Source organism: Streptomyces sp. NPDC056835, assembly GCF_042789485.1.
In the GTDB taxonomy this organism is placed as follows: domain Bacteria; phylum Actinomycetota; class Actinomycetes; order Streptomycetales; family Streptomycetaceae; genus Streptomyces.
In genome coordinates, this window is the sequence record NZ_JBHUBB010000013.1 from 1 (window position 1) to 57,671 (window position 57,671).

Annotated in this window: 47 protein-coding genes and 1 pseudogene (1 of these 48 running past the window's edge); 13 read left to right on the forward strand and 35 right to left on the reverse strand. The window is 70.4% G+C overall.

What is annotated here, in order from left to right; all coding sequences use genetic code 11:
* Positions 1-85: 85 nt before the first annotated feature.
* The 17 genes from ACFRMN_RS16755 to uvrA all read right to left on the reverse strand — a co-directional run bounded on the left by ACFRMN_RS16755 (position 86) and on the right by uvrA (position 21,364).
* Complete coding sequence (locus ACFRMN_RS16755; protein WP_383019683.1) at positions 86-1,645, reverse strand: PH domain-containing protein; 1,560 nt, start codon at positions 1,643-1,645, stop codon at positions 86-88.
* The gene (locus tag ACFRMN_RS16760) at positions 1,642-2,142 is read right to left on the reverse strand and encodes a PH domain-containing protein (protein ID WP_383019686.1); all 501 of its coding nucleotides are present in this window, start codon (positions 2,140-2,142) and stop codon (positions 1,642-1,644) included. Before ACFRMN_RS16760 ends, ACFRMN_RS16755 begins: the two co-directional genes overlap by 4 nt.
* 4 nt (positions 2,143-2,146) lie before the next feature.
* On the reverse strand, positions 2,147-3,799 hold the full coding sequence (pgi, locus tag ACFRMN_RS16765; protein ID WP_383020110.1) for a glucose-6-phosphate isomerase: 1,653 nt from the start codon (positions 3,797-3,799) through the stop codon (positions 2,147-2,149).
* A gap of 57 nt (positions 3,800-3,856) precedes the next feature.
* Entirely contained in the window at positions 3,857-4,201 is a 345-nt protein-coding gene (locus ACFRMN_RS16770) for a hypothetical protein (protein WP_383019689.1), read from the reverse strand.
* A gap of 236 nt (positions 4,202-4,437) precedes the next feature.
* Positions 4,438-4,773, reverse strand: coding sequence for an RNA polymerase-binding protein RbpA (locus tag ACFRMN_RS16775; RefSeq protein ID WP_078615979.1), 336 nt, complete (start codon positions 4,771-4,773; stop codon positions 4,438-4,440).
* Between the two features lie 170 nt (positions 4,774-4,943).
* Complete coding sequence (secG, locus tag ACFRMN_RS16780; RefSeq protein ID WP_030353663.1) at positions 4,944-5,174, reverse strand: preprotein translocase subunit SecG; 231 nt, start codon at positions 5,172-5,174, stop codon at positions 4,944-4,946.
* Positions 5,175-5,389: 215 nt separating this feature from the next.
* Complete coding sequence (gene tpiA / locus ACFRMN_RS16785; RefSeq protein ID WP_383019691.1) at positions 5,390-6,184, reverse strand: triose-phosphate isomerase; 795 nt, start codon at positions 6,182-6,184, stop codon at positions 5,390-5,392.
* 7 nt (positions 6,185-6,191) lie between these two features.
* A complete protein-coding gene (locus ACFRMN_RS16790) occupies positions 6,192-7,403 on the reverse strand; it encodes a phosphoglycerate kinase (RefSeq protein ID WP_383019694.1) in 1,212 nt (403 codons plus the stop codon).
* Between the two features lie 125 nt (positions 7,404-7,528).
* Complete coding sequence (gene gap / locus ACFRMN_RS16795) at positions 7,529-8,533, reverse strand: type I glyceraldehyde-3-phosphate dehydrogenase (protein ID WP_383019696.1); 1,005 nt, start codon at positions 8,531-8,533, stop codon at positions 7,529-7,531.
* Positions 8,534-8,719: 186 nt separating this feature from the next.
* On the reverse strand, positions 8,720-11,683 hold the full coding sequence (locus ACFRMN_RS16800; protein WP_383019698.1) for a M14 family zinc carboxypeptidase: 2,964 nt from the start codon (positions 11,681-11,683) through the stop codon (positions 8,720-8,722).
* Between the two features lie 154 nt (positions 11,684-11,837).
* Positions 11,838-12,827 carry a DNA-binding protein WhiA gene (gene whiA, locus ACFRMN_RS16805; RefSeq protein WP_383019700.1) on the reverse strand — a complete coding sequence of 330 codons (990 nt, stop codon included), beginning with the start codon at positions 12,825-12,827 and terminating at the stop codon, positions 11,838-11,840.
* On the reverse strand, positions 12,818-13,852 hold the full coding sequence (yvcK, locus tag ACFRMN_RS16810) for a uridine diphosphate-N-acetylglucosamine-binding protein YvcK (protein WP_383019703.1): 1,035 nt from the start codon (positions 13,850-13,852) through the stop codon (positions 12,818-12,820). Before yvcK ends, whiA begins: the two co-directional genes overlap by 10 nt.
* Positions 13,849-14,787 (reverse strand): RNase adapter RapZ, encoded by a 939-nt coding sequence (gene rapZ, locus ACFRMN_RS16815; protein ID WP_383019705.1) that lies wholly within the window; start codon positions 14,785-14,787, stop codon positions 13,849-13,851. Before rapZ ends, yvcK begins: the two co-directional genes overlap by 4 nt.
* Positions 14,780-16,843, reverse strand: a complete 2,064-nt coding sequence (uvrC, locus tag ACFRMN_RS16820) for an excinuclease ABC subunit UvrC (protein ID WP_383019707.1) — start codon at positions 16,841-16,843, stop codon at positions 14,780-14,782. The genes rapZ and uvrC overlap by 8 nt, the downstream gene beginning before the upstream one ends.
* A 61-nt stretch (positions 16,844-16,904) precedes the next feature.
* Positions 16,905-17,333, reverse strand: coding sequence for a Rieske (2Fe-2S) protein (locus ACFRMN_RS16825; RefSeq protein WP_383019710.1), 429 nt, complete (start codon positions 17,331-17,333; stop codon positions 16,905-16,907).
* A gap of 65 nt (positions 17,334-17,398) precedes the next feature.
* Positions 17,399-18,307, reverse strand: coding sequence for an alpha/beta fold hydrolase (locus tag ACFRMN_RS16830; RefSeq protein WP_383019712.1), 909 nt, complete (start codon positions 18,305-18,307; stop codon positions 17,399-17,401).
* Positions 18,308-18,388: 81 nt separating this feature from the next.
* Entirely contained in the window at positions 18,389-21,364 is a 2,976-nt protein-coding gene (gene uvrA, locus ACFRMN_RS16835) for an excinuclease ABC subunit UvrA (protein ID WP_383019714.1), read from the reverse strand.
* Between the two features lie 230 nt (positions 21,365-21,594).
* On the opposite strand from uvrA, the gene ACFRMN_RS16840 reads away from it, so the two are divergent.
* The 3 genes from ACFRMN_RS16840 to ACFRMN_RS16850 all read left to right on the forward strand — a co-directional run bounded on the left by ACFRMN_RS16840 (position 21,595) and on the right by ACFRMN_RS16850 (position 24,087).
* Positions 21,595-22,281 carry a maleylpyruvate isomerase family mycothiol-dependent enzyme gene (locus ACFRMN_RS16840; RefSeq protein ID WP_383019717.1) on the forward strand — a complete coding sequence of 229 codons (687 nt, stop codon included), beginning with the start codon at positions 21,595-21,597 and terminating at the stop codon, positions 22,279-22,281.
* Positions 22,282-22,291: 10 nt separating this feature from the next.
* Positions 22,292-22,945, forward strand: a complete 654-nt coding sequence (locus ACFRMN_RS16845) for an MBL fold metallo-hydrolase (RefSeq protein ID WP_383019720.1) — start codon at positions 22,292-22,294, stop codon at positions 22,943-22,945.
* 95 nt (positions 22,946-23,040) lie between these two features.
* On the forward strand, positions 23,041-24,087 hold the full coding sequence (locus ACFRMN_RS16850) for a S66 peptidase family protein (RefSeq protein ID WP_383019722.1): 1,047 nt from the start codon (positions 23,041-23,043) through the stop codon (positions 24,085-24,087).
* A 113-nt stretch (positions 24,088-24,200) separates the two neighbouring features.
* Here ACFRMN_RS16850 and ACFRMN_RS16855 read toward each other — a convergent pair whose 3' ends face one another.
* The 5 genes from ACFRMN_RS16855 to ACFRMN_RS16875 form a co-directional block, all read right to left on the reverse strand.
* On the reverse strand, positions 24,201-25,226 hold the full coding sequence (locus ACFRMN_RS16855) for a TerC/Alx family metal homeostasis membrane protein (RefSeq protein ID WP_383019724.1): 1,026 nt from the start codon (positions 25,224-25,226) through the stop codon (positions 24,201-24,203).
* A 235-nt stretch (positions 25,227-25,461) separates the two neighbouring features.
* A complete protein-coding gene (locus tag ACFRMN_RS16860; RefSeq protein WP_383019727.1) occupies positions 25,462-27,423 on the reverse strand; it encodes a TerD family protein in 1,962 nt (653 codons plus the stop codon).
* Positions 27,424-27,648: 225 nt separating this feature from the next.
* Positions 27,649-28,215, reverse strand: coding sequence for a TerD family protein (locus tag ACFRMN_RS16865; RefSeq protein ID WP_383020112.1), 567 nt, complete (start codon positions 28,213-28,215; stop codon positions 27,649-27,651).
* 185 nt (positions 28,216-28,400) lie between these two features.
* The gene (gene uvrB, locus ACFRMN_RS16870; protein WP_383019729.1) at positions 28,401-30,530 is read right to left on the reverse strand and encodes an excinuclease ABC subunit UvrB; all 2,130 of its coding nucleotides are present in this window, start codon (positions 30,528-30,530) and stop codon (positions 28,401-28,403) included.
* 81 nt (positions 30,531-30,611) lie between these two features.
* A complete protein-coding gene (locus tag ACFRMN_RS16875) occupies positions 30,612-31,502 on the reverse strand; it encodes an MHYT domain-containing protein (RefSeq protein ID WP_383019732.1) in 891 nt (296 codons plus the stop codon).
* Positions 31,503-31,786: 284 nt separating this feature from the next.
* Here ACFRMN_RS16875 and ACFRMN_RS16880 point away from each other — a divergent pair, with 284 nt between their 5' ends.
* From ACFRMN_RS16880 to ACFRMN_RS16900, 5 genes are all read left to right on the forward strand, one after another.
* A complete protein-coding gene (locus ACFRMN_RS16880; RefSeq protein WP_383019734.1) occupies positions 31,787-32,671 on the forward strand; it encodes a glycerophosphodiester phosphodiesterase in 885 nt (294 codons plus the stop codon).
* A gap of 54 nt (positions 32,672-32,725) precedes the next feature.
* Entirely contained in the window at positions 32,726-33,271 is a 546-nt protein-coding gene (locus tag ACFRMN_RS16885; protein WP_383019737.1) for a methylated-DNA--[protein]-cysteine S-methyltransferase, read from the forward strand.
* A 353-nt stretch (positions 33,272-33,624) separates the two neighbouring features.
* On the forward strand, positions 33,625-34,854 hold the full coding sequence (fdhA, locus tag ACFRMN_RS16890) for a formaldehyde dehydrogenase, glutathione-independent (protein ID WP_383019740.1): 1,230 nt from the start codon (positions 33,625-33,627) through the stop codon (positions 34,852-34,854).
* Between the two features lie 195 nt (positions 34,855-35,049).
* Positions 35,050-36,036, forward strand: coding sequence for a pseudouridine-5'-phosphate glycosidase (locus ACFRMN_RS16895; protein ID WP_383019742.1), 987 nt, complete (start codon positions 35,050-35,052; stop codon positions 36,034-36,036).
* Positions 36,033-36,932, forward strand: a complete 900-nt coding sequence (locus tag ACFRMN_RS16900; RefSeq protein ID WP_383019745.1) for a carbohydrate kinase family protein — start codon at positions 36,033-36,035, stop codon at positions 36,930-36,932. Before ACFRMN_RS16895 ends, ACFRMN_RS16900 begins: the two co-directional genes overlap by 4 nt.
* Before the next feature lie 62 nt (positions 36,933-36,994).
* On the opposite strand, the gene ACFRMN_RS16905 is transcribed toward ACFRMN_RS16900, so the two are convergent.
* From ACFRMN_RS16905 to ACFRMN_RS16915, 3 genes are all read right to left on the reverse strand, one after another.
* On the reverse strand, positions 36,995-37,633 hold the full coding sequence (locus ACFRMN_RS16905) for a uridine kinase (RefSeq protein ID WP_383019747.1): 639 nt from the start codon (positions 37,631-37,633) through the stop codon (positions 36,995-36,997).
* 66 nt (positions 37,634-37,699) lie between these two features.
* Complete coding sequence (locus tag ACFRMN_RS16910; protein ID WP_383019750.1) at positions 37,700-40,252, reverse strand: SpoIIE family protein phosphatase; 2,553 nt, start codon at positions 40,250-40,252, stop codon at positions 37,700-37,702.
* 156 nt (positions 40,253-40,408) lie between these two features.
* The gene (locus ACFRMN_RS16915; protein WP_383019752.1) at positions 40,409-41,107 is read right to left on the reverse strand and encodes a winged helix-turn-helix transcriptional regulator; all 699 of its coding nucleotides are present in this window, start codon (positions 41,105-41,107) and stop codon (positions 40,409-40,411) included.
* A 68-nt stretch (positions 41,108-41,175) separates the two neighbouring features.
* Between ACFRMN_RS16915 and ACFRMN_RS16920 the strand changes: the two genes are divergently transcribed.
* On the forward strand, positions 41,176-42,387 hold the full coding sequence (locus ACFRMN_RS16920; protein WP_383019755.1) for a pyridoxal phosphate-dependent aminotransferase: 1,212 nt from the start codon (positions 41,176-41,178) through the stop codon (positions 42,385-42,387).
* A gap of 117 nt (positions 42,388-42,504) precedes the next feature.
* On the opposite strand, the gene ACFRMN_RS16925 is transcribed toward ACFRMN_RS16920, so the two are convergent.
* From ACFRMN_RS16925 to ACFRMN_RS16940, 4 genes and pseudogenes are all read right to left on the reverse strand, one after another.
* Positions 42,505-43,707, reverse strand: a complete 1,203-nt coding sequence (locus tag ACFRMN_RS16925; protein ID WP_383019757.1) for a cytochrome P450 — start codon at positions 43,705-43,707, stop codon at positions 42,505-42,507.
* A 137-nt stretch (positions 43,708-43,844) separates the two neighbouring features.
* Complete coding sequence (locus ACFRMN_RS16930; protein WP_383019760.1) at positions 43,845-45,215, reverse strand: NAD(P)/FAD-dependent oxidoreductase; 1,371 nt, start codon at positions 45,213-45,215, stop codon at positions 43,845-43,847.
* Complete coding sequence (locus ACFRMN_RS16935) at positions 45,208-45,414, reverse strand: ferredoxin (protein WP_383019762.1); 207 nt, start codon at positions 45,412-45,414, stop codon at positions 45,208-45,210. The genes ACFRMN_RS16930 and ACFRMN_RS16935 overlap by 8 nt, the downstream gene beginning before the upstream one ends.
* A 250-nt stretch (positions 45,415-45,664) precedes the next feature.
* Positions 45,665-46,194: pseudogene (locus ACFRMN_RS16940) on the reverse strand (cytochrome P450); the annotation flags it as partial.
* Between the two features lie 390 nt (positions 46,195-46,584).
* Here ACFRMN_RS16940 and ACFRMN_RS16945 point away from each other — a divergent pair.
* Complete coding sequence (locus tag ACFRMN_RS16945; RefSeq protein WP_383020114.1) at positions 46,585-47,715, forward strand: S1 family peptidase; 1,131 nt, start codon at positions 46,585-46,587, stop codon at positions 47,713-47,715.
* Between the two features lie 237 nt (positions 47,716-47,952).
* Here ACFRMN_RS16945 and ACFRMN_RS16950 read toward each other — a convergent pair whose 3' ends face one another.
* The 3 genes from ACFRMN_RS16950 to ACFRMN_RS16960 all read right to left on the reverse strand — a co-directional run bounded on the left by ACFRMN_RS16950 (position 47,953) and on the right by ACFRMN_RS16960 (position 53,596).
* Entirely contained in the window at positions 47,953-49,206 is a 1,254-nt protein-coding gene (locus tag ACFRMN_RS16950) for an SWIM zinc finger family protein (RefSeq protein WP_383019765.1), read from the reverse strand.
* Positions 49,203-52,385, reverse strand: a complete 3,183-nt coding sequence (locus ACFRMN_RS16955) for an SNF2-related protein (protein ID WP_383019768.1) — start codon at positions 52,383-52,385, stop codon at positions 49,203-49,205. The genes ACFRMN_RS16950 and ACFRMN_RS16955 overlap by 4 nt, the downstream gene beginning before the upstream one ends.
* A gap of 212 nt (positions 52,386-52,597) precedes the next feature.
* The gene (locus ACFRMN_RS16960; RefSeq protein WP_383019770.1) at positions 52,598-53,596 is read right to left on the reverse strand and encodes a slipin family protein; all 999 of its coding nucleotides are present in this window, start codon (positions 53,594-53,596) and stop codon (positions 52,598-52,600) included.
* Between the two features lie 280 nt (positions 53,597-53,876).
* Here ACFRMN_RS16960 and ACFRMN_RS16965 point away from each other — a divergent pair, with 280 nt between their 5' ends.
* Together ACFRMN_RS16965 and ACFRMN_RS16970 are read left to right on the forward strand one after the other, a co-directional pair.
* Positions 53,877-54,218, forward strand: a complete 342-nt coding sequence (locus tag ACFRMN_RS16965) for a hypothetical protein (RefSeq protein ID WP_383019772.1) — start codon at positions 53,877-53,879, stop codon at positions 54,216-54,218.
* Positions 54,219-54,365: 147 nt separating this feature from the next.
* Positions 54,366-54,755 (forward strand): DUF6343 family protein, encoded by a 390-nt coding sequence (locus ACFRMN_RS16970; protein WP_383019774.1) that lies wholly within the window; start codon positions 54,366-54,368, stop codon positions 54,753-54,755.
* Between the two features lie 58 nt (positions 54,756-54,813).
* Here ACFRMN_RS16970 and ACFRMN_RS16975 read toward each other — a convergent pair whose 3' ends face one another.
* From ACFRMN_RS16975 to ACFRMN_RS16985, 3 genes are all read right to left on the reverse strand, one after another.
* Positions 54,814-55,191 (reverse strand): tetratricopeptide repeat protein, encoded by a 378-nt coding sequence (locus ACFRMN_RS16975; protein ID WP_365742160.1) that lies wholly within the window; start codon positions 55,189-55,191, stop codon positions 54,814-54,816.
* A gap of 78 nt (positions 55,192-55,269) precedes the next feature.
* Positions 55,270-55,875 (reverse strand): dephospho-CoA kinase, encoded by a 606-nt coding sequence (gene coaE / locus ACFRMN_RS16980; protein ID WP_383019777.1) that lies wholly within the window; start codon positions 55,873-55,875, stop codon positions 55,270-55,272.
* Positions 55,876-55,972: 97 nt separating this feature from the next.
* Positions 55,973-56,917, reverse strand: a complete 945-nt coding sequence (locus ACFRMN_RS16985) for a PAC2 family protein (protein WP_383019780.1) — start codon at positions 56,915-56,917, stop codon at positions 55,973-55,975.
* Positions 56,918-57,401: 484 nt separating this feature from the next.
* Between ACFRMN_RS16985 and ACFRMN_RS16990 the strand changes: the two genes are divergently transcribed.
* Positions 57,402-57,671: the start of a sheath polysaccharide-degrading enzyme gene (locus ACFRMN_RS16990; protein WP_383019783.1), read on the forward strand. 687 nt of this gene lie beyond the right edge of the window; the window shows 270 of its 957 coding nt (coding positions 1-270); it begins with the start codon at positions 57,402-57,404; its stop codon lies beyond the right edge, outside the window.

Here is a 57,671-nt window from a genome sequence, read left to right on the forward strand (position 1 = left end):
GGCCCGGACCGCTTTCCGGCGGTCCGGGCCGCGACGCGTATGCGCGCCGTGTCTTATGTCTGCCGTGTCTTGTGTCTGTCCTGTCTTATGTCTGCCGAGGCGTCTCGTCCGGGTCCGGCTCCAGGAAGGGTGCCAGCAGGCCCGGGACCGCCTCGTCCGCGAAGGACAGGCCCTCGCCGCGCGCGGCGTCGTACACGTGGTAAGCGCCCTCGCCCGCGGCCGTGGTCGCCGTCAGCGTCAGCAGGCCCGCGCGGCGCTGGAAGTACGACTGCTTGATCGTCCAGCCGATCACACCGTCGCGCTGGAGGGCGACCGTCGCGCGGCGCACCGTGCCGGAGCGGGCCACGAGATAACCGCCGCTGAGGCCATGGCCCAGGTTGCGGTAGGCGTCCAGGGCCAACAGGACGGCCACCGGCAGCAGGATCACCGCGCAGAGCGCCGCGATGAAGAGCAGGACATCGGTCAGCAGCAGGCCGAGGACGGTGAGGATCGCGACCGGCACCAGCGCGTACGCCACGGACCAGCGCAGCCGGCGCCCCCGCGCGGCACGCGGGTGCGGGATCAGGGTCACGCTGCTCGTCGGGGACACGGGCTCGCGCAGGACCTGCGCCGCCACCTCATCGGCCAGCGCCCGGGGCGCGGCCGGCAGCAGCGTCTTGTTGTCGCTGCTCACGTCCTCTTCCTCCTGGGCGAGACCGGTGGCGACCGCGTCCACCCTGGCCGCGCCCGCCATCCGGACCCCGAACGGCTCGACCAGCTCCACACCGCGCAGCCGGCGCTCCTCGATGGAGATGGAGCGGGAGGTGAACAGTCCGCGGCGGACCCGGAGCGTACGGCCGGGCTCCCGCTCAAGACGGTAGTTCCACCACATCTCGATCCACAGGCCCAGCGACCCCATGACGCCCACGAGGGCCAGCACGGCAAGCAGGATCAGGCTCCCCCAGAGGATCGAGATGGTCCGGAAGTAGTCACCCAGCCATTCGAACAGCCGCAGCTGCATGCCGACCCAGTCGCTGAGCTGCACCAGCCCCCCGGCCGCCGAGGCACCGAGCAGCGGAGCGACGAAGGAGAGCGGCGCGTACCGGATCCACCGCCGGTCGAAAGAGGCCAGTGTGCTGTCGCTGTACGCCCCGGACGTCCCGGAGACCCGGTCAAGCAGCTCTCGTCTGAGCCACTCGCCCTCGGTGCGGGTGACGGGGTCGAGTTCCAGCGTGGATTCCCCGGCGCCTGTCTGCTCGCCGGTGCCGATCCGGACCTTCACCAGCCCGAGGACCCGGAGCAGGGGATGGGCCGTCAGGTCGACGCTTCGTATCCGCTCACGTGCCAGCGACCGGCGTTTCAGCAGGAACAGTCCGGTATGGAATTCGGCGCGCTCGGGTCCTATCCGGTAGCGGGTGCGGCGCCACCGTATGTAGTCCGCGCCCGTGACGCAGACGATCAGCAGCACGGCACCGGCCGACACCCAGCCGATCGCCGTCAGCGGCCCCAGGCCGCCGGCCATGCCGACGAAGGACGGCACACCGGCGACTATGGCGACGCCGATCATGATCACTACGGTGACCAGGAGCGTACGGCGGTCCAGCCGCCGCCACTCCCCCTCCGTCTCCGCCTCCGCGGGCCCCCCGAACCCCGCGGGCTCGCTCATGTCGCGTCCCCCGGAGTGGCCTGGGTGATGTGCGTCAGCTGCTCGGCCAGCCCCGCGGCCAGCTCGTGGTCGAGCCCCGCGATCCGCACGGCGCCCTTGGAGGACGCGGTCGTGACAGTCACCGTGGAGAGCTTGAACAGCTGCTCCAGCGGACCACGCACGGTGTCCACGGTCTGGATCCGGGACATCGGCGCGATCCGCCACTTCTGCCAGAAGAAGCCGGTGCGGACATAGACGGCCTCGTCCGTCACCTCCCAGCGGTGCACCCTGAACGACCACATGGGTATCAGTGCCGTACAGGCCAGCCCGAGCACCGCCAGCACGACGGCGGGGACCAGCAGCCAAGTCCGTGCCGGGGTGATGAGCGCCCCGAGCAGGACCAGTACCCCCACCGGCGCCACGGTCAGCAGTAGCCACCGCAGGCGCCACCAGCCGATGGCACGCCTGTCCAGCGTGTTGTTCGGCGGCCGCAGCCGCCGGCCCCCCTCCCCCGTCATCGGCTCAGCGCCCCCGCAACGAGCGGTACGCCTCGACCAGCGTGGAGGTCGAGGAGTCCAGCCCCTCGCCCGGCTCGTCGCCGGTGAGGACGGGCTCGATCTTCTTGGCGAGGACCTTGCCCAGCTCGACGCCCCACTGGTCGAAGGAGTCGATGTTCCAGATGGCGCCCTGGACGAACACCTTGTGCTCGTACAGCGCGATCAGCTGGCCCAGGACGGACGGGGTGAGCGTCTTGGCGAGGATGGTGGTCGTCGGGTGGTTGCCGCGGAAGGTCTTGTGCGGCACCAGCTGCTCGGCCACCCCCTCGGCCCGTACCTCCTCGGGTGTCTTGCCGAAGGCGAGCGCCTGGGTCTGGGCGAAGAAGTTGGCCATGAGCAGATCGTGCTGGGCTACCAGCCCGGGCGCCAGTTCCGCGACCGGCCGGGCGAAGCCGATGAAGTCGGCCGGGATGATCTTCGTGCCCTGGTGGATCAACTGGTAGTAGGCGTGCTGCCCGTTGGTGCCCGGCGTGCCCCAGACCACGGGTCCGGTCTGCCAGTCGACCGGATTGCCGTCGCGGTCCACCGACTTGCCGTTGGACTCCATGTCCAGCTGCTGGAGGTAGGCGGTGAACTTCGACAGATAGTGGCTGTACGGGAGGACCGCGTGCGACTGGGCGTCGAAGAACGCCCCGTACCAGACGCCCAGCAGCCCGAGCAGCAGCGGCGCGTTGGCCTCCGGGGGGGCGGTACGGAAGTGCTCGTCGACGAGGTGGAAGCCGTCGAGCATCTCGCGGAACCGGTCGGGGCCGATCGCGATCATCAGCGAGAGCCCGATGGCCGAGTCGTACGAGTAGCGCCCGCCGACCCAGTCCCAGAACTCGAACATATTGGCAGTGTCGATACCGAACTCGGAGACCTTCGCGCTGTTCGTGGAGAGTGCGACGAAGTGCTTGGCGACGGCTTCCTGTCCGGCCCCGAGCCCACTGAGCAGCCAGTCACGCGCGGAGGTGGCGTTGGTGATGGTCTCGATGGTGGTGAAGGTCTTGGACGCGATGATGAACAGCGTCTCGGCCGGGTCCAGGTCCCGTACGGCCTCGTGCAGATCGGCTCCGTCGACATTGGAGACGAACCGCACCGTCAGCGCGCGGTCGGTGAAGGACCGAAGCACCTCGTACGCCATGGCGGGCCCGAGGTCGGAGCCGCCGATGCCGACGTTGATCACGTTCTTGATGGGCCGGCCGGTGTGGCCGGTCCACTCGCCCGACCTGACCCTGTCGGCGAAGGCGCTCATCTTGTCGAGCACGGCGTGCACCGCCGGTACGACATTCTCGCCGTCGACCTCGATGACGGCGTCACGCGGGGCGCGCAGTGCCGTGTGCAGCACGGCGCGGTCCTCGGTGGTGTTGATCTTCTCGCCGCGGAACATCGCGTCCCGCAGCTCGGCGACCCCGGTGGCGGCGGCCAGCTCGCGCAGCAGCGCCAGTGTCTCGTCGGTCACCAGATGCTTGGAGTAGTCCAGGTGGAGGTCGCCCACCTGGAGGGTGTAGCCGGCGCCGCGCGCCGGGTCGGCGGCGAACAGCTCCCGCAGATGCGTCTGCCCCAGCTGTTCCCGGTGCTTGCCCAGTGCGTCCCACTCGGGCGTCCGGGTCAGCCTCGTACGGCTTTCCGCGTTCATCTCGGACATCAGCCCACTTCTTCTCGTGCCTGCGTGCATGCCCTGTGCCAGTCCAACCTAATTGATCAGGGGGCCCAGAGACGCGGCGCCGAGCACGAACAGCCCGGCGGCCAGCAGTGCGGGGGTGTTGAGCCCCCAGCCGGCCGCCGCCGCACCACCCAGCAGCGCCCCGAGCGGCGTCCCCGCGAGAGCGAGCGTACGGAACGCCGCGCTGATCCGGCCCAGCATCTCGGTGGGGGCGCGCTGCTGCGTCAGCGTCGCCTGGTTCACATTCCACACCATGCCCATGACGCCGAAGACGCCGAGGCAGACGATCGGCGCCCAGGTCTCGCGCACCGTTCCCAGCGCGACCAGACAGCCGGTCTGCGAGCAGCGGCAGCGCCGCCGTCCGCAGCGCGTCACCGAACCGCGAGACGACCGCGGCCGACCACAGCAGGCCGAACCCGCCGCGCCACGCGGGCGTCCGTACGTCCACAGCTTCGAGCGCCGTCACAACTCCCCCTTCGGTCAACTGATTCAGACCGTAGGCGGTGCCACTGACAACGCGGACGGGTCGCTCAGCACGCCGGATTGGGGACAAAGCGGGGCAAAAACACTTCGGCCGGACACCTATGGGGTGTCCGGCCGGAAAAGCGTGTCTAGATCTCGCCGCGCAGTTTGGCGAGCGCTTCGGCGAGGATCGCTTCGCCGTCCGCGTCGCTGCGCCGTTCCCGTACATAGGCGAGGTGCGTCTTGTACGGCTCGGTGCGCGGCGGGTCCGGCGGATTGTCCCGGTCCTGACCGGCCGGGAATCCGCAGCGCGGGCAGTCCCACGTCTCCGGAACCTGTGCGTCACTGGCGAAGCTCGGCACCGTCTCGTGCCCGTTCGAGCACCAGAAGGAGATGCGCAGGCGGGGCGCGGACTCGCCACGCTCGGCCTCACCCATCGGCCCCGCTCCGACCCGGCTTCCCCGGATCGCGTTGCCACTTGCCACGGTCGTAACTCCCTGCGTGATGGTGCCGCAAAGCATCGAGAGGCAGCTCCGCTGCCGGGCGCCCCAGTCTACGTAAGGCCCAACGCGCGTCCAGTGAAGGGAGTTACCCCCTGCCGCCGGGCGCGGAACCCATGATAGGCCGCGCCCGCGCCGCCGTACCGTGCGTACGGTCAGCTGTCCAGCTTGAGCACCAGACCGAGAACGACAATGCACGCGAACCACAGCAGACCGACAACCACGGTGATGCGGTCGAGGTTACGCTCCGCGACGGAGGAACCACCGACGGACGACTGCATTCCGCCACCGAACATGTCGGAGAGGCCGCCGCCCTTCCCCTTGTGCATCAGCACCAGCAGCATCAGCAGCAGGCTGAAGACGATGAGGGCGATCGAGAACCCCATAACCACGGCTGGACCAACTTCCTCGGACTGACAGGACCGACAGGACTGAAAACGAACCACTGAGAACGAACGACACAGGACGAACGGAACGAACTGCGTGAAACGAACGACGGGGACCGACCGGCCGCCTCCGATACGCGTGGTCGCGCCACACGTACACGGACGGCGTCCTCTCGGCCCCCGCCAGGGTACGACGGATCCGTGCTACCGCATACTTACTGGTCGCGGAAGCGTACGATCTTGACGAACTCGTCGGCGTCCAGCGCCGCGCCGCCCACCAGGGCGCCGTCGACATCGGGCTGCGCCATGATCGCGGCCACATTCCCGGACTTCACCGAGCCGCCGTACTGGATCCGGACCGCATCGGCCAGCTCCCGCGAGTACAGCTCGGCAAGCCGGCCGCGGATCGCCCCGCAGACCTCCTGGGCGTCCTCCGGGGTGGCGACCTCGCCGGTGCCGATGGCCCACACCGGCTCGTACGCGATCACGATGGACTCGGCCTGGTCGGCCGGTACGTCCTTGAGACCGCCGTCGAGCTGGTTCAGGGTGTGCTCGACCTGCTGGCCCGCCTTGCGGACGTCCAGGCCCTCGCCGACACAGAGGATCGGGGTCAGACCGTGCTTGAACGCGGCCTTCACCTTGGCGTTGCAGAGCTCGTCCGTCTCGGCGTGGTACTGCCGCCGCTCGGAGTGGCCCACGGCGACGTAGGTGCACTTGAGCTTCGACAGCATCGGGCCCGAGATCTCACCGGTGTACGCACCGGAGTCGTGCGCCGAGATGTCCTGGGCGCCGTACTTGATCTTGAGCTTGTCGCCGTCGACCAGGGTCTGTACGGACCTCAGGTCGGTGAAGGGCGCCAGAACGGCGACCTCGACGGCGTCGTAGTCCTTGTCGGCCAGCGCGAAGGCGAGCTTCTGGACGTGCGCGATGGCCTCAAGGTGATTGAGGTTCATCTTCCAGTTGCCCGCCATCAGCGGGGTACGGCCGGCCTTTTCGGATGAAGCAGTCATACGGGGGTCAGTCCTCCAGTGCCGCGAGGCCGGGGAGCGTCTTGCCCTCAAGATATTCGAGGCTCGCGCCGCCACCGGTCGAGATATGGCCGAATGCCTTCTCGTCGAAGCCCAGGATCCGGACGGCGGCGGCGGAGTCGCCACCGCCGACGACGGAGAAGCCCGGGGAGTCGACGAGCGCCTGGGCGACGGCCTTGGTGCCCTCGGCGTAGTCGGGGTGCTCGAAGACGCCCATGGGACCGTTCCAGAACACGGTCTCCGCGTCGGCGAGCTTCGAGGCGTACAGACGGCCGGTCTCGGGGCCGATGTCCAGGCCCATCTGTCCGGCCGGAATGGCGTCCGCGGCCACCGTCGTGGGGTGCGCCGGAGCCTTGGACTTGAGGTCCGGGAACGCCGGCGCGACCAGGACGTCCACGGGGAGCACGAACTCCACCCCGCGCTCGTCGGCCCGCCGCAGATAGTCCTGGACCGCCGGGATCTGGTCTTCCTGGAGCAGCGAGGAGCCGGTCTCGTGACCCTGCGCCTTCAGGAAGGTGAAGACCATGCCGCCGCCGATCAGGATGCGGTCGGCCTTCTCCAGAAGATGATCGATGACCCCGAGCTTGTCGGAGACCTTGGCGCCGCCGAGGACCACGGCGTAGGGCCGCTTGACGTCGTCGGTGAGCTTCTTGAGGACACCGACCTCGGTGGCGATCAGATAGCCCGCGGCGTGCGGCAGGCGGGCCGGCAGGTCGTAGACGGAGGCGTGTTTGCGGTGCACGGCCCCGAAGCCGTCGCCCACGTAGAGATCGGCCAGCTCGGCGAGTTGGTCGGCGAAGGCGCCGCGCTCGGCGTCGTCCTTCGAGGTCTCACCCGGGTTGAACCGAAGGTTCTCCAGGACGGCGACCTGGCCGTCGGCGAGGGCCGCGACCACGGCCTTGGCGGACTCACCGACCGTGTCGGTCGCGAACGCCACGTCGGCGCCCAGGAGTTCACCGAGGCGCGCGGCGGCGGGGGCGAGCGAGAAGGCGGGGTCCGGGGCGCCCTTGGGGCGGCCCAGATGGGAGGCGACGATCACCCGGGCGCCGGCTTCGGCGAGCCTGGCGACCGTCGGCTGTACGGCCCGGATACGGCCGTCGTCGGTAATGGTGGTGCCGGCGAGCGGCACATTGAGGTCGGCGCGGACGAATACGCGCTTTCCGGCGACCCCTTCGGCGAGAAGTTCGTCGATCGTCTTCATCTGCTGCGGGACTCCTTGGGATGTCTGGACAGGCCAACAGGGCTCGAACAGCGCCGCTTGTGCGCCGACCGAGCCCTGTCGCTCATACCGAGATGCCTACCGGCCCTGAACTCAGCGGCTCCGGCTCAGAGCTGGTCGCCGACGAAGACGGTCAGGTCCACCAGACGGTTGGAGTAGCCCCACTCGTTGTCGTACCAGCCGATGACCTTGACGTTCTTGCCCTGGACCATGGTCAGGGAGGAGTCGAACGTGCAGGAGGCGGGCCAGTTGACGATGTCCGAGGAGACGATCGCGTCCTCGGTGTAGTCCAGGATGCCCTTGAGCTGGCCTTCGGCGGCCTTCTGGAACGCGGTGTTGACCTCGTCCTTGGTCACCTCGCGCTCCAGCTCGATGACCAGGTCGGTGACGGAGCCCGTCGGGACCGGGACGCGCATCGCGATGCCGTCGAGCTTGCCCGCCAGCTCCGGGATCACCAGCGCGGTGGCCTTGGCGGCACCGGTGGTGGTCGGGATGATGTTCTCGGCGGCGGCCCGCGCACGGCGCAGGTCGCTGTGCGGGAAGTCCAGGATGCGCTGGTCGTTGGTGTACGCGTGGACCGTCGTCATCATGCCCTTGACGATGCCGAAGTTCTCCAGGAGAACCTTGGCCATCGGCGCCACACAGTTGGTGGTACAGGAGGCGTTCGAGATGACGTGGTGGTTGGCCGCGTCGTACTTGTCCTGGTTGACGCCCATCACGATGGTGATGTCCTCGTCCTTGGCCGGAGCCGAGATGAGGACCTTCTTGGCGCCACCCGCGATGTGCTTCGAGGCGTCGGCCTTCTTGGTGAAGATGCCGGTCGACTCGATGACGATGTCGACACCCAGCTCACCCCAGGGGATGTCCGCCGGGTTGCGCTCCGAGAGCACCTTGATGGTGTGGCCGTCGACCGTGATCGTGTCGGCGGTGTGGGTCACCTCGGCCTTGAGGCGGCCCAGGATGGTGTCGTACTTCAGCAGATGCGCCGTGGTCGCAGTGTCACCCAGGTCGTTGACAGCCACGATCTCGATGTCTGCACCCTGCTCCAGCAGCGCGCGGAAGTAGTTACGACCGATGCGGCCAAAGCCGTTGATGCCTACGCGGATCGTCACGAACCGATCTCCTCGTTGGTACGCCGGGTTTCGACGCCGGCGAGTTGTATGGGATGTCCCCGACCGCTTATGACCCTACCCCTCCACGGGCCGCGCGGTGACATCGAGTGGCCCCGGCGGGCCCGCGGCTGCCCGAACCCGTTGATACGGGTTGACGAGCCGCCGCGGACCCGGTGTTCCAAGGGCTCAGCGCCGCAGGGCGCGCAGCGCCTTGCCGAGCAGCGCCGCGCGCTCCCCGGCGTCCGGCACATGCTCCAGGCCGAAACCGAACAGCACGGTGTTACGCGTAGTGACCGAGGCGTACGAGGTGAACAGCTCCTGGGAGCGCGCCCAGTCCCCCTCCACGACGGGACTCCCGGCCGGCGCCCCGGGCACGGTCCAGTCGCCGAGGGAGGTCTCGAAGCCCTCGGACTCGCGGTCGGCGCCGCCCACCACGAGCCTCGCGTCGTCCGCGAAGAGCCCGAGTCCGCCGCTGCCGGGGTCGGTGATGTAGCTGAGCGAGATCTCGGCCTTCTTGCCCGCGTAGGCGCTCAGATCGAAGGAGACCTGACGCCAGCCGTTCGAACTGCCGGTGAAGCTGTTCCAGGAACCGGTGGTTCCGGTCGCGGCGCAGCCGTCCGCGCCGAGGGTCAGATAGTGACCGAGGAACGGATGGCCTTCGAGATAGAACCCGGCCTCGCACTCGGCGGGGACGGCCGAGCGGGTCGCCCCGCCGGCCTCGGGAAGGGTGGTCCAGTCCTCGGCCCCGGCGGTGCGGGACTCCAGGACGGCGTGGTCGTAGCCCTGCTCCGTGTTCCAGTTGAGCGCGAAGCGGAGCGCGGGCTTGTCGGCGGCGCTGACACCGGTGAGATCGACGGTGCGGGTGAGCCGGCTCCAGTCGTTGTCCTGGTGGAGGGCCGCCGCCATCCACTGCCCCGCGTACGGGGCGTACGGGTTCGTGACGCCCGTGTACGAGCCCGACCGGGCGCTCTTGAACCGCGGGAACTTCTTCGGGTCGAGGACGTCGGAGGTGACGGTGTAGGAGCCCGCCGGGTCCAGCGGGTTGCCGGGCAGCCCGGCCAGCGATCCGGCCGCCCCCGCGAGTGCTCCCGTACCGCTGAAGCCGGTGGCGCCCGGCGTGGACGTCCGTCCGTAGGCGCCCAGGTAGTACTGGCTGAAGTCGTCGGTCAGGCTCCGTCCGACCTGGGCGTTGCCGCCCGCGCGCCGGCCGGCCTCGATCAGCTCGCCGCCCTCGTTGAGGAAGGCGCGCAGGGCCAGCTGTGTGGGGCCGCCCGGGGCCGCCGCGCCGGTGTAGTGGACCGCGGTGGAGAAGTGGCTGAGGACGCCCAGCGGGTGGGGTGCGCCCTGGGTGGCGACATCCCAGACGGCCGCGGTACGGCCGTTGGCGCGCAGGGCGTCGGTGTAGGCGCGGAGCTGCCGCGCGGGCGCGCCCTCCTCGGCGATCACGAGGGTGTCGGCGCGGGGGCGTTCGGCCACGGTGTAGCGGAAGTGCTCGCTGGAGGTGGGCTTTCCGCTCTTCGTCCGTCCGGTGAACCAGACCTCGACGGTGTCACCCGGACGAGCGTCCTCGATCTCGGCGCGGTACTCGTCGAAGTGGAGGTTGTCCTCGCCTCCGTACGTCTCGCCGCCCTTCCAGGCCTTCAGGCCCTCGTCGTGCGTACGGCCGCCGTTGACGCGGTAGTTGAGCTCCTTGTCCCTGAGCGACTTGCGGGCGGTGACCGAGACCTCCTGGTCGGCGCCGCGCGCGTACGAGGTGGTGAACGGGTCGGGGGTGAAGTCGGGGGCGGTCAGGCCGACCGGGGAGGAAGGCTGGTCGGGGTGGGCGGCGGTCTCGGCGACGGAGAGCGCGAAGGGGACGTTCTTGGCGAACTCGTCCTGGATCAGCTTCTCGTCGTCGGGGAAGTTGAAGCCGGACCGGCAGTCCCTGGCCTCCCAGGCGTCGTCCGGGTCGAGGGCGGACGCGGTCTGGCAGGTCGTCATCTCCGGGGTGAACATCATCGTTCCGTTGACGTTCGCCGCGTGCCCGTCGGCCTCACCGTTGGTGGTGTACAGCTCGGAGGAGACCTGCGGGTAGTAGCCGGGGACCGCGGGGTTCTCGGGGGTGCCGGCGAGCGCCTTGTAGAGCACGTCGTCGGGTGTCGGGGTGGCGACCTGCCAGCCCACGCCGTAGAGCAGCAGTTCGGCGGCGGAATGGTAGTTGATGCCGTAGTCGAAGCCGATGCGCTTCTGGAAGCGGTCGATCGCCTGGGTCTCGGGCTCGGAGCCGGGTCCGGCGCCGCGGTAGGTCTCGCCGGCGGGCCGGGGCGAGGAGCCCTCGTCGTCGTAGCCCCACTTGTAGGGGAAGTTCCGGTTGAGGTCGACGCCGTCGCCGGAGGCGATCTTTCCGTCGCCGTCCACGTCGCGGAGGTTCTTGCGCCACAGCCGGGCGCTGTCCGAGCTGTGCGTGTAGTCGTAGCCGTCGGGGTTGGCGGAGAGGACGAACCACAGTTCGGTGGAGTCGACGATCTTGGTGATCCGCGAATCCTTGCCGTAGTTGTCGATGTAATGGTGCATCAGCCGCCGTGTCATCTCGGGAGTGATCCACTCCCTGGCGTGCTGGTTGGACATGTACAGCACGGACGGCTTGGCCCCGTCCTTGGTCGTCCGCGCCCCCTTACTGAGCTTGAGCGCCAGGATGTCCTGGCCGTTGAGGGTCTTGCCGATGGAGACGACCTTGGCGATCCGGGGGTTGGCCTGCCCGGTCTCGACGATCTCCTCCTGGAGGTTGCCCGCGCCGCTGTACGGGCGGAACACCCCGTCCCCCGCCGCCCGCAGCCGGGCGTCCGCCTTCGCGGACACCTTCCGTTCTGTGGCCTCGACACCCTGTTTCGCGAGGGCGCGCGCCTGCGCGTCGGTGAGGAACAGCTCGACGTTCGCCGTCCCCTTCTCGGGAGCACGCTCCGTCAGTTCATGGGCGTCCTGGCCGGCCGCGAGAAGCAGCGGTATCTGCTCCTTGGTGACCTCGGCGTCGAAGACCTTCACGGCGTCCGCGCCCGGTGCCGCCTCGGCTCCCGGCGCGGCTCCGGGCCGTGCCTGGGCGACCGGCGCCGCCGTGATACCCGCCAGCAGCAGCGCGCCCGCCGCGAGGATCGATCCCGCTCTTCGTCTCATGTGCCCCCCTTGCTGTTGTCTGCCACATCCGTGGACAGACGCCAGGCTCACCACCCTCCATGATCATGTCAAGAGCGTGCCGATGAGCCGCAAAATGCCTGCTGCCGACACCTATTCGGCGCCGGCAGCGGGCAGTTGGGGACGGCCGATGGACTCAGCCGACGAGACCGTCGGCCAGGTCCTCGCTCAGATTGGACTCCGTACCCGGAATCCCGAGGTCCTGTGCCCGCTTGTCGGCCATGGCCAGCAGCCGCCGGATCCGGCCCGCGACCGCGTCCTTGGTGAGCGGCGGGTCCGCGAGCGCGCCCAGCTCCTCCAGGGAGGCCTGCTTGTGCTCCATCCGCAGCCGGCCCGCGGCGGCGAGATGCTCGGGCACCTCCTCGCCAAGGATCTCCAGCGCGCGCTGCACCCGGGCGCCCGCCGCGACCGCGGCCCGCGCGGACCGGCGCAGATTCGCGTCGTCGAAGTTGGCGAGGCGGTTGGCCGTGGCACGGACCTCACGGCGCATCCGCCGCTCCTCCCAGGCCAGCACCGCCTCATGGGCGCCGAGCCGGGTCAGCAGCGCGCCGATCGCGTCGCCGTCCCGTACGACCACCCGGTCCACCCCGCGCACCTCACGGGCCTTGGCGGCGATCTGGAGCCTGCGGGCGGCACCGACCAGCGCGAGGGCCGCCTCGGGGCCCGGGCACGTCACCTCCAGCGAGGAGGAGCGGCCCGGCTCGGTGAGCGAGCCGTGCGCCAGGAACGCGCCGCGCCAGGCCGCCTCCGCGTCACAGGTGGCACCGGAGACAACCTGCGGGGGCAGTCCGCGGATCGGGCGGCCCCGGCCGTCGACCAGTCCGGTCTGCCGGGCCAGCTGATCACCGCCCGTAATCACCCGTACGACGTAACGGCTGCCGCGGCGCAGACCGCCCGGGGCCATCACGACGAGCTCGGAGTTGTGCCCGAAGATCTCCAGGATGTCCTTGCGGAGCCGGCGTGCGGCGATGCTGGTGTCCAGCTCCGCCTCGATCACAATGCGGCCGCTCACCAGGTGCAGCCCGCCCGCGAACCGGAGGATCGCCGAGACCTCAGCCTTCCTGCAGCACGTCCGGGTGACGGGGAGGCGGGCGATCTCGTCCTTCACCACTGGCGTCATCGCCATGGGCCGATCCTTCCATGCATCCGAAAAATACGGTCGTACGCGGCTGCCAACAGCTCCGGATCATGGACCGGGGAACTGTCGGGCGCTGCCACCGGCGCCAGCTCGACCGCGGCACCGAACCGCTTGGCGGCATCGGAGAGTGATTCGCGGTCGGGCACGGCGGCCTGGTCGGCCAGCACCACGTCCAGGGCGAGTTTAGGGGCGTGTCGCCCCAAAACCTCCAAATGACGCTGCGGTGAGAAGCCATCGGTTTCACCGGGTTGCGGTGCGAGGTTCAGCGAGAGGACCCGGCGCGCCTTCGTCTCGACGAGCGCGTCGAGCAGTTCCGGCACCAGAAGATGCGGGATCACCGAGGAGAACCAGGAGCCCGGTCCGAGCACCACCCAGTCGGCGTCCAGCACGGCGGCGACCGCCTCGGGGACGGCCGGCGGGTCGTGCGGCACCAGATGGACGGACTGCACCTCACCGCGGGTGAGCGCGACGGTGGCCTGGCCACGGACCGTGTCGACCTGGTCAGGACGCGCCGGGTCATGGCCCCGTACGAGCGCCTGGAGCTCCAGCGGTACGGCGGACATGGGCAGCACCCGGCCGTGCGCCCCGAGGAGCTTGCCGACCAGATCGAGGGCCTGCACATGGTCGCCCAGCTGCTCCCAGAGGGCGACGATCAGCAGATTGCCCACCGCGTGCTCGTGGAGGTCGCCCTGCGACTGGAAGCGGTGCTGGATCACCCGCGCCCAGGTCTGGCCCCAGTCGTCGTCGCCGCAGAGCGCCGCCAGGGCCTTGCGCAGATCACCGGGCGGCAGGACACCCAGCTCCTCCCGGAGCCGGCCGCTGGAGCCGCCGTCGTCGGCGACGGTGACGACGGCGGTGAGATCGCCGGTGATCCGGCGGAGCGCCGCGAGGGAGGCGGACAGGCCCATTCCGCCGCCGAGCGCGACGACCTTGGGCTGGGCACCGCGCCCCCGCGCCGACAGCGCGGGGACACCCCTGCGCAGCCGGCGCATGCGGAAGGTGCGTCCGGTCACTCGCGCCCCATGTCCCGGTGGACGACGACGGTCTCGATGCCTTCGGAGACGAGGCGCGCGCCAAGCTTCTCGGACATGGCGACGGAACGGTGTTTGCCGCCGGTACAGCCGACGGCGACGGTCACATAGCGCTTGCCCTCGCGGCGGTAGCCCGCGGCGATCAGCTGGAGCAGTTCGGTGTAGCGGTCAAGGAACTCCTTGGCGCCCGGCTGGTTGAAGACATACGCGGACACCTCCTCGTTGAGCCCGGTGAAGGGCCGCAGCTCGGGGACCCAGTGCGGGTTGGGCAGGAAGCGGCAGTCCACCACCAGGTCGGCGTCGACCGGCAGACCGTACTTGTAGCCGAACGACATGACGGTGGCCCGCAGCTCCGGCTTCTCGTCCCCGGCGAACTGGGCGTCCATCTTGGCGCGCAGTTCGTGGACGTTGAGGCTGGAGGTGTCGATCACCAGATCCGCGTCGCCGCGCAGCTCGCGCAGCAGCTCCCGCTCCGCCTCGATGCCGTCGACGATCCGGCCGTCGCCCTGGAGCGGGTGCGGGCGGCGTACGGATTCGAAGCGGCGCACCAGCGCCTCGTCGGAGGACTCCAGGAAGACGACCCGCCGGGTCACCTCCTTGGCGTCGAGGTCGGCAAGGGACTCACGGAGGTTGTCGAAGAACCGCCGCCCCCGTACGTCGACCACGACCGCGATCCGCGCCACATTGCCCTGGGAGCGGGCGCCGAGCTCCACCATGGTGGGGATCAGCGCGGGCGGCAGGTTGTCCACGACGAACCAGCCGAGGTCTTCCAGACACTTGGCCGCGGTGCTGCGCCCGGCGCCCGACATACCGGAGATGATCACCAGTTCGGGGATGGCCGCCTCGACGGCCTCACCCGTCTCGTTTGTGATGCCCGTACTCACGTGCCCTGCTCCGTCCCGGTCGTGCTCAGTCATGCGTGCTGCCCCCGTTGTCTTCCATGATCTCTCCTGTTGCCGTGTTCACGGCGGGTGCCGCCGGGGCCGCCTTGGCGAAGGCCACGACGACGGACTCGGCCGTTTTGCGACCCACGCCCGGAACCTCACAGATCTGGTCGATTGTCGCCTGCCGCAGCTTCTTCACCGAGCCGAAATGCTTGATCAGCGACTGCTTCCGGGACTCGCCCAGGCCGGGCACATCGTCCAGCGGGCTGGACCTGACGCGTTTGGCCCGCTTGGCCCGCTGGTACGTGATGGCGAAGCGGTGTGCCTCGTCCCGTACGCGCTGGAGCAGATAAAGCCCCTCGCTGGAGCGGGGCAGGACCACCGGGTCGCTCTCGCCGGGCACCCAGACCTCTTCGAGGCGCTTGGCGAGACCGCAGACGGCGACATCGTCGATGCCCAGCTCGTCCAGGGCCCGCTGGGCCGCCGCGACCTGCGGCTGTCCGCCGTCGACGACCACCAGCTGGGGCGGGTAGGCGAAGCGCTTGGGGCGGCCGTCGTCCTCACGTACGGGCGGTTCCAGCCGCTCCAGCTGCTCCAGCGGGCTTGCCCCCTCCGAGGGCTCCGCGGACCCCTCGGACTCCTCGGACCGATCCTGCTGCTCCGGTTGCTCCGGCCACTCCCCCGTCCGCTCCTTCTCCTGGAGGTAGCGCCGGAAGCGCCGGCCGATGACCTCGTGCATCGACCGGACGTCGTCCTGGCCCTCGAAGCCCTTGATCTGGAACCGGCGGTATTCACCCTTACGGGCGAGGCCGTCCTCGAAGACCACCATCGACGCCACGACATCGTCGCCCTGGAGATGCGAGATGTCGAAGCACTCGATACGCAGCGGCGCGCTGTCCAGGCCGAGGGCTTCCGCGATCTCCTCCAGGGCGCGGGAGCGGGTGGTGAGATCGCTCGCGCGCTTGGTCTTGTGCAGGACCAGCGACTGCTGGGCATTGCGCCCGACCGTCGCCATCAGGTCCTTCTTGTCGCCGCGCTGCGGAATCCGCAGCGAGACCTGGGACCCGCGGCGCTCGCTGAGCCACTGGGTGACGGCCTCCGCGTCCTCCGGCAGGGCGGGGACAAGCACCTCCTTGGGGACGGCGTCGCCGCTCTCCTCCCCGTACAGCTGCTGGAGCGCGTGCTCGACGAGTCCGGCCGTTTCCACGGCCTCGACCTTGTCGGTGACCCAGCCGCGCTGACCTCGGACCCGGCCGCCTCGGACATGGAAGATCTGTACGGCGGCTTCCAGCTCGTCCTCGGCCACCGCGATGAGGTCGGCGTCCGTGGCGTCGGCGAGCACGACGGCGTTCTTCTCCATCGCGCGGCGCAGCGCGCCTATGTCGTCCCGCAGCCGCGCCGCCCTCTCGTACTCCATCTCCTCGGCCGCGTCCGTCATCCGCTGCTCAAGACGGCGGATGTAGGTGCCGGTGCGGCCGGCCATGAAGTCGCAGAACTCCTCGGCCAGTTCGCGGTGCTCCTCGGGGGTGACCCGGCCGACACAGGGCGCCGAGCACTTGCCGATGTAGCCGAGGAGACAGGGGCGGCCGGTGCGCGCGGCGTTCCTGAACACCCCGGCGGAGCACGTCCGTACGGGAAAGACACGGAGCATCAGATCGACGGTCTCGCGGATGGCCCAGGCGTGTCCGTAGGGGCCGAAGTAGCGCACGCCCTTCTTCTTGGCGCCGCGCATCACCTGGACCCGGGGGAACTCCTCGTTCAGCGTGACGGCGAGGAACGGATAGCTCTTGTCGTCGCGGTACTTGACGTTGAAGCGGGGGTCGTACTCCTTGATCCAGGAGTACTCCAGCTGGAGCGCCTCGACCTCGGTGGAGACGACGGTCCACTCGACGGACGCGGCGGTGGTGACCATGGAGCGGGTACGCGGGTGCAGACCCGCGAGGTCCTGGAAGTAGTTGGCGAGCCGCTGACGCAGGCTCTTCGCCTTCCCGACATAGATCACCCGCCGGTGGTCGTCACGGAACCTGTAGACCCCCGGCGAGTCGGGGATCTGTCCCGGCTTGGGGCGGTAGCTGGAGGGGTCGGCCATGCCGTCCACCCTACTGTCGGGGACCGACAGCAGGGCCCCGCCGGGGTACCGCCCGGGGCTCTCAGGCCCGGGGGCCCGCGATGAGCTTGCCGCCCTCCGCCGTGACCGGGACCTCGGGCAGCGACGCGGTCGCCGGACCTTGTATGGCCCGGCCGGTGGTGACATCGAACTTGCTGCCGTGGCACGGGCAGTCACCCACCGTGCCCTCCAGCTTCTCCAGGAGGCAGCCCGCGTGGGTGCACTGTGCGCTGAACGCCTTGTACTCCCCCTTCGCGGGGCAGCTCACCACCAGTCGCTGGTCCCGGTAGAGCTTCGCGCCGCCGACCGGTACGTCCGCCGCCGCGCCGAGGTCGACCGGTGCGGTGGGGGTGGGGTTCTCGGCGTGGCCCAGCTTCGACTCGGTGGAGCAGGCCGCCACCCCCAGCCCGGCCGCACCCGCGAGCGCGGCGCCCTTCAGCACGGTGCGGCGAGCGGCGGACGGGCCGGCCATGGTGTCTCCACTGGGTCAGGGGTCGGTGACATACGCGACGATACCGGGGCCGTTCCGGCGGTCCTTCAGCGGCTGTCCCGTCGGCCGCGCACGCCCCTGAGGAACGCCCCGACCGCCGTACGGAAACCCTCCGGGTCCTCGGTCCAGGGCAGGTGTCCTGCGCCCGTCAGCGTCGTCCTGGTCACGTCGGGGAGCGCGCTCTCCAGCGAGTCCACGGACCACCGGGGCCGGATGTCGTCCTCCCCGTCCACGATCAGTACGGGGACACGCAGCCCCGCGCACCGCTCCCGCAGCCCGTGCGTGGCCTCGGACCGTCGCAGCTCCGCGCCGATGGTGGCGTTGCACGTGTAGTTGACGCCGAACCACGGGGTCGCCATGGCCTCGGCGTGCGCCCGCGCGCGGTCGCGGTCGGTGAAGTCCACCGACCACTGGAGGATCGCGTACTCCCGGCCCTCCGCGTCCGTACGGCCGTCGCCGCGCTCGCGCAGTTCCTCCCAGCGCTCCCGGTGGCCGGGCCACCGGCCGAGCCGGCGGTGGAACGCCTCCTTGTACGCCGTATGCCAGGTGGAGTCGGCGTCGATGCCGGTGCCCGAGACATAGATCAGCCCGCTGACCCGGTCGGAATGGGCCAGCGCGTATTCGAGGGCAAGCCGCGCGCCCCAGGAGTGGCCGAGCAGCGTGACCCGGTCCAGCCCGAAGTGACGCCGTACGGCATCGAGATCGGCCACCGAGCGGTCGGTGCTGTACGGCCCCGAGCGCTGGGAGCGGCCACTGCCGCGCTGGTCCCAGCGGTACGCCGGGGTGTCGGGGAGCAGTGCGGCCGGCTCCTCCAGGGTGTCCCAGAGGCCCGGCCCGCCATGGCAGAGGATCACCGGCTCTCCCCCGCCGCCGCCCGTGCGGGTGGCCCAGAGCCGTACCCCGTCGTCCGTCAGAACCGTCTCGTCCCTGTCACCTGTCACGGCCGTCTCGTCCATCCCGGGATTGTGCCGAGTCCGGGAGGGACGGGACAGCCGATTCACGACGGAGCCGGTCCGGGCAGCGGGCCGGGGCGGGGGTCAGGCGCGGCGCGAGCGCGCGGCGGTCTTCTTCGCCGCCACCGCCTTCGCCGCCACCGCCTTGGCCGGCGCCTTCTTGGCCGCCGTCTTGCGGGTCGTGGCCTTCTTCATCGGCGCCGCGTCACTGATGCTCTCGGCGTCCAGGATGTCCCGCAGGAACTTTCCGGTGTGGCTGGCCGGGACTCCGGCCACCTGCTCCGGGGTGCCCTCCGCGATCACCAGACCGCCGCCGTTGCCGCCCTCGGGTCCCATGTCGATCACCCAGTCCGCCGTTTTGATGACGTCCAGGTTGTGCTCGATCACGATCACCGTGTTGCCCTTCTCGACCAGTCCGGAGAGCACCGTGATCAGCTTGCTGATGTCCTCGAAGTGCAGACCGGTCGTCGGCTCGTCCAGGACGTAGACCGTACGGCCGGTGGAGCGCTTCTGCAGCTCGCTCGACAGCTTCACCCGCTGCGCCTCGCCGCCCGAGAGGGTCGGCGCGGACTGCCCCAGCCGGACATACCCGAGGCCGACCTCGTTGAGCGTCCTGAGGTGCCGCGAGATCGTCGGGACGGCCTCGAAGAAGTCCAGGGCCTCCTCGATCGGCATGTCCAGCACCTCGGCGATGGACTTGCCCTTGTAGTGGACCTCCAGGGTCTCCCGGTTGTAGCGGGCTCCGTGGCAGACCTCGCACGGGACGTAGACGTCCGGCAGGAAGTTCATCTCGATCTTGATCGTGCCGTCACCCGAGCAGTTCTCGCAGCGGCCGCCCTTGACGTTGAAGGAGAAGCGCCCGGGGAGGTAGCCGCGGACCTTGGCCTCCATCGTCTCGGCGAAGAGCTTGCGGACATGGTCGAAGACACCGGTGTACGTGGCCGGGTTGGACCGGGGCGTACGGCCGATGGGCGACTGGTCGACATGGACGACCTTGTCGACCAGATCGTCGCCGTCGACCCGGGTGTGCCGGCCGGGCACCGACTTCGCGCCGTTCAGCTCGCGCGCCAGATGCGTATAGAGGATGTCGTTGACCAGCGTCGACTTGCCGGAGCCCGAGACTCCGGTGATGGCCGTGAACACCCCGAGCGGGAACGACACATCGATGTCCCGCAGATTGTTCTCCCGGGCGCCGTGCACGGTGAGCTGTCGGCCCGGGTCGATCGGCCTGCGGATGTCCGGGGTCGGGATGACCTTCTTCCCGGAGAGGTACTGGCCGGTCATCGACTCCTTGTTGGCCAGCAGCCCCTTCAACGGTCCTGAGTGCACGACCTTGCCGCCGTGCTCACCGGCGCCGGGGCCGATGTCGACCACCCAGTCGGCCACCTTGATGGTGTCCTCGTCGTGCTCCACGACGATCAGGGTGTTGCCCATGTCACGCAGCCGCACCAGGGTCTCGATCAGCCGGTGGTTGTCCCGCTGGTGCAGACCGATGGACGGCTCGTCCAGCACGTACAACACCCCGACCAGCCCCGAGCCGATCTGCGTCGCGAGCCGGATCCGCTGGGCCTCGCCGCCGGAGAGGGTCCCGGCCGCGCGGTTCAGCGAGAGATAGTCCAGACCCACGTCGACCAGGAACTTCAGCCGTTCGTTGACCTCCTTGAGCACCCGCTCGGCGATCTTCTTGTCCCGGTCGTTCAGCTTGAGCTCGCCCAGGAAGTCGGCGCAGTCGCTGATCGACATAGCGGCGACCTCGGCGATGGACTTCTCCATGACCGTGACCGCGAGGACGATCGGCTTGAGGCGCGTGCCCTCACAGGTCGGGCAGGGCACCTCGCGCATATAGCCCTCGAAGCGCTCCCTGCTGGTGTCGCTCTCCGCCTCCGTGTGCCGCCGCTTGACGAAGGAGACGGCTCCCTCGAAGGCGGGGCTGGTGTAGGCGCGCTCGCGGCCGTACCTGTTCCGGTAGCGGACCTCGACCTGGGTCTTGTGGCCGTACAGCAGGGCCTTCCTGGCGCGCTGCGGCAGGCCGGCCCATGGGATGTCCGTACGGAACCCGAGGGCCTTGGCGAGCCCGCCGATCTGCCGTCCGAAGTACTCCTTCGTATGGCCGTGGGACCAGGGGTGGATGGCGCCCTCGTCGAGGGACTTCTCCTCGTCGGGAACGATCAGCTCCGGGTCTACCTCCATGCGCGTACCGATACCGGTGCAGTCGGGGCAGGCGCCGAAGGGCGAGTTGAAGGAGAAGGAGCGGGGCTCCAGCTCCTCGAAGGAGAGATCGTCGTACGGGCAGTACAGATGCTCGGAGTACATCCGCTCGCGCTCGGGGTCGTCCTCGGGGAGGTCGACGAAGTCGAGCACGACCATGCCGCCGGAGAGACCGAGCGCGGTCTCGACCGAGTCGGTCAGCCGGCGCTTGGCGCTGTCCTTCACCGTGAGGCGGTCGACCACCACCTCGATCGTGTGCTTCTCCTGCTTCTTGAGCTTGGGCGGCTCGCTGAGCTGGATCGTCTGCCCGTCGACCCTGGCCCGGCTGTAGCCCTTGGTCTGCAGATCGGAGAAGAGGTCGACGAACTCGCCCTTGCGCTCACGGATGAGCGGAGAGAGGACCTGGAACCGGCTGCCCTCGGGCAGTTCGAGCACCCGGTCCACGATGGCCTGCGGCGACTGCCGGGAGATCGGCCGGCCGCACTCGGGACAGTGCGGCTTGCCGATCCTGGCGAAGAGCAGCCGGAGGTAGTCGTAGACCTCGGTGATCGTGCCGACCGTCGAGCGCGGGTTGCGCGAGGTCGACTTCTGGTCGATGGAGACTGCCGGGGAGAGCCCCTCGATGAAGTCGACGTCCGGCTTGTCCATCTGGCCGAGGAACTGCCGGGCGTACGAGGAAAGGGACTCCACGTACCGGCGCTGTCCCTCGGCGAAGATCGTGTCGAACGCGAGGGAGGACTTGCCCGACCCGGAAAGCCCGGTGAAGACGATGAGGGAGTCACGGGGGAGGTCGAGCGACACGTTCTTGAGATTGTGCTCGCGCGCGCCACGGACGATGAGACGGTCGGCCACGCCGGTCCGCACCTTTCTGAAGAGAACCAAGGGGCGGAGCCCCCGTCCCACACTAATGGGGGTCGCCAGAACGATGGATTGCCAAGTGGTCGATTGCCGGGCTTCGGAGCGCCGGGCGGGGATTGCCTACATGCCAGGATGCCTCTTCCGAGCTTATAGCACGTGCATTCGATTTACGGCGGTCCTTCACCGTCTTCACCCGATCGAGTGGCGGCGCTATGGTCGGCGCCATGATCGACCACGAGCGTGACCTGGCAGCTGTACGTGAAGCGACGGACCGGCTCCTCAGCGCGGCCGCCGGACTGGACAACGCGGCCCTCGCCGCACCGTCACGGCTCCCGGGCTGGAGTCGGGGGCATGTGCTGGCACATCTCGCCAGGAACGCGGACGCACTGGTCAATGTGCTCGAAGGCCGGCCCATGTACCGCGACGCCGAAACGCGTGACGCCGACATCGAGCGGGACGCGCTCCGGCCGCTGGATGTCCAGCTCACCGATGTACGTAACACCGCCGACCGCTTCCAGCATTCCGCGGCCGCCCCCGCGGACTGGACGCGCGTCATCACGATGCGCAACGGCGTCACGGATGTGGCGGCCCGCGTTCCGTTCCGCCGCCTGATCGAGATCGAGCTGCACCACGTCGATCTCGGCATCGGCCGCGAGCTCGAAGACCTGTCCGAGGAGTTCACCGAGCGCGAGACCGGCTTCCTCGTGGAGCGCTTCTCCGGGAACGCCTCGGTCCCGCCGCTGACCCTGACCGCGTCCGACGGACCGACCCGGCGCACGGGCCGTACGGACGGCACCCCGCTCGCGGTGAGCGGACCGGCCCCGGACCTGATGGGCTGGCTCGCGGGCCGTAGGGACGGGGCCGCACTGAAGTCTCCGGACGGCCCCCTCCCCGTGCTGCCTCCGCTATAGGCTGATCCGTATGACGTACAGCGGAGCGGTGAAGGTCGGCGGACCGGCGGACGTGCATGAACTGCCCGCCCTGATGATCTCCAAGGTCGCCGTCGGACCGATGGACAACAACGCCTATCTGCTGCGCTGCCGGGCCACCGGTGAGCAGCTGCTGATCGACGCGGCCAATGACGCCGGCACGCTGCTCACACTGATCGGTGACGACGGCATCGCGTCCGTCGTCACCACGCACCGCCATGGCGACCACTGGCAGGCCCTGGCCGAGGTCGTGGCGGCCACGGGCGCGCGGACGTACGCGGGGCGGTACGACGCCGAGGGCATCCCCGTCCCCACTGATGTCCCCGTCGAGGACGGGGACACGATCCGTGTCGGTGAGATCGAACTCACGGCCCTTCATCTGGTGGGTCACACCCCGGGCTCGATCGTGCTGGTCTACGAGGACCCGCACGACCACGCGCATCTGTTCACCGGCGACTGCCTGTTCCCCGGCGGCCCCGGGAGGACCGGGACCCCCGCGGACTTCACGAGCCTGATGGACGGGATCGAGACCAAGATCTTCGCGACCCTGCCGGACGAGGCGTGGATCTACCCCGGCCATGGCAACGACTCCACCCTCGGCGCCGAGCGTCCGCAGCTCGCGGCCTGGCGGGCGCGCGGCTGGTGACCCGCCGCTGACGTGTGGCCGCCCGCCGCTGACGCGTGGGGCGGCCCGCCGATAATCACTCGATCACGGCAGGGCCCCGTCCCTACGATCGCCGCATGCCGACTCCCGCGTATCCGCCCAAGCCTCGTCCCGGCGACCGGATCGGGGTGATCTCGCCGGCCTCCGGTCTGCCGGGACAGTTCCCGCTGCCGTACGAACTGGGTCTCGACCGGCTGGCGAAGGACTTCGGGCTGGTGCCCGTCGAGTATCCGGCGACCCGGAAGATGGGGTCGACGCCACAGGAACGGGCCGACGACCTGCACGCCGCCTTCGCGGACCCGACGGTGAAAGCGGTGATGGCGAGCATCGGCGGGGACGATCAGATCACCGTGCTGCCGCTGCTGGACCGGGAACTGATCCGAGCTCATCCCAAGCCCTTCCTCGGCTTCAGCGACAACACCAATCTGCTGGCCTATCTGTGGAACACCGGGATCGTCGGCTATCACGGCGCGAGCGTGATGTGTGAGCTGGGCCGGCCGGGCGCGATGGATCCGCTCACCGCGGAGTCCCTGCGGGCCGCGCTGTTCACCTCCGGCACGTACGAGCTGCGCCCCGCCGAACGGTTCCGCGATGTGGACGTCGACTGGGCGGACCCGGCGGCGCTCGCGGTGGAGCCGGAGACCCGGGCGGGCGGCGGCTGGAGCCTGCACGGGCCGGAACGGGTGGTGGAGGGCCGCAGCTGGGGCGGCAATCTGGAGATCCTTTCCTGGCTGCTGATGGCGGACCGGGAGATCCAGCCCGATCTCTCCGCCTACGACGGCTGTGTGCTGCTGCTGGAGACCTCGGAGGAGATGCCGGCCGCCGAGGAGGTGTTCCGGATCCTGCGCAGCATGGGCGAGCGCGATCTGCTGCGGCGCTTCCCCGCGCTGCTGATGGCGCGCCCCAAGACATGGTGGTTCGCGCGGCCTCATGGGCCGGAGGAGGCGGCCCGGTACGCGCGTGAGCAGCGGGAGGCGGTACTGCGCGCGCTGGCCGCGTACGCCCCGGAGACCATGGCCGTCTTCGACGTGGACTTCGGCCACACGGACCCTCAGCTGGTCATCCCGTACGGCGGCACGGTGCGGGTGGACGGGCCCGCACGGCGTATCAGCGTCACGTACTGAGCGCGGTCACGTACTGAGCACGCGAAAGGGGGCGAGCGGCAGTGCTGCCGCTCGCCCCCTCCTCTTTCGCGAGGATCAGGCCGTCCCGCGAGGCTCAGGCCATCGCGGGAGAATCAGGCCTCGATGCTGTCCTTGCTGTCCTTGTCCTTGCTGAGCTTGCCGCTGTCCGTCTCGGCCGCGGCGGCCGCCTCGCGCTCCGCCTGCTTCTTCGAGGCGATCAGGCTGGTGATCGTGGTGACGATCAGGACACCGCAGATGACCGCCAGCGAGACCGGAATGGAGATCACGGGGACATTCACCCCGGTCTCATGCAGCGCGTGGAGGACCAGCTTCACACCGATGAAGCCCAGGATGACCGACAGGCCGTAGCTGAGGTGCACCAGCTTCCTCAGCAGCCCCCCGAGGAGGAAGTACAGCTGCCGCAGACCCATCAGCGCGAAGGCGTTGGCGGTGAAGACGATGTACGGGTCCTGGGTCAGACCGAAGATCGCGGGGATGGAGTCCAGCGCGAACAGCACGTCGGTGGTGCCGATGGCCAGCATGACCACCATCAGCGGGGTCAGGATCCGCTTGCCGTTGCTCCGGATGAAGAGCTTGGTGCCGTGGTACTTGTCGGCGACCCCGAAGCGCTTCTCGATGGACTTCAGGAGACGGTTCTCCTCGAACTCCTCTTCCTCGTCGTCCGAGCGCGCCTCCTGGATGAGCTTCCAGGCGGTGTAGATCAGGAACGCGCCGAAGATGAAGAAGACCCAGGAGAAGCTGGCGATGATCGCGGCGCCGGCCGCGATGAATATGGCGCGCAGCACCAGGGCGACCAGCACACCGACGAGCAGCACACGCTGCTGCAGATGCGAGGGAACCGCGAACTTCGCCATGATCAGGATGAAGACGAAGAGATTGTCGACACTGAGCGACTTCTCGGTGATGAATCCGGCGAAGAACTCACCGGACGCCTGGCCCGTCCCGAACACCATCAGACCGATGCCGAACAGCACGGCGAGGGCGATCCAGACGGCTGTCCAGATACCGGCTTCCTTCATCGACACGTCATGGGGCTTGCGCCCGATGAAGAAGTCGACAGCGATCAGGGCGGACAGACCAAGAATGGTCAGCGCCCACAGGGTCAGGGAAACGTCCACTGTGCCTCCGGCTTCGTACGGCTACTGATCAGCGTCGTCGCTGCCGGAGGTCTCTTCCACCCGGGCGGCTTCCGCCGCTCCCCGGGCCGACGCCCCGGGATCGATGGCGATCCGTATTGACGGGCACGTCGCGATGTGGGAGTACTCCCCTCCGCTGCAAAGAAGAGTACAGGAAAGACCAAGGAAAGGTAAAGAAATAGGTAAACGATCGCCAAGTGTGCAGGTCAGGCCCGGGTCAGCGGCGCCAGGAGCGGCGAGCGGACGCCATCTGTTCCAGGACCTGGAGGAGCACCCCGCTGCCCGGCGGCACCGCCGGCGGCTCATAGGTCCAGGCATGGCCCACCCAGGGGTCGGCGAGGTGATCGTCCGGGACGGGGGTGACCCGCAGCAGCGTCCGCCAGAGCGGATCCAGCACCGGTCCGTACCCGCTCGCGTCCTCGCGGTCCCCGACCATCAGCAGATGCACGCCGACCGCCGGCCCCTCGTCGGCGAGATAGCGCAGCTGAGTGACCGCGCGGTCGTCGAAGCCGTGCGGGAAGTCATTGACGATCAGCAACTGCTCGGCGGTGTCCAGACCGGGCGGCAGGGACTCGGCCGCCCCGCCGCGGACCGCCATCTGCACCAGGTCCACGCGCTGGGTGAGCGAGGCGAGGACGGTCGCCACTCCCCCGGCGCCCGTCGCGGGCGGCCGGTCGAGCACCCCGGACGCGGTCAGCGGGGTCAGTGAGCGCGCCCCCGAGCCCGCCGGATCGATCACATGGACGGTGAACTCGCCGGGCGGGTAGACGGCCAGGAGGCGCGCGGCATGGGCGACCGCGGTGTCCATGGCCAGCCCGCGCAGCTGGGCGTCGTCCATCATCAGCGCGGCCTCGGAGCCGGATCGGCCGCTGTCGACCCAGAGCCCGCGCTCCAGGGGCAGCCGCACCAGCATCGGTATCCGCAGATCGGGGCGCTCGGGCAGATGGACATCGCCGAGGCGGAGCGCCATCGGGATCTCCATCGGAACGCGGTAGGCGTGCCAGACGGGGTTGTCCCAGCGGGCGTAGGCGGGCGGCAGCGCGGGCTCGACGACCTCGGACTCGGCGACGAGCTGGGCGAGATCACGGTCAAGGACCTCGCGCGCCTGGCCCGCGAGCTGGTCGTACTTGGCGCGGGCGGCCTCGCGGGCGGCGTCCCCGGCTCCGCCGATGCGATGCCGGGGGTCGGCGAGGACCCGGTCCAGCTCCTGGTCGAGCCGGGACTCGGCGAAGTCCATGGCGCTGCGGAACGCGGCGGTCGTACGGGCCAGGTCTTCGAACATGCCCCAGACCTGGTTGTACAGGCGCTCGTCCATGGACCAGCCCGTGGCGTCGCCCGCGACGGGGCGGGGCGGCCGGCCCGGCTGGGCGGGCACCGCGGCCGGGGGCGGAGTCGGCGGCGTGGAGGTACGGCGGCCCGGATGTGTGTAGTTGACGGCCCCGCCCGCGCCGGACTGCGGCCCTCCGGACGCTGGCGGTCCCGACGCGGGCGCTCCGGCGGACGGCACGGTCTCGGGTGCGGACTGCGAGGGCGGGGCGGGCTGCGGGGCGGCAGCCAGGGGCAGCCCCTCGGACCTGCGCCGCCCGCCGTCCGCCGCACCCGGCAGCGGTGTCTGTACGGCGCCGGCCAGATGGCGGGCCACCGCCTCCTGGATACCGGCGGCGAAGGCGCGGGCCTGGGGCAGGCCATGGTCGCCGAACAGCTCGGCGAGGCCGCCCGCGTACCCCTGGCCGACGGCCCGGACCTTCCAGGCGCCCTGGCGGCGGTAGAGCTCCAGGGCGACGACAGCGGTCTCGGAGTCCAGTCCGGTGAGGGTGAAGCTGGCGACCTCGGCGCCCTCGGTGGAGGTGACGGCCGCGAAGGGGGCCGCGGTGGCGCCGAAGCGGTCGGGGCCGCCGACGCCCTCGGGGAGGGCGAGCAGAACGCGCACCAGATGCACCCGCGGGGGCAGGGCGTCCAGATCGACATGGAAGCGCAGGGCCGCGGCGGCCTGGCGGGAGACCTCGATGCCCGGGAGGGAGGGCGAACCGGGGTGGACGATCCACTCCGCGCCGCCCACGGCGCCCTGGGCGTCCGCGAGCGTGGCGCAGGGCGTGACCGGTGCGCCGGCCGTCACCCGGATCTCCAGTCGGGTGTGGGGCAAGGGGTGGTTCTGCCCCCGGACCAGCTCGGCCGTCATCGCCTCTGTCCCCTCATCGGTTACGCGTCGGTGTTCAGGTGTGGTCGCACAGCTCAGTACGGGTGCTCTGCCGCGGATGCTCAGCTACGGATGCTCAGGTGCGGGTGCTCAGGTACGGGTGCTCAGGTGCGGGTGGTGTTCCGGTGTGACAGCAGAGGCGCAGCCCCCAGTGGCCTGCGCCGGCCTCCGGGAGCTGCGCGTACTCGACGACGCCGTCGCCGTGTCCTACAGATGCGGCAAGATCGACGGCATCAGGTCCTGGAACGTACGGCCGTTGGCCGGGTTGCCGAGGGCCGTCATCTGCCAGCCGGAGCCCGCGCGGTGGACCTTCGCCATGATCTGCGCGGTGTACTGGCCGCCGCCGTCGAGCGTGTAGCGGGCCAGCTCCTGGCCGTTGGTCTCGTCGACGATGCGGCAGAAGGCGTTCTGGACCTCCTGGAACGTCTGGCCGGTGAACGAGTTCACCGTGAAGACGATCTGGTCGATATGGACCGGGATCCGCTGGAGGTCGACGAGGATCGCCTCGTCGTCGCCGCCCTGGCCCGCGCCGCCGACCAGATTGTCGCCGGTGTGCCGTACGGAGCCGTCGTCGCTGACGAGATGACGGAAGAAGACCACGTCGACCGGCTGCTTGTCGGCGAACAGCACCGCTGACGCGTCCAGGTCGATCTCGCGGGTACGGGAGCCGAACAGGCCCCGGCGCGGGGCGGCCTGCCAGCCGAGCCCCATGCGCACCGCCGTCAGGGTGCCGCCGCCCTTCTTCTCCAGGCTGATGGCCTGACCCTTGGTCAGATTGACGCCAGGGCCTCCGGGCGCGCCGCCCTTGGATACGTCCGCCACGCGCTGTCCCCTCTCGAATGGTTCCCCCGCAACCGTCCGTGTGCGGTTGCGCAGCACCCTACGCAGTCACTCGGACAACGCAGGAGGCTTGGACCGTTTTTGTGTCGGTCTTGCAACACACCGCACGTCCCGGTGTATCAGGCGAGGCCCGCCTCCCTCATCTGCCTCAACTCCTTCTTGAGTTCGCTCACTTCGTCGCGCAGCCGCGCGGCGACCTCGAACTGAAGCTCGGCGGCGGCGGCCCGCATCCGGTCGGTCATCTCCTCGATGATTCCGGCCAGTTCGGCGGCGGGCCGGTCGGTGAGCACCGCGCCCGCGGTCCCCGCCTTGCCGGCCTTCGCGGCCTTCGCCCCGAGCGAGGGGACCGGGGCCTTGGCCGGCTTGCCGTCCTTCGACTGCCGGTAGCCCGTGCCGAGCAGGGCCTCGGTGTCGACCTCCTCACGCGCGATGGTCGCGACGATGTCGTTGATCTTCTTACGGAGCGGCTGGGGGTCGATACCGCGCTCGGTGTTGTACGCGATCTGCTTCTCCCGGCGCCGGTTCGTCTCGTCGATCGCCTGCGCCATCGCGGGGGTGATCTTGTCCGCGTACATATGGACCTGACCGGACACATTGCGCGCGGCTCGCCCGATGGTCTGGATGAGCGACGTGCCCGAGCGCAGGAAGCCCTGCTTGTCGGCGTCGAGGATCGCCACCAGGGAGACCTCCGGGAGGTCAAGGCCCTCACGCAGCAGGTTGATGCCGACGAGGACGTCGTACTCACCGGCGCGCAGCTCACGCAGCAGCTCGACCCGGCGCAGGGTGTCGACATCGCTGTGCAGATACCGCACCTGGATGCCCAGCTCCAGGAAGTAGTCGGTGAGGTCCTCGGCCATCTTCTTGGTGAGCGTGGTCACCAGGACGCGCTCGTCCTTCTCGGTGCGCTCGCGGATCTCATGGACCAGATCGTCGATCTGGCCCTCCGTGGGCTTCACGACGACCTCGGGGTCGATCAGGCCGGTGGGACGGATGATCTGTTCCACGAAGCCGTCGGAGCGGGACAGCTCGTACGTGCCCGGAGTGGCGGAGAGATAGACGCTCTGGCCGATCCGCTGCTGGAACTCCTCCCACTTCAGCGGGCGGTTGTCGAGCGCGGACGGCAGCCGGAAGCCGTGGTCGACCAGGGTCCGCTTGCGGGACGCGTCGCCTTCGTACATCGCGCCGATCTGCGGCACGGTGACATGCGACTCGTCGATGACCAGCAGGAAATCCTCGGGGAAGTAGTCGAGGAGGGTATTGGGCGCGGAGCCGGGCGCGCGGTCGTCGAAGTGCATCGAGTAGTTCTCGATCCCCGAGCAGGAGCCGATCTGGCGCATCATCTCGATGTCGTACGTCGTACGCATCCGCAGCCGCTGGGACTCCAGCAGCTTGCCCTGCTTGTCCAGCTCGGCCAGCCGGGTCTCCAGCTCCCGCTCGATGCCGTTGACCGCCTTCTCCATGCGCTCGGGCCCGGCCACGTAGTGGCTCGCCGGGAAGATGTACAGCTCTTCGTCGTCGCTGATGACCTCGCCGGTGAGCGGGTGCAGCGTGGAAAGCGCCTCGATCTCGTCGCCGAACATCTCGATACGGACGGCCAGCTCCTCGTAGACCGGGAAGATCTCGATGGTGTCGCCCCGGACCCGGAAGGTGCCCCGGGTGAACGCGAGGTCGTTGCGCGTGTACTGGATGTCGACGAAGCGGCGCAGCAGCTGGTCCCTGTCCAGCTCCAGGCCGACCTTCAGCGGCACCATCCGGTCCACGTACTCCTGGGGCGTACCGAGGCCGTAGATGCAGGAGACCGAGGCGACGACGATCACATCGCGCCGGGTGAGAAGGGAGTTCGTCGCGGAGTGGCGCAGCCGCTCGACCTCCTCGTTGATGGAGGAGTCCTTCTCGATGTAGGTGTCCGACTGGGGGACGTACGCCTCGGGCTGGTAGTAGTCGTAGTACGAGACGAAGTACTCGACGGCGTTGTTGGGCAGCAGCTCGCGGAACTCGTTCGCCAGCTGGGCGGCCAGCGTCTTGTTCGGCGCCATCACCAGTGTGGGGCGCTGAAGCTTCTCGATCATCCAGGCGGTCGTCGCCGACTTTCCCGTGCCGGTCGCGCCGAGCAGGACGACATCCTTCTCGCCCGCGCGGACACGCCGCTCCAGGTCGGCGATGGCCGTCGGCTGGTCGCCGCTGGGCTGGTAGGAGCTGACGACCTCGAAAGGCGCCACCGTACGTTCGATCTTGGAAACGGGCCGCATGGATCCACCGTACGACCCCGCACTGACAGTGGGACGGCGAGCGGCCCCGGATCACCCGGAGTGACCGGCGGCTCACCCGCGTCACCAGTCGTGGAGGTCCTGGGAGCCGCGGCGCGGGGACCTGGCGGCGGCACGGTCGGCGTGCTCGCGGAGGGCCGGCCGCGGCCGGATCCGCTGCGCGGGCACCCCGCCGCGCCCGCACGGCCCGGTCACGGCTCCCGCGGAGCGTGACCGTTCGCGGCGGTCCGTCACCAGCAGCGGGTCTACCAGCACCGCCACACCGGCCAGCAGCAGGAAGAAGGCCGGGCCGACCAGCATCGGGGCCAGCAGTTCGGCGGGCGGGGCGCCGCCCGGCTCGCCGACGGCGCCGTTGAGATGCACGTGGACCGCGGCCATCGCGGTGTAGTGCATACCGGTCGACGCGACGCCCATCACCGCGCTGGCGGCCAGACCGGCCAGAAATCCACGGTGCGAGACGACCACCCAGAGGGCCGCGGTCGTCATGACGACGGCGATCATGACGGAGATCGCTACGGTGAAGGTGTCGTATCCGACGCGGCCGTGCAGCCGTATGCCGGCCATGCCGAGGTAGTGCATGGTGGCGAAACCGAGGCCGGTGATGGTGCCGCCGGTGACGAGGGTCATCGGGGTCGTGCCGCGGTATCCCACGATGAAGATCCCCACCCCGACCATGACGATTCCCACGACGAGGCTGGCGAATGTCGTGAACCGGTCGTAGCCGACCGGCGCCTCCGAGACGTCGAACCCCATCATCGCGATGAAGTGCATCGTCCATACTCCGGAGCCGATCGCGGCCGATCCCAGCGCGAGCCCGCCGGGCTTCCAGGAGCGTCTGGTACGCAAGGATCTCGCGGTGCAGCGCAGCCCCAGAGCCGCGCCGAGACAGGCCATGAGAAAGGCCGCCACGGGTGTGACGAGACCGTAGCTGAATCCGTCGATCGTGCCCTGCATAGCGATATGCCCCTCGCCCCTCGTGCTCCCTGTACGAAAGCGCCGGCTCGGGCGAGGGTAGGACGGCCGGCCCGGTAAGCAAACAGGCCACCGGCGATTTGTCGACACGAAAGGGTGCGACCTCGCGGTACGGGGCGGCCCCCCGCCGGTGTGGCTTCATGATCTCACCCCATCCTTCCGGTCCATGGCGTGACTTCACGTTGTGGCCAACCTTCGCCTGTTCCCTGTTGGCCGGGGGCTGCCAGGCTCTGGCCGACCGTCATCGCACGACACGAGGAGTACACGTGTACGCACGCACCTCAGTGACAACGGCCGCCGCACTGCTGGGAGTCACGGCACTGGTCCTGCCCGGCGCCGCCACCGCGAGCGCGGGCCCCGCCGCCGAGCCCAGGAGCGGGAGCCCGGTCGTCATCGCGCACCGCGGCGCCTCGGCCTATGCCCCGGAGAACACGCTCGCGGCCGTCGACGCGGCCGGTGACCTGGGCGTCGACTGGGTGGAGAACGACGTCCAGCGCACCAAGGACGGCCGGCTGGTGGTGATCCACGACGACAACCTCCAGCGGACCACCAATGTGGAAGAGGTCTTCCCCGACCGGGCCCCCTGGAAGGTGAAGGACTTCACCGCGGCGGAGATCGCCCGGCTGGACGCGGGCAGCTGGTTCGGCGAGGAGTGGGCGGGCGAGCGCGTACCCACGCTGCGGCAGTATCTGGACGCCGTGGAGGCCAACCGGCAGAAGCTGCTCCTGGAGATCAAGGCGCCCGAGCAGTACCCCGGCGTCGAGAAGGACATCCTGCGGGTGCTGGGCCAGGAGGGCTGGCTCAACCGCGCGCACGTCAGGAACAAGCTGGTCATCCAGAGCTTCAGCGCGGACAGCGTCCGTACGGTGCACCGGCTGCGCCCGGACCTCACGACCGGCTTCCTCGGCGCTCCGGCGGTGGCCGATCTGCCCGCGTACGCCGCGTTCACGGACCAGATCAATCCCGCGTACGCCGCGCTCACCGGCGACTACGTGGCGGCGGTGCACCGGCTCAAGGGCCCGCACGGCAAGCGGCTCACGATGAGCACCTGGACGGTCAACGACGCGGCGGGCGCGGTGCGGGTCCGTGATCTCGGTGTGGACGGGATCATCACCAACAACCCCGACGTGGTGCGGGACGCGGTGGACTGAGGCCGGAGGCCGGTCTCAGGACCGTTGTCAGTGGTGGCCCGTACCGTGGTCGGCATGAACAACTACGGGCGGTCGCCGGTGGAGTGGACGGTCGCGTCCACCGGCATCGGGCCACTGCTGCTGGCCGCGACCGGCCAGGGGCTGGTGAGCGTCGTCTTCCATGTCGACGGGCCGGTGCGGGAGAAGGCGCTCGGACAGCTGAGGGACCGGCTGGGCACCGAGCCCGCCGAGTCGGCGTCGGGGCTGCTGGCCGAGCCGATACGCAGGCTGTCCGCGTACTTCGCGGGCGAGCTGCGGGAGTTCGGGCTGCCGCTGGACTGGTCGCTCTCCACGGGCTTCAACCGGCAGGTGCTGCGCGAGCTGGCGACGGGCGTCCCGTACGGCACGGTGGTCGGTTACGGCGATCTGGCCAAGCGCGTGGGCCAGCCAGGGGCCGCCCAGGCGGTCGGCGCGGCGATGGGTTCCAACCCGCTGCCGGTGGTGGTGCCCTGTCATCGCGTGGTGGAGAGCGACGGCGGGATCGGCGGCTTCGGGGGCGGCCTCGAAACGAAGCGGCGGCTGCTGGCCCTGGAGGGCGTGCTCCCGGAACCCCTCTTCTGAGCCGGTCCACCGCTTGAGCCGGTCCACCACTCCGGACCGCCCGGATCGAGTGCTTTTACCGGCACTTGTCCGCTTTACGTGCCGGGCTTAGGCTTATTCGTGGAGAGCCAGCGCGCGTACGGCCCGGCGGGCAGTAGACGTCGGCCCAGGGCGTCCCGCCCGGGGACCGGAGACGTTCCGTAGCGGGACGTCCCCGTGTGGGACGTCCCCGCGTGGGGACGCCCGGTTCCGGTACCGGTACGTCCGGTCCGGCGCGCACTTCGGCCGGACCGCCCGAGCGGTAGCCGACTCCAACACACGCACAGGCCGAGTCATCCGCTGGACGAGGAGAGCCGAAGGGACGGCGAGTCAGGATGAGCGGAGGAAACAAGGCAGTCGCATACATCAAGCCGGGTGAGGTGGATGTGAGGACCACCGACTACCCGACGCTCGAACTTCAGGACGGGCCGGGTGTGGCGCCGGCGAACGTGGGCCGCAAATGCCGCCACGGGGTCATCCTCAAGGTACTCGCGACCAACATATGCGGCAGCGATCAGCACATGGTCCGCGGCCGGACCACGGCCCCCGAAGGCTTGGTCCTCGGCCACGAGATCACCGGTGAGGTCATCGAGCGCGGCCCCGATGTCGAGTTCATCAACGTCGGCGATGTCGTGTCGGTGCCCTTCAACATCGCCTGCGGCCGCTGCCGTAACTGCAAGGAGCGCCAGACCGGTATCTGTCTGAACGTCAATCCCGCCCGTCCCGGCGCGGCGTACGGCTACGTCGACATGGGCGGCTGGGTCGGCGGACAGGCGGAGTACGTGATGGTGCCGTACGCGGACTTCAATCTGCTCCGCTTCCCCGACCGGGACGCGGCGTTGGAGAAGCTGCTCGATCTGACGATGCTGTCGGACATCTTCCCCACCGGCTACCACGGCGCGGTGACGGCGGGCACGGGCGTCGGCTCCACGGTGTATGTCGCGGGCGCGGGACCTGTCGGTCTGGCCGCCGCGGCCTCGGCCCAGTTGCTCGGCGCGGCGGTCGTCATCGTCGGCGATCTGAACGCCGAACGGCTCGCGCAGGCCCGCAGTTTCGGCTGTGAAACCGTCGATCTCACCAAGGGGGCGGTCGAGGACCAGGTGGCCCAGATCCTGGGCGAGCCCGAGGTGGACGCCGCGGTCGACGCGGTCGGCTTCGAGGCACGGGCGCACGGCAAGGACTCCAAGGAGGCTCCGGCGACCGTCCTCAACTCCCTGATGGGTGTCGTCAGGGCGGGCGGCGCGCTCGGTATCCCGGGGCTGTACGTCACCGACGACCCGGGCGGTATCGACGAGGACGCCAAGAGCGGCACGCTGAAGGTCCGGCTGGGCCTGGGCTGGGCGAAGAGCCACACGTTCAGCACAGGACAGTGCCCGGTGATGAAGTATCACCGGGGCCTGGCGATGGCGATCCTGCACGACCGGGTCCATATCGCGAAGGCCGTCAACGCCACGGTGATCTCGCTGGAGGACGCCCCGCGCGGCTACGAGGAGTTCGACCACGGCGCCAGCCGGAAGTACGTGCTCAATCCGCACGGCGCGCTGAACGGCGTGGTGGCCGCCTGAGTGATTCCCGAGCGGTGGAGGGCGCGGGCAGCACCGCGCCCTCCATGGGTACGGGTCCGGGGGTACGGGTCCGGGCGCCGGCCCAGGCGCCCGGACGTTCGCGCGCGCGGCTGGCGTCGACGTTCCACGCCTGGCGCGGACGTTCGCGTGCGCGTCGACGTTTGCGTCCGTGCGGGATGTGCCATGGATGGGGACATGCCAGACATCACTTCGCAGCTCTCCCCCGAGCCGGGGCTCTCCCCCGAGGTACGGGAGGCGCTCGCCGCGCACCGTCCCGTGGTCGCCCTGGAGTCGACGATCATCGCGCACGGACTGCCGCGCCCGCGCAATCTGGCGGTCGCGGAGGAACTGGAGAAACTCGTACGGGCAGGCGGCGCCGTACCGGCCACGGTCGCCGTGCTGGACGGCCGGCCCCAGGTGGGGCTGTCCAAGGACCAGTTGGAACGGGTCGCCCAGGACGACTCCGTACGGAAGCTGGGCCATCGCGATCTGGCGCCCGCGCTCGCGGCGGGCGCGAGCGGCGCGACGACCGTCTCCGCCACGGCGTTCCTCGCCGCGCGGGCCGGGATCCGGGTCTTCGCGACGGGCGGCCTCGGCGGGGTCCACCGCGGCTGGACCGACTCCCAGGACGAGTCGGCCGATCTGCGCCTGCTGGCCAGGACCCGGATCACCGTGGTGTGCGCGGGCGTCAAATCGATCCTCGACGTACCGGCGACCCTCCAGCGGCTGGAGACTCTGGGTGTCGGCATCCTCGGCTACGGGACCGACCGGTTCCCCGGCTTCTATCTGAGCTCGTCCGGTGAGCCGGTCGACTGGACGGTCCGTACGCCCGAGGAGGTCGCGGCGGTGATGGACGCTCAGGACGCGCTCGGCGGACCGGAGTCGGCGCTCATCGTCGCCAACCCCGTACCGGAAGCGGAGCAGCTGGATCCGGGGCTGCACGACCTGGTGCTCGCGGAGGCGCTGACGGAGTGTCATGAGCGGGGTATCAGCGGCCAGGCGGTCACCCCGTTCCTGCTGGACCAGCTGATGCGGCGGACGGGCGGCGCTTCGCTGGAGGCCAATCTCGCGGCGGTGCGCGGCAATGTGTGGCTCGCGGCGCGCATCGCGGCGGCACGGACCGGGCAGGCCCGGACCGCGTCGGCCCGGACCCCGGCGGGCCGGCCCTCGGCGGGCGGATGAGCACCGGTGCCGGGGACGGTGCGCTGCTGGTGATCGGGGACGTGGTCACCGATGTGGTGGCGCGGTACCGCACCCCACTCGCGCACGGTACGGACACGGCCGCCGAGATTCGTACGCTGCCGGGCGGCGCCGGGGCCAACGCGGCCTGCTGGGCGGCGCACTCCGGGTGCGCGGACGTACGGCTACTGGCACGGGTGGGGGCAGGGGCGCGGGAGTGGCACGAGGAGCTGCTGCGGCGGGCGGGGGTACGTACCCATCTCGTCGTTGACGACCGGGTGCCATCCGCGACGGTGATCTGTCTGGTCGACGCGTCCGCCGAACGCACGCTGCTCACCGACAGCGGAGCCGCGCTGCGGCTCTCTCCCGCCGACTGGTCGCCGTCCCTGCTGAACGGGGTGGGCCGCCTCCATCTCTCCGGTTATCTCTTCTTCGCTGACACGAGCCGCCAACTGGCCTTCGCCGCAATGGAATCGGCTGCGGAGCGGGGCGTTCCGGTGAGTGTGGATCCCGCCTCGGCGGGGTTCATCAAGGAACTGGGCGCGGACCGTTTCCTGGCATCGGTCGAGGGCGTGGAGACGCTGCTCCCGAACGCGGACGAGGCCAGGCTCCTCACCGGGCTGACGAACGTGGCGGACGCCGCCGCCGCGCTGAGCCGACGGGTGGGGGTGTCGGTGGTGACCCTGGGCGGGGACGGCGCCTTGGTGGCGGAGGCGGGGGCCGTCACGGCCCGGGTCCCGCCGGTCCCGGCGCGTGCCCGGGACTCGACGGGTGCGGGCGACGCCTTCACGGGCGCGTTCCTCGCGGCCCGGCTTACGGGGGCGGACCCGGCAGCGGCCGCGACAGCGGGTTGCCGGGCGGGTGCGCGGGCGGTCGCGACGGTGGGCGGCCGGCCCTGACTCAGGGGCTGCCACGGCCCGCGCCGTACGAGGCCGTCAGCCGAGCCGGTCGGCCGAGGCCGTTATTCGAGACCGCCCCACGCCGGATGGCGCGGATCGTCCGTCCGTACGACCACATCGGCGGCCTCGGCCGGGTCCACCTCCTGCTCGTACCGCTCGAAAGCGGGGAGCGTCCAGCGTTCGCCCTCGTCGGTACGGCGCCGGAGCGCGGCCGGTGACAGCCGCAGATGCACCGTGAGGTCGAACGGGAACCAGTGCCCCAGCAACAGCGGGCCGTGCAGCACCAGCACACCGCCGGGCGCGAGTTCGCTGTGCGGGCTGCGGGTCGCCCGGTCGGTGGCGGGGTCCCAGAGATCGGGCAGGACCCGCCCGGTGCCGCCGGGTTCCAGCGGCCCGAAGACCTCCCGCCACAGCGCCCCGGTGTCGAACCAGCCGCTGTAGTACGTCTCCGGATCCTCGCGACCGTACTCGTACCGCAGCGACGCCGGCCGCAGGAACCCGCCGGTCCCGACGACCAGTACCGACCGGCCGCGTATCCGCAGCGCCTCCGCGAGCGCGTCGGCCCGCTCCCCGGTCCCGGCGGCCGGTGCTCCGTCGATGGCGACACGGAGCCAGGGGCCGCCGTCCGCCGCCCCGGTCTCCAGCACCCGCTCGGCAAGGGCCTCGGTCAGCCGCTCCCAGGTGATCGCTTCGAGTCGCACCCGACCATCATCGTCCAGCGGCGCCGATGACTGTCCCCGTACCCCGTACCCGACGCGCCCCCGGCCTCAGAGGTCAAAGGCGTCAGCCACGGGAAGAGCCTGTTCGGCCCAGATGGTCTTGCCGCCCGTGCCCTGGCGTGTGCCCCAGCTCCGCGTGAGCTGCGCGACGAGCAGGAGTCCGCGGCCCCCCTCGTCGAACACCCGGGCCCGGCGCAGATGCGGAGCGGTGTTGCTGCCGTCCGAGACCTCGCAGATGAGGCTGCGGTCATGGATGAGGCGCAGCTGAATGGGGGCCTGGGCATATCGGATGGCATTGGTGACCAGTTCACTGACCACCAGTTCCGTGGTGAAGACGGCGTCTTCCAGTCCCCAGGCGGCCAGTTGCTCGGCAACATCCCTGCGCGCCTGGGCCACCCCGGCGGGATCGCAGTCCAGCTCCCACGTGGCGACCTGGCTGGCGTCCATCGCGCGGGTACGGGCGAGGAGCAGGGCGACGTCATCGGCGGGGCGGCCGGGGAGCAGCGCGTTCAGTACGTTGTCGCAGGTGTCCTCCAGCGGCGCGGCGGGGTGGGCGAGGGCGGTGCGCAGCGCGGCGAACGATTCGTCGATGCCGCGCTCGCGCGATTCGACGAGTCCGTTGGTGAACAGGGCGAGCACGCTGCCCTCCCGCAGTTCCACCTCGACGGACTCGAAGGGCAGATTGCCGAGCCCGAGCGGCGGCCCGGCGGGCAGGTCGAGGAAGGCGACAGTGCCGTCCGGGGTGACCATCGCGGGCTGCGGGTGCCCGGCGCGCGCGAGGGAGCAGCGACGGGACACCGGGTCGTAGACCGCGTAGAGGCAGGTGGCTCCGACATCCCCGGCCGCCTCGGTAGCGGAGCCCGGGGACTGTCCGCCCGCCGCTTCGGCCGCCAGATGATTGACGAGATCGTCGAGGTGGGTGAGCAGTTCGTCGGGTGGCAGATCAACATCGGCCAGGGTGCGTACGGCCGTACGCAGCCGGCCCATCGTGGCCGACGCCTGGACGCCGTGGCCGACCACATCGCCCACGACCAGGGCCACCCGCGAGCTGGACAGCGGGATCACATCGAACCAGTCGCCGCCGACCCCGGCTCCCGTGTCCGCGGGGAGGTAGCGGAAGGCGAACTCGACCGCCGCGTGTTCGGGCAGCGCGCGCGGCAGCAGGCTGCGCTGAAGGGCCAGCGCCGTCTCACGTTCGCGTGTATAGCGGCGGGCGTTGTCGATGCAGACGGCCGCCCGCGCCGTGATCTCCTCGGCGAGCAGCAGATCGTCCAGTTCGAAGGGGGCCGGGCTCCGGTGACGGGAGAAGGTGGCCACACCGAGGATGGCGCCGCGAGCACGCAGCGGTACGGCCATGTTCGAGTGGAACTTGAACGCGCGCAATTTGGCGGCGCGCCCCGGGTCGGTGATCTCCCAGAGGGCCACGGAGGCGTCCGTCACCCTCTTCATGACGCCCCGCTGGGTGAGCAGGGACTCGGCGGCGGGTGAGCTGTCGGGGTAGAAGGAGGTGTCCCCGACCTCTACCGCGGCTTCGGGGGCCCCCTCAAGGACGGACCGGAGGGCCACGCGCCGCAGCCTGACCTGGCCGGGCAGCGGTCCCGCGGGTGTCTCGGAGCTGCCCACGCTGACCTCGGGGAGCAGATCGACCGTGACGAAGTCGGCGAGCACGGGGACCGCGACATCGGCCAGTTCCTGCGCGGTGCTCACGACGTCGAGGGCGCTGCCGATACGGGTACTGGCCTCGTTCACCAGAAGCAGCCGCTGCTGGGCGCGGTTCTGTCTGGTCCTGTCGTGTACCGCCGCGACCACACCGCTTTTCCGGCCGTCGCCGTCCCGAAGCGGGGCGATGGAGATCGCCCAGGCGAGCTCACCGTCGTGGCCGGGCAGGCGCAGCGTGGATTCGATGTGCTGTGGTTCGCCGCTCTCCAGCACCCGCAGCATGTGCTGCTCGATGTTGTCGATCTCCTGGGTGGGCACGACCTCGGACAGCCGCAGTCCGCGTATGTCGTCCCCGGCGAGGCCCAGCAGTCTTTCCATGTCTCCGCTCACGTGCCGCAGCCGGAGCCGTGTGTCGCAGACGGCCATCGCACAGGGCGACTGCATGAATTCGACTTCGGTGAGTTGCGGGCCGTCGAGTTGCGGGCCCGTACGGCTCAGTGGGGAGACGACGAACCATTCGGTGGCGCCGGCGTCCGACTTACGGCGGTGTGCCAGCAGCCCTATGTCCAGACGGTCCCCGCTCCGGTGCAGCAGCGTCACCGTCCCGTTCCATCTGTCCGGCAGGGCGGCCGGGTCCAGCGCCGCCGGATCGAGCGTGCCGGTGCGGGAGCGCAGGGTCGCCCCGTCGGCGAGCAGCGTGGCGGCGGACCGTCCGACGATCTCCGACGGCCGGTGTCCGAGCAGCCTGTGGGCACCCTCGCTCCACTCCGTTACGGTGCCCCGCGCGTCGATGACCGCCCTGGCCGTGGCCGCCTCGTCAAACGGATCGGCCGGCCCGTTGTGAAGATCGGTCCCGGTGGGATCGGTCCCGTGGAGATCGGTCTCCGGGGGATCGTTCGACCGGACGGGCTGGTCGTCCCGCGCGGAGTCCGGTCGCCTCATCGTCGCTCATCTCACCCTGCCTGGACCCGACCGCCGGGGAACAAGGTCCCGGCTCCGGCGGGCCTCCAGTGGCTCCTGACGCCTCCAAGTATGACATCCGTGACGAATAATGCTATTTCTGTCACCGTCAGCGGGAAGGGACGGGCTCCCGTCCGCTCACTCCCCCCGCAGCACCTTGGCCAGCGGCCCGTCGCCCGACACCTCGATCCGTCCGTCCCGCACTCCGTCCCCCATCGTCAGCGCGCCCCCGCTCAGCTCACGGCAGGTGTCCGCGTCGAGCACGAGGCGGGCGTCCGGGCTCTCCGCCGGCCCGTCGCCGTACACCGGATCGCCCGCTCCGAGCCGTACGTGGAACGCCCCTTCGTCCAGCCTGACTTCCACCACGCCCTCCCCCGTCCCGCCGCCCACACCCGAGCCCGCCTGGCCGGCCTGGCCCACCGGGCCCGACAGCCCGTCCAGCACCGGCAGCAGCGGTACGGCGAACCAGTGCGCCCGTACGGCGTCGGTGGGCCTGCGCTCCTCCAGCGCCGGCGCGCCCCACTCCGCCAGAGCCGTGAGCACCGGCAGCAGCCCCCGCCCCCGCTCGGTCAGCTCGTACACATACGCCCCGGCCGGGGGCGGCAGCTTACGGCGCAGGGCCAGATCATCACGCTCCATGTCCTTGAGCCGGGAGGCGAGCACATCCGTGCTGACACCTGGCAGATCGGCGTGCAGATCGGTGTACCGGCGGGGGCCCGCCAGCAGCTCCCGGACGATCAGCAGGGTCCAGCGGTCGCCCACGGAGTCGAGGGCACGGGCGGTGGCGCAGTACTGGTCGTAGCTTCGGCGACGTGACATGTGACGGATTCTAGACATGTTGTTGGACTTTCCAAGCTCGGGCTTGGTAAAACCAAGTATCGCACCAAGGTCTGGGAGGCCACCGCATGGAATTCCGGCAGTCGAGCAAGCTCAGCGAGGTCTGCTACGAGATCCGCGGCCCGGTGATCGAGCACGCCGACGCCCTGGAGGAGGCGGGCCACAGCGTCCTGCGCCTCAACACCGGCAACCCCGCGCTCTTCGGGTTCGAGGCGCCGGAGGAGATCCTCCAGGACATGATCCGGATGCTGCCGAGGGCACACGGCTACACGGACTCGCGCGGTGTCCTCTCCGCGCGCCGCGCCGTCGCCCAGCGCTACCAGACCCTGGGACTGCCCGAGGTCACGGTCGATGACGTGTTCCTCGGCAACGGCGTCTCCGAGCTGGTCTCGATGGCCGTCCAGGCGCTCCTGGAGGACGGCGACGAAGTCCTGATCCCGGCCCCCGACTTCCCGCTCTGGACCGCCGTGACGACGCTGGCGGGCGGCCGTCCCGTGCACTACCTCTGCGACGAGTCCGCGGAGTGGTACCCGGACCTGGACGACATGGCGTCGAAGATCACCGACCGTACGAAAGCAGTCGTGATCATCAACCCCAACAACCCCACCGGCGCGGTCTATCCGCGCGAGATCGTCGAGGGCATTCTCGATCTCGCCCGCCGTCATCACCTCATGGTGTTCGCGGACGAGATCTACGACCAGATCGTCTACGACGACGCGGTCCACCACACCGCCGCGGCCCTCGCCCCCGATCTGGTGGTCCTCACCTTCAGCGGGCTCTCGAAGACCTACCGCGTGGCGGGCTTCCGCTCCGGCTGGCTCGTCGTCACCGGCCCCAAGCAGCATGCCCGCAGCTACCTTGAGGGCTTGACAATGCTCGCCTCGATGCGGCTCTGCCCCAACGCGCCCGCGCAGTACGCCATTCAGGCCGCGCTCGGCGGCCGGCAGTCGATCAAGGAGCTCACCGCGCCGGGAGGCAGGCTGTACGAGCAGCGCGACCGCGCCTGGGAGAAGCTCAACGAGATCCCCGGAGTCTCTTGCGTGAAGCCGAAGGGCGCGCTGTACGCCTTCCCCCGGCTCGATCCCAAGGTGCACAAGATCCATGACGACGAGCGGTTCGTGCTGGATCTGCTGCTGCGGGAGAAGATCCAGGTCGTACAGGGAACGGGGTTCAACTGGCCCCGTCCCGACCACTTCCGGATCCTGACGCTTCCGTACGCGGACGATCTCGACGCCGCCATCAGCCGGATCGGCCGCTTCCTGAGCGGCTACCGCCAATGACAAAGGAGCGGAGCCGGGGCGTAGCCGGCCCCCGGGCCCGTCTGTCGGGTTGTGTGTCGGGGTGTCTGTCCAGTCGTCCGTCCAGTCGTCCGTCCAGTTGGTCGATCGGCCGGCTTCTCATAGCGCGATGGGGAGATGCCGTGGCCCGCGCAGCATGGCGTTGCGCCGGTAGGGGGGAGGGTCCTGGAGGAGGCGCGCGGTGCCGAGGCGGGGGATCAGCGCGCCCAGGGCGATCTGGGCCTCGATCCTGGCGAGCGGTGCGCCGTAGCAGAGGTGGATACCGCTGCCGAAGCCGAGGTGCTGGTTGTCCGGGCGGGTCGGGTCGAACCGCTCGGGGTCGCGGAACCGCAGGGGATCCCGGTTGCCCGCGGCCAGCACGAGCACGAGGGTCGTGCCCCTGGGGATGGTGGTGCCCGCGACGTCGATATTGGCGAGGGGGACGCGCTCCCGCATATGGACCGGGGGCTCGTAGCGCAGCAGTTCCTCCACCGCGCGCGGCAGCAGGCCGGGTTCCTGGCGCAAGCGGTCCAGCTGGTCGGGGTGGCGCAGCAGGGTGAGTACCCCGTTGGTGATGAGGTTGACCGTCATCTCATGGCCGGCGATGAGGAGCAGAACGGCCGTCTGCGCCAGTTCCTCGGCGGTGAGCCGCATGGCTGGGTCCGGTTCGTTGACGAAGGAGGACAGCATGTCGTCCGTGGGGTGGCCGCGGCGCTGCTCGGCGAGGTCCACGAGATACGCGCCCATCTCCGCCCGCGCCTTTGAGCCCGCCTGATCGTGTTGGGTGGACTCCTCCTCCGGCCTGACGTCGGCGGAGCTGACGATCGCGTCGGACCATTCCCGGAAGAGCGGCTCGTCCTCGCGCGGGACCCCGAGCAGTCGGCAGATGACCGTGACGGGCAACGGATAGGCGAGGTCGTCGACGACATCGATCTGCTGGTGATCCTTGAAGTTCTCGATCAGCTCTTCGGTGATCCGGGCGATCTCGCCGCGCATCCCGTCGATGCGGCCGGGGCTGTGCGGTGGGCCGAACGGCCGCATGGTCAGACCGCGCAGCCTCTGGTGCTCGGGGTCGTCGAGCCGGAGGAACGGCGGCTTCGGCTCCTCCTCGGCCCGGCCGCGGGACAGGGTGGCGCGATTGCGGGGGTCCGCGCTGATCCGCGGGTCGTGGAGCAGGGCGGCGATGTCGTGGTACGTGCCGACCAGATAGCTGCCGTCCTTCTGCCGGGCCACGCCCGCCTCGCGGAGCTCCGCGTACAGCGGGTAGGGGTCGGGGCGGTTGGCGTAGTCGGTGATCCGCTCCAGCAGGTTGTCGACGGCCATGGGGGGCTCCTTGTGGACGGGCAGGGAGGACGGGGTCAACCAGGTGGGCCGCGCGGACCGCACCACTGTCAGCGCAGGGACCGCACCACTGTCAGCACACGGACCGCACCACTGTCAGCGCAGGGACCGCACCACGGTCAGCGGGCAGGCCGCACCACGGTCAGCCGGCGGTCCAGCAGGTGACCGGTGAGCGCGACGGTGGGACCGTGGGAAAGCCCCTTGGGGTCCGGCACGTTGGAGGGGACCGGGAATTCGGTCAGCGGCGCGAGACCGTCGGCCGCGCCGGGCCCGGGCGGGAACGGAGCGGCGGTCTCGATCAGGTTCTGGTAGTACTCCAGCGACTTGGCCATGTCCACGGTGACCGCGGCGGTCACGCGGCCCTGGTGGCCGTAGACCATCGCCAGACGGCGCTCCTCAAGCGAGCCCTGCGCGATGACCACCTGGTCGGAGAAGGTCGGGACGCCGACGGACTTGATGCTGAGCCCGAACTGACTCGACCAGAAGACCGGAACCGCGAGATGCGGCCGCCGCCGCGGCCCAGGGCTGACCATGTTGTGCGCGGCCACCTCCGCCTGCGCGACCGCGTTGCCCCAGTGCTCCAGGGCGATCAGCTGGTACTCGAAGAGCGGATGCGGGAAGCGCGCCACGTCGCCGGCCACGAAGACGTCGTCGGTGACGATCCCGTACATATTGAAGACGCGACAGCCCGCGTCGCAGGCGATCCCGCGCGGGCCCGCCGCCAGCCCGGAATCCGCGGCCCACTCCGTATTGCGCACCGCCCCCATGGCGACGACGCACACGTCCGCGTCGACGCGGCTGCCGTCGGACAGGTCCGCACCGGTGAACCGGCCGTTCCCGCGCAGCGCGGTGACCGTCACCCCGCAGCGCAGGTCCACGCCATGGGCCCGCTGCAGGTTGGCCGCGAGCTTCGCCAGCGTTCCGCCGAGCGCGCCCACCAGCGGTGCGGGACCGCGTTCGGCGACCGTGACCTCGATACCCCGCTCCCGGCAGGCCGAGGCGATCTCCGAGCCCGTGAAGCCCCCGCCGATCACCAGCACCCGGCGCGGACCGGCGGCCAGCCGCTCGGCCAGGAGGGCGGCGTCGTCGCGGGTGCGGAGAGTGAACACCCCGTCCAGGGCGGCCTCCTCCGGGTTGTGCCAGGGCCGCGCCCGGGTCCCGGTGGCGATCAGCAGCCGGTCGAAAGGCAGTGACTCGCCGTCGGCCAGGAGCACCCGCTTCCCGATCGGGTCCAGGCCGGTGGCACGCACCCCGAGCCGCCACCGCGCGTCCGGGTCCCGGCGAATCGGCAGCCCGGTGGCGTCCGCCGCCACCTTGCCGAGCAGCACCTGCTTGGACAGCGGTGGCCTGTCGTAGGGCGGATGGGGCTCGTCCCCGATCACGGTCAGCGAGCCGGTGAAGCCCTCCTCGCGCAGTGCCTCGGCGGCGCGCAGCCCGGCCAGCGACGCGCCGACGATGACGATCCGCCCCTGCCACAGGTCATCAGGCACCGGCGCTCGCCTCCTCCCCCACGAGGATGGCCTGGACGGGGCACGCCGCCGCCGCTTGACGCACGCGTTCGAGCTGGTCGTCGGGGACGGCCGGGTTGTACAGCAACGCCTCGTCCCCGTGCAGCTCGAACACCTCCGGCGCGAGGAACACGCACTGCGCGTAGCCCTGACAGCGCGTGAGGTCCACCACCATCCGCATCCCCAGCCACTCCCTCCAGCACGCCGGCGTCCGGTCCCTTTCTAGCCCCGGGAAGGACCGGGCGCTCGGCCAACTACGCCACCGGGGTTCCGGCACGGCGCAGCGGGCCCCAGGAATTCTTGGCAGGGACGGCTCGGCTCCGGACGGCTCGAAACGGGACGGCTCGGCTCCGGACGACTCGGCTCCGGACGGCTGGGAAGCGGACGGCTCGGAAGCGGACGACTCCCGAAGCGGATGCGCGGCGCCCGGCTCAGAACCGTACGGGCAGCGCGACCAGGCCCCGGGCACGGGTCGAGGGGCGCCACCGCAGTTCCTCGTACGGAACGTCGAGCGCCAGCCGAGGGAAGCGCTCCAGCAGCGCGTTGAGCGCGATCTCCGTCTCCAGCCGGGCGAGCGGTGCGCCGAGGCAGTAGTGGATGCCGTACCCGAGAGCCACTTGCCCCGCCGTGTCACGGTCGAGGTCGAGCCGGTCGGGGTCGGCGAAGCGGTGCGGGTCGCGGTTGGCGGCGGCGAGGGACAGCATGACGGTCTCCCCCGCCGGCACCGTCACCCCGCCGATCGTCAGATCCTCGACCGCGAACCGTCGGATGGCCAGCAGCGCGGGCCCCTCGTACCGCGTCCGCGTACGAACTCCCCGACCGCCGCGGCCATCCTGCCGGGCTCGGCGCGCAGCGCCGCCAGTTGCCCGGGGTGCCGGAGCAGGGCGAGGACGGAGTTGCCGATGAGCTGAACGGTGTTCTCGTACCCGGCGAAGAGGATGAGGAAGGCCAGCGACATCAGCGCGGGCCGGCCGTCGGGCCCGACGATCCGTCACACGGGCGCCGTCTCGCGCAGCCGCGCGTACACCTCGTACGGATCCGCGAGCAGCTCGCTCGTCGGATCGTAGAGCGACCGCGATGACGCGCCGGATGCCGTGAGTGCCGTGATCCCATCCTGAACAGCCCCACGAGGAGCGGCTGTTGACCACGCGCGGCAGGGATCGCGTCCCACGTGGAGAGGACCAGAGGCACCGGCCCGCGGGATCACCAGATCCTTCCGCTTGGCATGGACCTGCTCATGATCCTCGGCTACGCTCCGGCTGGCACCGCCTGAGAGCGCTCTCAGTCGCCTGCTGTTCCACCCCCACCACGCTGGAACACAGAAGGGCCACATCCCTTGAGACGTACGACAGTGATACGCACCGGTCTGTCCGCACTCCTCCTCCTCGGCACCTGGGCCGCCGCCGGGCTCGCGCCGGCCGCCGCGGCCCCCTCTCCGACCTCAGAAGCCCCGGCCTCCGCCGGTCTGCTCACCGCCATGCAGAAGGATCTGGGCCTGACGGAGAGTCAGGCCAAGGCGCGGATCGCCGCGGAGAAGACAGCGACGGCTGTCGAGAGCAAGGCGAAGCGCGCGGCGGGAGCCTCGTACGGCGGCTCCTGGTTCAACCCGGACAGCGGCACGCTGACCGTCACGGTCACCAGTGCTCAGAAGGCCGACGCCGTACGGGCGACCGGCGCGACCGTGCGGCTCGTCAAGAACAGCGCACAGCAGCTCGACGCGGCCAAGGAGCGGATCGACGCGCTCTCCGCGCCGGCCGGTGTCAGCAGCTGGCATGTCGACCCCAAGGCCAACCGCGTCGTGGTCAATGTCGTCGCGTCGCAGAAGAACGACAACGATGTCCGTGACTTCCTCGACCGCGCCCGGCAGGCCGGCCCCGTCACGGTCAAGGAGACCGCCCAGGCTCCCCAGACCTTCGCCGCGGGCACCGTCGGCGGCGACCCGTACTACACGGGCAACGTCCGCTGTTCCATCGGCTTCTCCGTGTACGGCGGCTTCGTCACGGCCGGCCACTGCGGCCAGGCGGGCGCCTCCGTGAGCGGCTGGGACGGCTCGTACATCGGCAACTTCCAGGGCTCGTCGTTCCCCGACAACGACTACGCGTGGGTGAACGTCGGCAGCGGCTGGTGGACCGTCCCGGTGGTCCTCGGCTGGGGCTCCGTCTCCGACCAGCTGGTCCGCGGCTCCAACGAGGCCCCGATCGGCGCCTCGATCTGCCGCTCCGGCTCCACGACACACTGGCGCTGCGGCAACCTCCTGGCCAAGAACGAGACCGTCAACTACAGCCAGGGCGCCGTCCACCAGATGACCAAGACCAGCGTCTGCGCCGAGGGCGGCGACTCGGGCGGCTCGTTCATCAGCGGCGACCAGGCCCAGGGCGTGACCTCGGGCGGCTGGGGCAACTGCAGCAGTGGCGGCGAGACCTGGTACCAGCCGATCAACGAAATCCTGGGCCGCTACGGCCTGACACTCCACACCGCCTGACCCTTCGCACCGCCTGACAACTCCACCCGGTCCGATCGCCAACTCCGCCTGACCCGCGGGGAGATCAGACCCCTCGGGGCGGGCGGACATGGCGGCTGACGAGGCCGGGGGTACGGAGCGAGCGCGCGCAGCGGTACGGCGCGGCCGACCCGTACCCCCGGCTTCTCGTAGCCCCCGCTTCCCGTACCCCCGGCTTCCCGTACCCCCGGCTTCGGTCGTCCGATGGCACCCTCCGCGTCACCGCCCGAGCAGGGCCGTCAGGGCACCCACCGGGTCGGTGTCAGGGGTTCCCCGGGGCCACCAGTCCTCTCTGTCCCGGTCTGACTCGTATCCGTACCAGAGGGCGTCGCGGCCGAAGCGGAGCTGGAGGGACGGGGTGGAGAGGCGGTTGCGCCAGGGGCGGAAATGAGGGAAGTCGGCGGCGGCCAGGGCGGGGCGGGCGCGGTCGAAGGGGCCGGCGGGCGGGTCCCAGGGCTCTTCCAGTACGGCGAGGCCCGCCAGGCCGCCCTGGCGCCAGGCCGCCACGGCCCGGGCCAGATCGGTGGGCGTGCGGTCGAGTGCGGTGGCCAGGTCCCGGTAGAGGGCGCGGGTGGAGGCGGTCAGCCCGGAGCCGGGATGGGCGGCGGCGAGCCGTACCGCGTCCTGCCAGGGGGTGAGGGCGCCGATGGGGTCGAGGCCGGTGGTCAGGAACGTATGGGCGCGGGCCGCCGCTTCGGTGGCGAGCAGATCGAGAGCGAGCGGGTCGGGCGCGCCGGGGGTCTGCGGATAGACGGGCGGGCGGCCCGGCTGCGCGGGAACGGGGAACGGCGGCGGAAGCACCGGGCGCGTACGTGGCGCGAGGGCGACGCGCGCCTCGACCGTGGGCATCGGCGGTGCGGCGGTGGTCCGTTCGGCCGCCGAGCGGGTGGCGTTGCGCCGGGTGAGATCGGCCAGCACCTCATGTTCGCCACGACCGCGCATCAGGAACAGCACGAACGGGTCCTCATCGAGGAGTCGCGCCGTCTGATAGCAGAGGGCGGCGGCGTGCTTGCACGGGTAACCGTCGTCCGGGCACGAGCAGTCGGGGGTCAGATCGCCCCCGGTGGGGAGCAGATCCGCCGACGCCGCGAGGGTGTGCGGCATGTCCTTGTCGAGCAGGGCGGCGATGTGGTCGGGGCGGGCCGCCGCCGCGTCGAGAAGATCCTCCCAGCCGGTGTCGTCGAGGGTACGGAGGCGGATCTCCGTACGGTACGGGCGGGGCCTCGAACCGTGGACGTACGCCATGACCCGGCCCGGGGTGACGGTGATCGCGTCGACATGGCCGCCGCCCGCGTAGGCACGGCCGCGCTGGAGGCGGGCCGTGTCGAGCGCGGTGTCCTCCATGGACTCCACCCACGCGTTGCCCCACCAGGTGGTGGCGAAGTCGCGCGCGGCGCCGGGCCGCGGGGGCAGCGCGGGGAACGTACGCCGGCGGTCGTCGTGCCTCGGGGCGGGGGCGCGGCGGGGGGTCATGACAGCCTCCGCAGAGAGACCAGATCCGCGAGATCCCGGTCGGTCAGCTCGGTCAGGGCCGCCTCGCCCGAGCCGAGGACCGCGTCGGCCAGCGCCCGCTTGGACGAAAGCATGTCGGCGATCCTGTCCTCGACCGTGCCCTCCGCGATCAGCCGGTGTACCTGTACGGGCTGGGTCTGGCCGATGCGGTACGCGCGGTCCGTGGCCTGTTCCTCCACGGCCGGGTTCCACCAGCGGTCGAAGTGGATGACATGGCCGGCCCTGGTCAGATTGAGACCGGTGCCCGCCGCCTTCAGGGAGAGGACGAAGACCGGGACCGCGCCGGACTGGAACCGGTCCACCATGCGCTCGCGCTCGGCGACAGGCGTGCCGCCGTGCAGGAGCTGGGACGGGATGGCGCGCGCCGCGAGATGTGCGGAGAGGAGCCGCGCCATCGATACGTACTGGGTGAAGAGCAGGACGGAGCCGTCCTCCGCGAGGATCGTGTCGAGCAATTCGTCGAGGAGGGCGAGCTTGCCGGAACGGCCGGTGAGCCGGGCCGTGTCCTCCTTCAGATACTGCGCGGGGTGGTTGCAGATCTGTTTGAGGGCGGTGAGCAGCTTCATGACGAGGCCGCGGCGCGCGATGCCCTCGGCCGCCTCGATGGCGGCCATCGTCTCGCGGACGACCGCCTCGTAGAGCGACGCCTGTTCACGGGTGAGCGCGACGGGATGATCGCTCTCCGTCTTGGGCGGCAGCTCGGGCACGATCCCGGGGTCGGACTTCTTCCTGCGCAGCAGGAACGGCCGGACCAGCCGGGACAGCCGCTCCACCGCCTCCTCGTTCTCCACGTCCTTGATGTCGGCGCTCTTCGCGTTCTCGACGTTCTCCACGATCCGCGCGTGGCGTGCCCGGAACGCCTTGAGCGGGCCGAGCAGCCCAGGGGTGGTCCAGTCGAGCAGCGCCCACAGCTCGGACAGGTTGTTCTCGACGGGCGTGCCGGTGAGCGCGATCCTGGCGGGCGCCGGGATCGTACGGAGCGCCTTGGCGGTGGACGAGAAGGGGTTCTTGACGTGCTGGGCCTCATCGGCGACGACCATCCCCCAGCCGTGCGCGGCCAGTGCGTCGGCGCTGCTGCGCATCGTGCCGTACGTGGTGAGCACGAAGCCGCCCGGGCCCCCGGCCCCCGAGACCCCGGCCCCTGAGCCCCCGTCCTCCGGGACCCCGGCCCCCGAGACCCCGGCCAGGGTCCGCCCGGCGCCATGGAATCGGTGTACGGGGACGCCGGGCGCGAACCGGGTGATCTCGCGCTGCCAGTTGCCCAGGAGAGAAGCGGGGCAGACGACAAGCGTGGGGGCGGTGCGGGCCCGGTGCAGATGGAGGGCGATGACCGTGACCGTCTTGCCGAGACCCATGTCGTCCGCGAGACAGCCGCCGAGACCGAGGGAGGTCATCAGATCCAGCCAGGCGAGACCGCGCAGTTGGTAGTCGCGCAGGGTCGCGGCGAGTGCGGGTGGCTGGGCGATCGCGGCCGGGCCGGTGGTGAGACGGTCGCGCAGCGCGGCCAGCGCACCGGTCGGGACCGCTTCCACCGTCTCGCCGTCCACCTCGGCGGTGCCGGTCAGGGCCACGGCGAGCGCGTCGACCGGCTCAAGCAGCCCCAGCTCCCGCTTGCGCGCCTTCCGTACGAGAACCGGGTCGACGACGACCCATTGGTCGCGCAGCCGCACGATCGGCCGGTGCGACTCGGCGAGCGCGTCCATCTCCTTCTCGGTGAGGGGATCGCCGTCGAGCGCCAACTGCCAGTTGAACCTGAGCAGTTCGGCGCTGTCGAAGAACGGCGTACCGTCGGTGGCCGAGCCGGGCGCGGGGCGGACGACCGCGGCGGCGGTGAGCGTACGGGCCAGCTCCCTCGGCCAGTGGACGGCGACCCCCGCGGCGGCGAGGCGGGCCGCCCCCGGGCCGAGCAGTTCGTACAGCTCCTCCTCGGAGAGCGGCAGCGCGTCGGGGACATCCCGCTCCAGCAGCCGGGCGAGTGGGGTCCAGACGCGCGCCGCGCGCCGCAGGGCGAGCATCGCGTCGATCCGGGCACGCGGGCCGAAGCTCTCGTCGCCGTGGCCGGCCCAGAGCCCTGAGGCGTCGATGACCAGGGTCGGGTCGGCCAGACTGTGGATCTGAACGAGGGCCGCCCCGGCCCGCCGGACGACCTGAGACTCGTCGGCGCCGGGCCCGATGTCAGCTCCCGCGCTCGGGCCGGGGGCGGCTTCCGCGCGGCCGGAGTCCGTCCCCGTACCCGGGACCGGATCGGTCTCCGCTTGCTCGGCCTGATCGGCTTGTTCGGCTTGATCGGCTTGCTCGGCTTGGTCGAAGAGGTCGTACGCGGAGAGGTCGAGGCGCAGCGAGACCCGTACCCCAGCGTCCATACCGGCCGCCGCCTCCGCCGCCCAGGTCCGGGCGCCCGGCAGATGCTGTGCCTCCCTGGCGGCGAACGGCGCGCCCGCCGCGTAGGCGGCCGCGGGCGTACGCGGCAGGGAATCCGCCACCGCGTCGAGGAACGCCCGTACCAGGGCTTCCGGGTCGGGCAGCTGGAGCGGGCTCAGCTCCGGGATCGGCACGGCATGGGCCTCGGGGGGCATGGCCGCGGCGATGGCCCTCAGCTGCGCGATGTCATCGGCGTCGAGCGGTCCGGCGCGCCAGGCGTCGTGGTCGGACGCGGTGAGACCGGGCAGCAGTCTGCCGCGCCCGGCCAGCTGGAGCGCGTGCAGCGCGGCGGCGCCCCAGCACGCGGCGGCGGGATGCGCGGCCCTGTCGCGCCGCGCGCGCAGCAGCAGCGGGATCGCGTCGGCGACGGACAGCAGCACGGCGGGGACGGTGCGCGTATGGACATCGTCCCCGCCGTCACCCCGAGGCCGTACGACCGTCAGTTCCCCCGGCCCGAGCCCGGCAGCGCCCGGATCGCTTGCCGCGCCCGGATCGCTTGCCGCGCCCGAATCGCCTGCCGCGCCAGGCGCCGAACCCGCTTCGCCGAGGGCACCGGCGGGCAGCTCGCCGGGCAGCTCGCCCTCCGGGGACCAGAAGGCGACCCGGCCCTCGCGCGGCAGCCCGGCGGGCAGGAAGACCGCGGCGCAGCGGGCCAGGGCAGCCGTCGCGGCGTGCGCGGGCGGAGATGCATGGGTATGCACGGATTGCACCACGGTCATCGACTCCCTTCCCGCCCGGCCATCGCCTCAGGATCTGATTCCTCTGCGAGTCTAGGCCGGGGGTCTGACAGTCGATCTCGATATGACGTTTCCGCAGCTCAGCGAGTAGTCCCGGGCAGTACGAGGGCGGCGGCGAAAAGGACGACCCCGCGGTGCTCGACCGCGGGGTCGTCCGGCTTCTCCGGTCTCCGAGTGCGCGGTGCGGAACGGGCTCAGACGGGCTGCGCGTCCTGCCGCTTCGGCGGCTTCTCGTCCAGCGGTGGCGCCGACGTGGGTACGGACGACACCTTGGGCCGCGTGCTGAGATCGGGCGTCGTGAGGTCGGCGGTGGGCGCAGCGGGCAGGTCGGCGGCGGGCTGGTCGGCGGCGGCCGCGACGGGCTGGTCGGCGGGAGGCGACGGGGCCGCCTGCACGGCTCCCGAGACCGCCTGCACGGCCTGGACCGCCTCGGCCGGTGTGGCACGTTCGAGGAAACGCAGCAGTTCGACGGGGAAGGGCAGGACGAGTGTCGAGTTCTTCTCGGCGGCGACCGCCACGACCGTCTGCAACAGCCGCAGCTGAAGCGCGGCGGGCTGGCCGGACATCTGCTTGGCCGCCTCGGCGAGTTTCTTCGACGCCTGCAGCTCCGCGTCCGCGTTGATCACCCGGGCGCGGCGCTCACGGTCGGCCTCGGCCTGGCGCGCCATCGACCGCTTCATGGTCTCCGGCAGCGACACATCCTTGATCTCGACGCGGTCGATCTGCACGCCCCAGCCGATCGCCGGGCTGTCGATCATCAGCTCCAGGCCCTGATTCAGCTTCTCCCGGTTGGACAGCAGATCATCCAGATCGCTCTTGCCGATGATCGACCGCAGAGACGTCTGCGCCATCTGCGACACCGCGAACCGGTAGTCCTCGACCCGGATCAGCGCCTCCGCCGCGTCGACCACCTTGAAATAGATCACGGCGTCCACGCGCACGGTCACGTTGTCCCGCGTGATGCCGTCCTGGGCCGGCACCGGCATCGTCACGATCTGCATATTGACTTTGTGCAACTTGTCCACGAACGGAAGGATTGTGGTGAATCCGGGTCCTCGGATTCCTTCCTGCAGCCTTCCGAGGCGGAAGACCACGCCTCGTTCGTACTGCCTGACGACCCGCGCGGCAGCCATCGCGTACAGCCCGCACGCGCATACCGCCGCGATGACGGCAATGACCAGTTCCTCGACCATCTTGGGCCCCCTGACGACGCCGGACCGAGGTGCTAATAACCACGGTATGCCTTGTATGACCGGCGGTCGAGAAGTGCGCGTCGGGGAATTACCGGCCCGTAGCCGCAGGACCGCATAGCCCGGCCGGCCGCACATCGGGTGCCGCCGTCCCGGGGATCCGGCAGTGTGACCAGCAGGCTCACCCGTACCCACCACCCCCACCGGCACCCCTGGCACCCGCACCCCTGCCACCCGCATTCATCCCCGTGGCCGAGCACTCCGCACAGACGAGGACCCGCTCATGTCCGTGACCCATCACCGGCGCCTCGGCATCGCTGCCGGGGCCGCGTTCCTGACCGTCACCGTCGCCGGTTGCTCCGGTCTCGGCCGGAACGCCGTGGGGACCGTCGCGTACGACACCCCGCGCGGTCGGCATATCCAGATCTCCAACCCCTTGGTCACGGGCTGCCACCGCCTCGCGCCCGGCGGCGCCGTCGCGGTCACGAACCGCACCCTGGTCGACTTCGTGATGTACGGGACGCCCGACTGCACGGGCAGGGGCACGACGTACCTCGCCACCACGCTGTCCGATGTGATCGCCCCCGGCGAAGGACCGTGGCGCAGCTACACGATCGTGCACTGACGTCGGACGTCGGACGCCGGGCGTCGGGCACCAGGCGCCGGGTGCCGGGTGCCGGGTGCCGGGTGCGCCGGGCCCCAGAAGGGGTCAAAAGCCGCATACCCGGGTAGGGGGCCCGTGGGGGCGTATGGGAGGTGGAGGTGGAGAGTCATGCGCACCGGGAGTGAGCCTGTCACCGCGCGCAGTCCGCTGCGGACACGGTTCTGGCTGAGCGTATGGGGTCTGATCTGGACCGCCTTCGGAACGACGGCGTTCGCGATCACCGGGCGCTTCGGGTGGGCACTCGCCTGCGGCGTGCTGCTGCTGATCGTCGTAGCGAATCTGGTTCTGGTCCTGCGGCACCTCAGGCAGGGGTCGCGTTATCAGCCGGGGAGGGACGTCCCTCCGTACGAGCCGGGGCGCCATGGCTCGGATCCGGATCGCGAGCGGAGTCTCGACCATGATCTCGGCAGTCGGGTCCGCGAGTGGATGCGTGAGCCGGACCCCGCGCAGCGCGGTGGCCGATTCCGGCATCACGACGCGCACGGTCATCATCCATGACCGGTCCACGACGGTCAGTCGTCGGCGCGGCGAGGGTCAGTCGTCGGCGCCGCGACGGTCAGTCGTCGGCGCGCGGCTCCGCGTCGAACTGGGCCGCCTTCACATACTCCGGCTTGGGGTCCAGCGCCGCCGCCAGCCTGAAGTGGCGTTTCGCCTGCTCGGGGCGTCCTGAGCGCTCATAGGTGCGGGCCAGCGCGAAATGGGCGAACGCGTTGTCCGGCTCCCGCTCCAGCACCAGCTCGAATTCGAGCTCCGCGGGCCGCAGTTGAGCGGCGGCGAAGAACGCACGGGCGCGCAGCAGCCGGGCCGCGGTGTTCTCCGGATGGGCCGCGATCACCGAGTCGAGCAGCTTCACGGCCCCGCGCGGATCCCGCGCGGCGAGGAGCTGCTCCGCCGCGCGATAGTCGATGACGTGGGTTTCCGGACTCTCGGGCACGGTCGCATCCTTCCCTAGCTGCGCGCGTTCAACGCCGCGTATGACGACGCTATTCCTCATATCGGCCCGCGCCGACGGTCAGCTCCCGGTCGCAGCGCGTTCCCTCAGCGTCTGCCATACCCGTCTGACCTGCGGTTCCAGCCGCTCCAGTGGACCGTCGTTATCGATCACGACATCCGCGGCGGCGCGGCGCCGCTCGCGGGTGGCCTGGGCCGCCATGCGCTTGCGGGCCTCGGATTCGGCCATTCCCCGCAGCCGTACGAGCCGGTCGAGCTGGGTCTCCGGCGAGGCGTCCACGACCACGACCAGGTCGTACAGCGCCGTCATGCCGTTCTCGACAAGCAGCGGCACATCGTGCACCACGATCGAGTCCGGTCCCGCCGCCGTCTCCAGTTCGGCCGAGCGCGCGCGGACCAGTGGGTGCACGATCGCGTTCAGCGCCCGCAGCCGGTCCGGATCGCCGAAGACGATTCCGCCGAGTTTCGGCCGGTCGAGACCGCCGTCCGGCGTCAGTACCTCCGGTCCGAATTCGGCCACCACGGCCGCGAGACCGGGCGTCCCCGGCTCCACCACTTCGCGCGCGATCCGGTCGGAGTCGATCAACACCGCTCCGTAACTGGTCAGCAGGCGCGAGACCTCGCTCTTTCCCGCACCGATTCCGCCCGTGAGTCCCAACCTCAGCATGCGGCCAGCCTAGACGTGCCCCGTACTCCAACAGCGGGCGGCCGTACGGCTCCCGGGGGAGTCCGTACGGCCGCCGCGGCCCCTGACCGGACAGGACCTACGCGCCGCCCTCGCCTTCCCGCTCCGCGAGGAACTTCTCGAACTCGCGGCCGATCTCATCGGCGGACGGCAGTTCCGCCGGCTCGGCGACCAGATTGCCGCGGGTCTCCGCGCCCGCGATCGCGTCGTACTGGTGCTCAAGCCCCTGCACCATCGTGACCAGTTCTTCGTCCCCCTCGCCCAACTGCCGCTCGATCTCGGTCTGGGTGCGCTGCGCCTCCGTACGGAGCGAGTGCGCGACGCTCGGCAGCACCAGGCCGGTCGCGGCCGTGATCGCCTCCAGGGCGGTCAGCGCCGCGTCGGGGTACGAGGACCTGGCGACATAGTGCGGTACGTGCGCGGCGACCCCGAGTACGTCGTGGTCCGCCTGCATCAGCCGGTACTCGACCAGCGACTCGGCGCTGCCCGGTACCTGCGCCTCGTCGAAGGGGCTGCGGTGGCCGGGCATGAGGTCGGTGCGGTTGCCGTGCGGGGTCACACCCACGGGGCGGGTGTGCGGAACGCCCATCGGGATGCCGTGGAAGTTGACCGAAAGACGCACCCCAAGGCGCTCGACGATCTGCCGTACGGCCATCGCGAAGCGCTCCCACTCCACATCCGGTTCGGGCCCGGACAGCAGCAGGAACGGCGCGCCGGTGGCGTCCTGTACGAGCCGTACGTCGAGAGTCGGCGTCTCGTAGTCGGCCCAGCGGTCGCGCCGGAAGGTCAGCAGCGGGCGCCGTGCGCGGTAGTCGACCAGCCTGTCGTGGTCGAAACGGGCCACCACCTGGTGGGGCAGCGACTCCAGCAGGTTCTCGACGATCTGGTCGCCGGTCTCACCCGCGTCGATATAGCCGTCGAAGTGGTACAGCATGACCAAGCCCGCCGACTCCTGCGCCAGTGCCATGTCGACGACGGCGAGGCCTTTGGGCTCCCATTCGTACAAACCCTGCGGATCAAGCACGATTACCGCTCCTCCTCGTGTTCATAACGAAGAACGCCCCACAGGGCGCGGGCATTCCCCGTCCTCCGTGGAACTAACCCCCGCGATGTGACGCTCACGCGCGGGACGTGTCGGTGGTCTTGGCGGAGCAACTCGGAAACACAGCCGCACACATCGGCCTCAACGGTCCCGGGAGCGCACGGGGCCGGTCAGCCCGGCCCTTCTCGTTCGTCACGCCTGCGCTCTCGTCACAGCGCCTGCGCTCTCGTCGCAGCGCACTCACTCGCGTTCACGTTCGTGAGCGACCGACGGGGACGCCGGTTCATGGCAGCAGTCCATCGCGACCGCCAACCGCGGCGCCCGGGCCGGTATTGGTCCAGACCTTGACATGCCCAGGGCGCGTCCCTACCGTCACGGGGCAGCAGTCAAGTTCACGGACGCGACCATCGTCCATATAAGAGAACAGAGCCGCCAGGACTCGGACCTCAACGGGAAGGCTCCCCCCATGCGCATCCGCACGCTGCTTCCTGCTCTGCTGACCCCCCTGCTCGCCGCCCCGACCGCCGGGGCCGCCCCCACCGGCGCCGCCGCGGTCATTCAGGTGTCGACCGCCGCCCAGCTCAAGTCGGCCCTCACCGCGGCACGTCCCGGCGATACGATCCAGCTCGCCGACGGTACGTACCAGGGGAACTTCAAGGCGACGACACCCGGCACATCCGGCTCTCGCATCACTCTCACCGGTTCGTCCGCCGCGATCCTCACCACCGGCGGCGGG

Excerpts from the sequence above, each read along its gene's own strand:
- uvrB (WP_383019729.1), bottom strand. The coding sequence starts at position 30,530 with ATGCGGCCCGTTTCCAAGATCGAACGTACGGTGGCGCCTTTCGAGGTC.
- rapZ (WP_383019705.1), bottom strand. The coding sequence starts at position 14,787 with ATGACTGAGCACGACCGGGACGGAGCAGGGCACGTGAGTACGGGCATC.
- ACFRMN_RS16800 (WP_383019698.1), bottom strand. The coding sequence starts at position 11,683 with ATGAGACGAAGAGCGGGATCGATCCTCGCGGCGGGCGCGCTGCTGCTG.
- ACFRMN_RS16830 (WP_383019712.1), bottom strand. The coding sequence starts at position 18,307 with ATGGACGAGACGGCCGTGACAGGTGACAGGGACGAGACGGTTCTGACG.
- ACFRMN_RS16860 (WP_383019727.1), bottom strand. The coding sequence starts at position 27,423 with ATGACGGCCGAGCTGGTCCGGGGGCAGAACCACCCCTTGCCCCACACC.
- ACFRMN_RS16840 (WP_383019717.1), top strand. The coding sequence starts at position 21,595 with ATGATCGACCACGAGCGTGACCTGGCAGCTGTACGTGAAGCGACGGAC.
- whiA (WP_383019700.1), bottom strand. The coding sequence starts at position 12,827 with ATGGCGATGACGCCAGTGGTGAAGGACGAGATCGCCCGCCTCCCCGTC.
- ACFRMN_RS16760 (WP_383019686.1), bottom strand. The coding sequence starts at position 2,142 with ATGACGGGGGAGGGGGGCCGGCGGCTGCGGCCGCCGAACAACACGCTG.
- ACFRMN_RS16850 (WP_383019722.1), top strand. The coding sequence starts at position 23,041 with ATGCCGACTCCCGCGTATCCGCCCAAGCCTCGTCCCGGCGACCGGATC.
- ACFRMN_RS16885 (WP_383019737.1), top strand. The coding sequence starts at position 32,726 with ATGAACAACTACGGGCGGTCGCCGGTGGAGTGGACGGTCGCGTCCACC.
- ACFRMN_RS16925 (WP_383019757.1), bottom strand. The coding sequence starts at position 43,707 with ATGGCCGTCGACAACCTGCTGGAGCGGATCACCGACTACGCCAACCGC.
- ACFRMN_RS16900 (WP_383019745.1), top strand. The coding sequence starts at position 36,033 with ATGAGCACCGGTGCCGGGGACGGTGCGCTGCTGGTGATCGGGGACGTG.
- ACFRMN_RS16970 (WP_383019774.1), top strand. The coding sequence starts at position 54,366 with ATGCGCACCGGGAGTGAGCCTGTCACCGCGCGCAGTCCGCTGCGGACA.
- secG (WP_030353663.1), bottom strand. The coding sequence starts at position 5,174 with ATGGGGTTCTCGATCGCCCTCATCGTCTTCAGCCTGCTGCTGATGCTG.
- fdhA (WP_383019740.1), top strand. The coding sequence starts at position 33,625 with ATGAGCGGAGGAAACAAGGCAGTCGCATACATCAAGCCGGGTGAGGTG.
- uvrC (WP_383019707.1), bottom strand. The coding sequence starts at position 16,843 with ATGGCCGACCCCTCCAGCTACCGCCCCAAGCCGGGACAGATCCCCGAC.
- coaE (WP_383019777.1), bottom strand. The coding sequence starts at position 55,875 with ATGCTGAGGTTGGGACTCACGGGCGGAATCGGTGCGGGAAAGAGCGAG.
- ACFRMN_RS16755 (WP_383019683.1), bottom strand. The coding sequence starts at position 1,645 with ATGAGCGAGCCCGCGGGGTTCGGGGGGCCCGCGGAGGCGGAGACGGAG.
- ACFRMN_RS16845 (WP_383019720.1), top strand. The coding sequence starts at position 22,292 with ATGACGTACAGCGGAGCGGTGAAGGTCGGCGGACCGGCGGACGTGCAT.
- ACFRMN_RS16915 (WP_383019752.1), bottom strand. The coding sequence starts at position 41,107 with ATGTCTAGAATCCGTCACATGTCACGTCGCCGAAGCTACGACCAGTAC.
- ACFRMN_RS16920 (WP_383019755.1), top strand. The coding sequence starts at position 41,176 with ATGGAATTCCGGCAGTCGAGCAAGCTCAGCGAGGTCTGCTACGAGATC.
- ACFRMN_RS16950 (WP_383019765.1), bottom strand. The coding sequence starts at position 49,206 with ATGACCCCCCGCCGCGCCCCCGCCCCGAGGCACGACGACCGCCGGCGT.
- tpiA (WP_383019691.1), bottom strand. The coding sequence starts at position 6,184 with ATGACTGCTTCATCCGAAAAGGCCGGCCGTACCCCGCTGATGGCGGGC.
- ACFRMN_RS16965 (WP_383019772.1), top strand. The coding sequence starts at position 53,877 with ATGTCCGTGACCCATCACCGGCGCCTCGGCATCGCTGCCGGGGCCGCG.
- ACFRMN_RS16960 (WP_383019770.1), bottom strand. The coding sequence starts at position 53,596 with ATGGTCGAGGAACTGGTCATTGCCGTCATCGCGGCGGTATGCGCGTGC.
- ACFRMN_RS16955 (WP_383019768.1), bottom strand. The coding sequence starts at position 52,385 with ATGACCGTGGTGCAATCCGTGCATACCCATGCATCTCCGCCCGCGCAC.
- ACFRMN_RS16875 (WP_383019732.1), bottom strand. The coding sequence starts at position 31,502 with ATGCAGGGCACGATCGACGGATTCAGCTACGGTCTCGTCACACCCGTG.
- ACFRMN_RS16910 (WP_383019750.1), bottom strand. The coding sequence starts at position 40,252 with ATGAGGCGACCGGACTCCGCGCGGGACGACCAGCCCGTCCGGTCGAAC.
- ACFRMN_RS16895 (WP_383019742.1), top strand. The coding sequence starts at position 35,050 with ATGCCAGACATCACTTCGCAGCTCTCCCCCGAGCCGGGGCTCTCCCCC.
- ACFRMN_RS16935 (WP_383019762.1), bottom strand. The coding sequence starts at position 45,414 with ATGCGGATGGTGGTGGACCTCACGCGCTGTCAGGGCTACGCGCAGTGC.
- ACFRMN_RS16825 (WP_383019710.1), bottom strand. The coding sequence starts at position 17,333 with ATGGCCGGCCCGTCCGCCGCTCGCCGCACCGTGCTGAAGGGCGCCGCG.
- ACFRMN_RS16790 (WP_383019694.1), bottom strand. The coding sequence starts at position 7,403 with ATGAAGACGATCGACGAACTTCTCGCCGAAGGGGTCGCCGGAAAGCGC.
- pgi (WP_383020110.1), bottom strand. The coding sequence starts at position 3,799 with ATGAACGCGGAAAGCCGTACGAGGCTGACCCGGACGCCCGAGTGGGAC.